This is a genomic window from Phenylobacterium sp., assembly GCF_025934275.1.
Taxonomy (GTDB): Bacteria; Pseudomonadota; Alphaproteobacteria; order Caulobacterales; family Caulobacteraceae; genus Phenylobacterium.
In genome coordinates this window covers 1-48,114 of the sequence record NZ_JAICYI010000022.1, presented here as the reverse complement: position 1 = coordinate 48,114, position 48,114 = coordinate 1, and the positions used below count along the sequence as shown (strand labels likewise).

The 48,114-nt window shown below is 69.7% G+C and carries 40 protein-coding genes; 24 read left to right on the top strand and 16 right to left on the bottom strand.

Going from position 1 to position 48,114, the window contains the following annotated elements; translation table 11 throughout:
• Positions 1–81: 81 nt before the first annotated feature.
• The 4 genes from Q0W60_RS07740 to Q0W60_RS07725 are packed head-to-tail and all read right to left on the bottom strand — an operon-like array spanning position 82 to position 6,991.
• On the bottom strand, positions 82–2,544 hold the full coding sequence (locus tag Q0W60_RS07740) for an ABC transporter permease (RefSeq protein ID WP_297694233.1): 2,463 nt from the start codon (positions 2,542–2,544) through the stop codon (positions 82–84).
• Positions 2,545–2,560: 16 nt separating this feature from the next.
• Positions 2,561–5,029 (bottom strand): FtsX-like permease family protein, encoded by a 2,469-nt coding sequence (locus Q0W60_RS07735; RefSeq protein ID WP_297694232.1) that lies wholly within the window; start codon positions 5,027–5,029, stop codon positions 2,561–2,563.
• Between the two features lie 7 nt (positions 5,030–5,036).
• Complete coding sequence (locus tag Q0W60_RS07730) at positions 5,037–5,717, bottom strand: ABC transporter ATP-binding protein (protein WP_297694230.1); 681 nt, start codon at positions 5,715–5,717, stop codon at positions 5,037–5,039.
• A 14-nt stretch (positions 5,718–5,731) separates the two neighbouring features.
• Positions 5,732–6,991, bottom strand: coding sequence for an HlyD family efflux transporter periplasmic adaptor subunit (locus tag Q0W60_RS07725; protein ID WP_297694228.1), 1,260 nt, complete (start codon positions 6,989–6,991; stop codon positions 5,732–5,734).
• A gap of 211 nt (positions 6,992–7,202) precedes the next feature.
• Between Q0W60_RS07725 and Q0W60_RS07720 the strand changes: the two genes are divergently transcribed.
• Together Q0W60_RS07720 and Q0W60_RS07715 are read left to right on the top strand one after the other, a co-directional pair.
• The gene (locus Q0W60_RS07720) at positions 7,203–7,742 is read left to right on the top strand and encodes a response regulator (protein WP_297694226.1); all 540 of its coding nucleotides are present in this window, start codon (positions 7,203–7,205) and stop codon (positions 7,740–7,742) included.
• On the top strand, positions 7,732–9,051 hold the full coding sequence (locus Q0W60_RS07715; RefSeq protein ID WP_297694224.1) for an ATP-binding protein: 1,320 nt from the start codon (positions 7,732–7,734) through the stop codon (positions 9,049–9,051). Before Q0W60_RS07720 ends, Q0W60_RS07715 begins: the two co-directional genes overlap by 11 nt.
• A 92-nt stretch (positions 9,052–9,143) precedes the next feature.
• Here Q0W60_RS07715 and Q0W60_RS07710 read toward each other — a convergent pair whose 3' ends face one another.
• Together Q0W60_RS07710 and Q0W60_RS07705 are read right to left on the bottom strand one after the other, a co-directional pair.
• Complete coding sequence (locus Q0W60_RS07710; protein ID WP_297694222.1) at positions 9,144–10,985, bottom strand: NAD(P)/FAD-dependent oxidoreductase; 1,842 nt, start codon at positions 10,983–10,985, stop codon at positions 9,144–9,146.
• 69 nt (positions 10,986–11,054) lie between these two features.
• Positions 11,055–12,089 carry a lysine-2,3-aminomutase-like protein gene (locus Q0W60_RS07705; protein ID WP_297694220.1) on the bottom strand — a complete coding sequence of 345 codons (1,035 nt, stop codon included), beginning with the start codon at positions 12,087–12,089 and terminating at the stop codon, positions 11,055–11,057.
• Between the two features lie 113 nt (positions 12,090–12,202).
• Here Q0W60_RS07705 and Q0W60_RS07700 point away from each other — a divergent pair, with 113 nt between their 5' ends.
• Together Q0W60_RS07700 and Q0W60_RS07695 are read left to right on the top strand one after the other, a co-directional pair.
• Complete coding sequence (locus Q0W60_RS07700; RefSeq protein ID WP_297694218.1) at positions 12,203–12,628, top strand: hypothetical protein; 426 nt, start codon at positions 12,203–12,205, stop codon at positions 12,626–12,628.
• A gap of 137 nt (positions 12,629–12,765) precedes the next feature.
• Complete coding sequence (locus tag Q0W60_RS07695) at positions 12,766–13,947, top strand: Gfo/Idh/MocA family oxidoreductase (RefSeq protein ID WP_297694216.1); 1,182 nt, start codon at positions 12,766–12,768, stop codon at positions 13,945–13,947.
• 30 nt (positions 13,948–13,977) lie between these two features.
• On the opposite strand, the gene epmA is transcribed toward Q0W60_RS07695, so the two are convergent.
• A complete protein-coding gene (epmA, locus tag Q0W60_RS07690) occupies positions 13,978–14,994 on the bottom strand; it encodes an EF-P lysine aminoacylase EpmA (protein ID WP_297694214.1) in 1,017 nt (338 codons plus the stop codon).
• 125 nt (positions 14,995–15,119) lie between these two features.
• Here epmA and efp point away from each other — a divergent pair, with 125 nt between their 5' ends.
• The 7 genes from efp to Q0W60_RS07655 all read left to right on the top strand — a co-directional run bounded on the left by efp (position 15,120) and on the right by Q0W60_RS07655 (position 22,140).
• The gene (efp, locus tag Q0W60_RS07685) at positions 15,120–15,686 is read left to right on the top strand and encodes an elongation factor P (protein WP_297694212.1); all 567 of its coding nucleotides are present in this window, start codon (positions 15,120–15,122) and stop codon (positions 15,684–15,686) included.
• Positions 15,687–15,747: 61 nt separating this feature from the next.
• Entirely contained in the window at positions 15,748–17,322 is a 1,575-nt protein-coding gene (locus Q0W60_RS07680; protein WP_366075294.1) for a winged helix-turn-helix domain-containing protein, read from the top strand.
• Complete coding sequence (locus tag Q0W60_RS07675; RefSeq protein WP_297694208.1) at positions 17,322–17,717, top strand: hypothetical protein; 396 nt, start codon at positions 17,322–17,324, stop codon at positions 17,715–17,717. Before Q0W60_RS07680 ends, Q0W60_RS07675 begins: the two co-directional genes overlap by 1 nt.
• Before the next feature lie 54 nt (positions 17,718–17,771).
• A complete protein-coding gene (locus Q0W60_RS07670) occupies positions 17,772–18,920 on the top strand; it encodes a serine hydrolase domain-containing protein (protein ID WP_297694206.1) in 1,149 nt (382 codons plus the stop codon).
• Positions 18,921–19,171: 251 nt separating this feature from the next.
• Complete coding sequence (gene tyrS / locus Q0W60_RS07665; RefSeq protein ID WP_297694205.1) at positions 19,172–20,428, top strand: tyrosine--tRNA ligase; 1,257 nt, start codon at positions 19,172–19,174, stop codon at positions 20,426–20,428.
• An 11-nt stretch (positions 20,429–20,439) separates the two neighbouring features.
• A complete protein-coding gene (locus Q0W60_RS07660; protein ID WP_297694203.1) occupies positions 20,440–20,898 on the top strand; it encodes a peroxiredoxin in 459 nt (152 codons plus the stop codon).
• A gap of 117 nt (positions 20,899–21,015) precedes the next feature.
• A complete protein-coding gene (locus Q0W60_RS07655) occupies positions 21,016–22,140 on the top strand; it encodes a peptidoglycan DD-metalloendopeptidase family protein (RefSeq protein ID WP_297694201.1) in 1,125 nt (374 codons plus the stop codon).
• Positions 22,141–22,148: 8 nt separating this feature from the next.
• On the opposite strand, the gene prfB is transcribed toward Q0W60_RS07655, so the two are convergent.
• The 3 genes from prfB to Q0W60_RS07640 all read right to left on the bottom strand — a co-directional run bounded on the left by prfB (position 22,149) and on the right by Q0W60_RS07640 (position 27,031).
• Positions 22,149–23,274 (bottom strand): peptide chain release factor 2 gene (prfB, locus tag Q0W60_RS07650; RefSeq protein ID WP_297694199.1). Its coding sequence is split into 2 segments (ribosomal slippage): positions 22,149–23,204 and positions 23,206–23,274, totalling 1,125 coding nucleotides; the frame shifts between segments, so codons are not numbered across the junction.
• A gap of 49 nt (positions 23,275–23,323) precedes the next feature.
• Complete coding sequence (locus Q0W60_RS07645; RefSeq protein ID WP_297694238.1) at positions 23,324–25,669, bottom strand: penicillin-binding protein 1A; 2,346 nt, start codon at positions 25,667–25,669, stop codon at positions 23,324–23,326.
• A gap of 132 nt (positions 25,670–25,801) precedes the next feature.
• The gene (locus Q0W60_RS07640) at positions 25,802–27,031 is read right to left on the bottom strand and encodes an N-acetylmuramoyl-L-alanine amidase (RefSeq protein WP_297694197.1); all 1,230 of its coding nucleotides are present in this window, start codon (positions 27,029–27,031) and stop codon (positions 25,802–25,804) included.
• Between the two features lie 401 nt (positions 27,032–27,432).
• Between Q0W60_RS07640 and Q0W60_RS07635 the strand changes: the two genes are divergently transcribed.
• From Q0W60_RS07635 to Q0W60_RS07625, 3 genes are read left to right on the top strand one after another with little or no spacing between them, the layout of a single operon-like run.
• Entirely contained in the window at positions 27,433–30,039 is a 2,607-nt protein-coding gene (locus Q0W60_RS07635) for a ribonuclease E/G (protein ID WP_297694195.1), read from the top strand.
• 50 nt (positions 30,040–30,089) lie between these two features.
• Positions 30,090–31,505: a M48 family metalloprotease gene (locus Q0W60_RS07630; protein WP_297694193.1), complete on the top strand. Its 1,416-nt coding sequence runs from the start codon at positions 30,090–30,092 to the stop codon at positions 31,503–31,505.
• A 37-nt stretch (positions 31,506–31,542) separates the two neighbouring features.
• On the top strand, positions 31,543–32,268 hold the full coding sequence (locus tag Q0W60_RS07625; protein ID WP_297694191.1) for a DsbA family protein: 726 nt from the start codon (positions 31,543–31,545) through the stop codon (positions 32,266–32,268).
• Between the two features lie 73 nt (positions 32,269–32,341).
• On the opposite strand, the gene Q0W60_RS07620 is transcribed toward Q0W60_RS07625, so the two are convergent.
• From Q0W60_RS07620 to thiS, 3 genes are read right to left on the bottom strand one after another with little or no spacing between them, the layout of a single operon-like run.
• A complete protein-coding gene (locus Q0W60_RS07620) occupies positions 32,342–33,169 on the bottom strand; it encodes an SDR family oxidoreductase (protein WP_297694189.1) in 828 nt (275 codons plus the stop codon).
• Between the two features lie 3 nt (positions 33,170–33,172).
• Positions 33,173–33,961 (bottom strand): thiazole synthase, encoded by a 789-nt coding sequence (locus Q0W60_RS07615; protein ID WP_297694187.1) that lies wholly within the window; start codon positions 33,959–33,961, stop codon positions 33,173–33,175.
• Positions 33,962–34,162: a sulfur carrier protein ThiS gene (gene thiS / locus Q0W60_RS07610; protein ID WP_297694186.1), complete on the bottom strand. Its 201-nt coding sequence runs from the start codon at positions 34,160–34,162 to the stop codon at positions 33,962–33,964.
• Between the two features lie 67 nt (positions 34,163–34,229).
• Here thiS and aroQ point away from each other — a divergent pair, with 67 nt between their 5' ends.
• Genes aroQ through aat form a run of 4 tightly spaced genes read left to right on the top strand, consistent with a single transcriptional unit; the run spans position 34,230 to position 37,216 of the window.
• A complete protein-coding gene (aroQ, locus tag Q0W60_RS07605) occupies positions 34,230–34,667 on the top strand; it encodes a type II 3-dehydroquinate dehydratase (RefSeq protein ID WP_297694184.1) in 438 nt (145 codons plus the stop codon).
• A gap of 30 nt (positions 34,668–34,697) precedes the next feature.
• On the top strand, positions 34,698–35,186 hold the full coding sequence (gene accB, locus Q0W60_RS07600) for an acetyl-CoA carboxylase biotin carboxyl carrier protein (RefSeq protein ID WP_297694183.1): 489 nt from the start codon (positions 34,698–34,700) through the stop codon (positions 35,184–35,186).
• A gap of 5 nt (positions 35,187–35,191) precedes the next feature.
• Positions 35,192–36,547: an acetyl-CoA carboxylase biotin carboxylase subunit gene (accC, locus tag Q0W60_RS07595; RefSeq protein WP_297694181.1), complete on the top strand. Its 1,356-nt coding sequence runs from the start codon at positions 35,192–35,194 to the stop codon at positions 36,545–36,547.
• A 9-nt stretch (positions 36,548–36,556) separates the two neighbouring features.
• Positions 36,557–37,216: a leucyl/phenylalanyl-tRNA--protein transferase gene (gene aat / locus Q0W60_RS07590; protein WP_297694179.1), complete on the top strand. Its 660-nt coding sequence runs from the start codon at positions 36,557–36,559 to the stop codon at positions 37,214–37,216.
• Here aat and Q0W60_RS07585 read toward each other — a convergent pair.
• On the bottom strand, positions 37,144–37,788 hold the full coding sequence (locus tag Q0W60_RS07585) for a DUF2155 domain-containing protein (protein ID WP_297694177.1): 645 nt from the start codon (positions 37,786–37,788) through the stop codon (positions 37,144–37,146). The genes aat and Q0W60_RS07585 overlap by 73 nt on opposite strands.
• Before the next feature lie 11 nt (positions 37,789–37,799).
• Complete coding sequence (locus Q0W60_RS07580) at positions 37,800–38,195, bottom strand: NADH:ubiquinone oxidoreductase subunit NDUFA12 (RefSeq protein WP_297694236.1); 396 nt, start codon at positions 38,193–38,195, stop codon at positions 37,800–37,802.
• A gap of 182 nt (positions 38,196–38,377) precedes the next feature.
• On the opposite strand from Q0W60_RS07580, the gene Q0W60_RS07575 reads away from it, so the two are divergent.
• Positions 38,378–40,846 (top strand): ribonucleotide reductase, encoded by a 2,469-nt coding sequence (locus Q0W60_RS07575; protein WP_297694175.1) that lies wholly within the window; start codon positions 38,378–38,380, stop codon positions 40,844–40,846.
• 86 nt (positions 40,847–40,932) lie between these two features.
• Positions 40,933–41,805 (top strand): pentapeptide repeat-containing protein, encoded by an 873-nt coding sequence (locus tag Q0W60_RS07570; RefSeq protein WP_297694173.1) that lies wholly within the window; start codon positions 40,933–40,935, stop codon positions 41,803–41,805.
• Here Q0W60_RS07570 and aspS read toward each other — a convergent pair.
• On the bottom strand, positions 41,795–43,576 hold the full coding sequence (gene aspS / locus Q0W60_RS07565) for an aspartate--tRNA ligase (RefSeq protein ID WP_297694171.1): 1,782 nt from the start codon (positions 43,574–43,576) through the stop codon (positions 41,795–41,797). The genes Q0W60_RS07570 and aspS overlap by 11 nt on opposite strands.
• A 385-nt stretch (positions 43,577–43,961) precedes the next feature.
• Between aspS and Q0W60_RS07560 the strand changes: the two genes are divergently transcribed.
• The 4 genes from Q0W60_RS07560 to Q0W60_RS07545 form a co-directional block, all read left to right on the top strand.
• Complete coding sequence (locus tag Q0W60_RS07560; protein WP_297694169.1) at positions 43,962–45,119, top strand: sulfotransferase; 1,158 nt, start codon at positions 43,962–43,964, stop codon at positions 45,117–45,119.
• Between the two features lie 34 nt (positions 45,120–45,153).
• Positions 45,154–45,645, top strand: a complete 492-nt coding sequence (locus Q0W60_RS07555) for an NAD(P)H-dependent oxidoreductase (protein WP_297694167.1) — start codon at positions 45,154–45,156, stop codon at positions 45,643–45,645.
• Positions 45,646–45,764: 119 nt separating this feature from the next.
• Positions 45,765–46,892: a hypothetical protein gene (locus Q0W60_RS07550; RefSeq protein ID WP_297694165.1), complete on the top strand. Its 1,128-nt coding sequence runs from the start codon at positions 45,765–45,767 to the stop codon at positions 46,890–46,892.
• A 209-nt stretch (positions 46,893–47,101) separates the two neighbouring features.
• Positions 47,102–48,114 (top strand): PLP-dependent cysteine synthase family protein (locus Q0W60_RS07545; RefSeq protein WP_297694235.1); only part of this gene is annotated, 1,013 nt, incomplete at its 3' end.

Sequence of the window (48,114 nt, the reverse complement as noted above, 5' to 3'; positions counted from 1 at the left end):
AGGCCGCCGCGCCGCAGACCGCCGCCCAGCCCGAGCTCGCCACCGCCTAGCTCTGCGATTGCCGCTCTCCCAGCTTGGCTCTCATTCGTAGCGGAGGGCGCCCACCGGCTTTGCGCGGGAGACGTTGAGGGCGTGGACGAACACCGTGGCCCAGGCGATGACCAGGGCCCCCGCGCCGGCGGCGAGGAAGGTCCAGGGCGCCAGGCCGACGTGGTAGACGAACCCCGAGAGCCACCAGCGCATCACCAGGAAGGCGGCCGGCCAGGCGATCAGGTTGGCCCAGATCACCGGCTTGGTGAATTGCCACAGCAGCAGCTTCAGGATGTCGGCCGAACTCGCGCCCATGGCTTTGCGAACGCCGATCTCCTTGGTGCGCCGCTCGGTTGTGTAGGCCGAGAGCGCGAACAGGCCGAGCGCGCCGACGACGAGGGCGATGAGGCCGGCGATCGCCACAGTCGCGCCCTGGATGATGGTGTCGACATAGAGCCGCATGGTGAAGCGATCGACGAAGACCGGCAGGTAGGGCTTGCCCTGCCCCAGCCGTTTCCAGAGCCGCTCGATCGCGGGCATGGCGCTGGGCGCCTGCTTGCCGTCGAGCTTGACGGCGAGGGCGATGGAATCCGGCGGCACGTTGCGGCCGAGCACGAACGCCGTCGGATCGATCTTGGCGCGCATCGAGCCGAAGGTGAAATCCGGGACGACGCCCACGATCTGCGAGGACAGCAGCGGCGGAATGGTGAAGGTGGGCTTGCGCTGGGTGGAATCCCACATGCCGTGCCAGAGGAAGCTCTGGCCGATCGCTGCCTGCGGCGAGGCGAAACCCAGCCGGCGCACGGCGCTCTCGTTGATGACGACGGGGCCGTAGCTGTCCGGCCCGTTGGTCGGCGCGTCCGACGGGCGTGAGCGCTCGAAGAGCCGTCCCGCGATCGGCCGGATCGCGAACAGCTCGAACCAGCCGTAGTCGACAGAGGCCAACGCCAGGTCGTGCAGCCGCCCGTCGCGAATGACGGAATCGTGGCTGTTGGCGAGGTTGAGGGCGAAATCGCCGGAGCAGGCCGCCGCCTTCACGCCGCGGAGCTTCACGACCTCGTCGCGCATCGTCTCGATGCAGGGGCTGGAGAACAGCAGCAGGACCTGGTCCTTGTCGACCCGCATCCCCTCGTTGAGGGCGAAGCGCGTCTGGCGCGCGATCGTGCCTGCCACCAGGATCAGCACGACCAAGGCGGCGAACTGGGCCACCACCAGCATCTGGCGCACACGCCCGCCGCCCGCCGCCTGCACCGGTCCGCCCTTCAGCACCGCGGCGGGGCGGAAGCCCGACAGCACGAGCGAGGGATAGACCCCGGCCAGGAGCGCGGTGAGCGTGAGGGCGCCCACGACGGCCAGGCCGACCGAGGGGTCGTGAAGGTAGTCGAACTTCAGCTTCCGCTGCAGCAGGGCGTTGACGGCGGGCAGCAGAAGCTCGGCCAGCGACAGCGCCAGCACTGCGGCGGCCAGCACGTAGAGGAAGGCCTCGCCCATGAACTGGACGATTAGGTCCCGGCGACTGGCGCCGGCGGCCTTGCGGACGCCGACTTCGACAGCCCGGCGCGCGGCGCGGGCGGTCATCAGGGTGACGAAATTGATCGCCGCCACGGCCACGATCAGCACACCGATCGCCGCGATCGCCCAGATCACCGCGGGGTCCACCGGGCCGCGTGAATTGTAGGCCGGCGTGGTCGCCTTCATGAGGTGCAGCCGGGTGATCGGGACCAGGAAAGCGCGGCGCTGGATCTTGCCGCCGAACTGCAGCACCGAGAGCGGCAGGCTGCGGTCGAGGAACTGCTGGAGGCGCGGCTCCATGGTCTTGACCGACGCGCCGGGCTTGAGGCGGAAGTAGGTGCCGAGCGTGTTGGTCAGCGGCCCGTTGATCGCCTCGTACTGGCTGATCGGGCTGGCCGGCGACCTGGCCGAGGCGACGAGCTCGAACGGGAAGTGGGTGTTGGACGGGAGGTCCTCGATGACCGCGGTGACCCGCATCGGCTGGCCGTTGACCAGCAGGGTCCGGCCGATCGGCGCGTCGCTGGCGAAGTCCTTGCGGGCGATGGAGCGGGTGAGGACGATGGAATCCGGCGCATCGAGCGCGCTCGCCAGGTCGCCCGCCACGGTGGGCATCGGGACCACGCGGAAGAAGTCGGGATCGGCCCAGTAGAGGTTGAGCTCGGCCATCGTCCGGTCGCCGATGCGGACGGTGGGCGGGAAATAGGACGGCGTCAGCCGCGCGACATACTGGATCTCCGGGAAAGCGAGCTTGAGGGGCCTGGCCATCGCCATCGGCGTCGCCTGTTCGTCGAAAGTCGTCCCGCCCATGCTGATCAGCTGGGTGACCGTGTAGACGCGGTCGTGGCCCGGGATGAAGCGTTCGTAGGTGAGCTCGTCGCGGACGTAGAGGCCGATCAGCATGGCGGCGGCGAAGCCCACCGCCAGGCCGAAGATCGTCACCCCGGCGTAGAGCCGGTTGCGGACGAGGTTGCGGAGCGCGGCGGCCAGGTAGTTGCGAAGCACGTGCGTCCCCTCCCCGCTACTCGTACCTGAGCGCGCCCACCGGCTTGGCGCGGGCGACATTGAGGGCGTGCGCGAAGACCGTGGCCCAGGCGATCAGGAACCCGGCGGCGCCGGCCGCGGCGAAGGTCCAGGGCGCCTGGTCGACGCGGTAGACGAAGCTGGACAGCCACCAGCGCATCACCAGGAAGCCCACCGGCCAGGCGATCAGGTTGGCCCAGATCACCGGCTTGGTGAACTGCCACATCAGCAGCTTCAGGATGTCGGCGGCGCTCGCCCCCATCGCCTTGCGCACGCCGATCTCCTTGGTCCGCCGCTCGGCCGTGAAGGCCGAGAGCGCGAACAGGCCGAGGCAGGCGATGGAGATGGCGATCAGCGCGCAGACCGCGATAAACCCGCCCTGGATGATGTTGTCGATGTAGAGCCTGAGCACGAACAGGTCCGCGAAGTACTGCTGGACCGGCTGGCCGTGGGTGATCTTCGGCCACAGCTGGTCGATCCGACGGACCGTCGCCGCCTGGCGGAGTGGATCCAGCTTCACGTTGAGCGCCGCAGACGTCAGCACGTCGTTCTTCGGCGACACGTAGTAGAAGGTGGGCGGCACCCGCTCGCGAACCGACTCGAAGGTGATGTCGGGGATCACGCCGATGATGGCCGAAGACTGGTATGGCGCACCGACGTTATCGAGATTGTTGATCGAGAGCGTCGGATTGAAGTGCCAGGTCAGGAACTTGCCGACGGCGCCCTGCGGGGAGCGATAGCCCAGGGCGCGAACCGCCGCCTCATTGATCACCACCGGCGGGGCGACGCCACCCGTCCTGCCCCCGTCGTCGCCGGCCCGCTCGACCTGGAACAGCCGCCCGGACACGGGATGGACCCCGTAGAGCTCAAGGAATCCGAAGTCGACCGGAGAGTAGTTGACCATCACCGGATGGCCGTTCGCACGGACCATGTCGTTGGCATGATTGAGGCCGACCGAGTTCGGGGAGGAGCAGGCCGCCGCCTTGACGCCGGGCACCTGGCGAATCGCGTCGCGCAAGGTGTCGGTGCACGGCGAGGCGTAGAGCATCAGGATATTGTTCTTGTTGGTGTGGGTCGCGTCCTTCAGCGCAAAGACGGTCTGCCGGAAGATCGTGGCGGTTGAGAGCACCAGGATCACCAGGACGGCGAACTGGGCCACGACCAAGATTTCGCGAACGCGGCCCCCGCGGCCGCCCGCAGAGATGGGTCCGCCCTTCAGCACCGCCGCGGGCCGGAAGGCGGACAGCACGAAGGCCGGGTAGACCCCGGCGAGGAGTCCCGTGACCAAGGCCACGCCCAACATGGCCGCGAGCAGAGCCGGGTTCGACAGGTAGTCGAAGGCCATCTTCCGCTGCAGGGCGGCATTGACCGGGGGCAGCAGGAGCTCGGCGAGCGCGATCGCCAGCACAAGGGCGACGCCGACGTACATCATCGCCTCGCCCATGAACTGCAGCACGAGATCGCGACGGCCGGCGCCCAGAGCCTTGCGGACGCCCACCTCCATCGCGCGGCGAGCGGCGCGCGCCGTCATCAGGGTCACGAAGTTGATGGCGGCCACGACGACGATGAGCGCGCCGATGATGCCGATGCCGATCAGCACCTTCACGTCGGCCCCCGGTTTCGGATCGCCGCCGTCGGCGGGCTCGAGGTGAATGCGGTCGAGCGGCTTGAGCCGATAGACGAAGGTGGTCCCGCGGTCGTCGGGATTGATCTTCGCATACAGCGGCTGGAGCCGGTCGCGAACGAAGGTGCGAAATCCCGCGTCGACCGAAGCTGCCGAGGCGCCCGGCTTGAGGCGGACGAAAGTCTGATTGCCATTCGAGGAGTAGCCGGCCTTCTCGAGCTGCTTCAGCAGCGACTCCGGGGCGAGCGATGAGGCGAAGAACTCACCCACGAGGCTGCTGTTCGACGGCAGGTCCTCGATGACCGCCGTGACCCGCTTCGGATGGCCATCGACGAGCAACTGGCCGCCGAGCGGCGCATCCTGGCCGAAGTACCTGCGCGCCGCCGACCGGGTGAGCACCACCGAGTCGGGCCGGTCCAAGGCCGTCGCGGGATCTCCGGCCAACGCGGGGAGAGGCAGGACCTTGAAGAAATCCGGATCGACCCAGACGAAGCTGCGCTCGCTGATGCTGACGTCGCCGCGCCGGACCGAGGGAAAGCCCGCGCTGGCGTAGCGCGCGAGATACTGGATCTCCGGGAACCGGAGCTTCAGCTCGGCGCCGACGACGGCCGAAGTGTCGTCGAGCTTGAACGGCGGCTTGCCCGGCGCTGTGATCGTCTGGCTGACCAGGAACACCCGCTCGTGGCCGGGGATGAAGCGATCGTAGGTGAGCTCGTGGCGCAGGTAGAGGCCGATCAGGATCGCCGAGGCGAAGGCGACGGCCATGCCGGCGATCATCACCCCGCCGTAGAGCCGGTTGCGCGAGAGGTTGCGGAGCGCCGCGGCCAGGTAGTTGCGGAACATCGAAACCTCAGGCCGCCAGCAGGGTTTCGGAAACCACCCGGCCGTCGAGCAGCTTGACGGTGCGCTGGGCGACCGCGGCGTGGACCAGGCTGTGGGTGACCATGACGATGGTCACCCCGGCGGCCGCCGCCTCGGTGAGCAGGCGCATGACCTCCTCGCCGTTGGCGGTGTCGAGGTTGCCGGTGGGCTCGTCGGCGAGGATCAGCCGCGGAACGGAGACCAGGGCGCGGGCGACCGCGACGCGCTGTTGCTGGCCGCCCGAGAGCTGCTGCGGGCGATGCCGGGCGCGGTGGGCGATGCCGACCCGCTCCAGGGCCTCGGCCACCCGCCGGCGGCGCTCGCCGGCCGCGACGCCGCGGTAGAGCAGCGCCACCTCGACGTTCTCGGCGACGGTCAGGTCATCGATCAGGTTGAAACTCTGGAAGACGAAGCCGATGTGCTCGCGCCTGAGCTTGGTGAGCTCGGCCTCGGAGCGGCGGGCGACGTCCTCGCCGAAGAACCAGTAGGCGCCGCCGCTCGGGCTGTCCAAGAGGCCCAGCAGGTTGAGCAGGGTGGACTTGCCGCAGCCGGACGGGCCCATGACGGCGACGAATTCGCCGGGGTCGATCTGCAGCGAGACGCCGGCCAGCGCCAGGGTCTCGACCTCGGAGGTGCGATAGACCTTGGAGATATCCTCGAGCTTGAGCATGCGCCCCGTTCCCTTCAGTGAGTGATGATGACCTGGTCGATCTTGTCGTAGCCGGTGTAGTCCGAGGTGATCACCCGCTCGCCCGGCTTCAGGCCCGAGAGCACCTCGACCTGCTCGGCGTTGCGGCGGCCGATCCTGATCCGGCGCTTCAGCGCCTTGCGGCCGGAGCCGTCGAGGACCATCGCCCAATCGCCGCCCGAGCGCTCCAGGAACGGCCCCGCCGGCAGGATCAGCGCCTGGTGGTCGCCGCCCAGGGTGAGCCGTCCGTCGAGCGCCTCGCCCGACGTGACGTCGCCCGGCATCGGGCCCGTGAAGCCGAGCTCGGCCAGGAAGGTGGCGTCCTTGACCTGCGGATCGACGCGGATGACGCGCACCGGCAGCTCGCGGCCGTCGACCTCCACCTGGCCCGCCTCCCCCGGATGCACGCGGTCGAGGTAGAACTCGTCGACGCGGGCCTCGAGCTTGTAGCCGGTGGCGGGGACGATCTGGCCCAGGCGCTCGCCGCGGTTCTTGATCTCGCCGACGTCGAGATGCATGTCGGCCAGCTTGCCGGCCACCGGCGCCCGCAGCACCAGGTTGTCGAGCTTCGAGCGGGCGACGCCCAGGCTCTGCTGCAGGTTGGAAAGCTCCGCCTTGATCTGCGGCAGCTGGCGGCGGCGCAGCACCTCCTCCTCGCGGTTGATCGAGCTCTGCAGCGGCTGCAGGCGCAGATTGTGGTCCAGCTCGTCGTGGGTGGCGTAATACTGCTGGCGCGGGATGAAACCCTTGGCGTTCAGCACGTCGTAGCGGTTCGCGTCGCGGCTGAGACGGGTGATGTCGTAGTCGATCTGGGCGGCCGCCTTCTCGTTGGCGACGCGGGCGTCCTCCAGCTGCTTCTCGTAGGCCTGCAGCTGGGTGATGGACTCCGCGAGCCGGCCCTCGCGGTCGAGGACCTCCAGCTCCAGCTCGGTGTTGCGGAACCTGACCAGCGGCTGGCCGGCGCGGACCTCATCGCCCGCCTGGGCCAGCACCTGCTCCACCTGGCCGCCCTCCAGCGCATCGAGATAGACGATGTCCTTCGGGACGACCTTGGCGCGGAGCGCGACGAAATCGTGGAACACGCCCGGTTGCGCGGGCTCGATGGTGAGGCTCGCCGCCGGCGCCCTCAGGGAGGCGCGGGCGCCGACGGCGAGCGCGATCCCCAGAGCGACGACGACGGCCAGGCCGCCGGCCGCGGCGAGGCCGATGAGGGCGCGCGGGCGCCGCCATTTGGGCCGCTCCAGAGGTCGATCCATCAGCTGGGTCATGGCGACACCAGTATCCGGCGAGCGGGCGCATCCAGGAAATCGCAGGGATTCAGCGGGTTAGCCCCGCCACCGGCGGATGGGCGAAAGGCCGGTGTCCGGAAATGGACAGCGCCCCCTCGCCCGCAGGCCGCCGGAGGACGCAAACCGTTGAGCGGCTTGGCTTTTGGCGGCTCGGCCGGTCGGCCCTAGAGTCTGCAGCATGGGGCAGGCCCTCTCCTTCCTGGTGGTCGACGACGACGCCGATGTGCTGAAGGCGGCCGCCGCGACGCTGCAGCGCACCGGCGCGCGGCTCCATCTAATGGAGGCGCCTGCAGGGTTGGAATCCGGCGCAGCGGGATGGGACGCCGTCCTGCTGGACATGAACTTCGCCGCCGGCGCGCGCAGCGGCGCGGAAGGCTTCGATGCGCTGTCGCGCCTGCAGCAAGCCGACCCGGCGCTCTCGGTCGTGCTGATGACCACCTACGGCGGTGTGGCGCTGGCCGTCGAAGCGCTGAAGCGCGGGGCCGTGGACTTCGTGCTCAAGCCGTGGCGCAATGAGGCCCTCGTCGAGGCGATGGCCAACGCCGCCAAGCTCACGGCCAAGCGGCGGACCGGCGCGGATCTCAATCTCGACGAGCTGGAGCGACGGGCGATCCTGCGAGCGCTGGCGATCCACGACGGCAATGTCTCGCGCGCGGCCGCGGCGCTCGGACTCACGCGGCCGGCGCTCTACCGGCGCATGGAGCGGCATGGCCTCTAAGCCCCCGACCGGCGCGGCGGGCTTTGCGCTGGGCGCGAGCCTGCGGGCGATCGCCATCGGGCTGCTGGCGTTCGGCGCCTTCCTGACGCTGGAGCGGCGCCTCTGGGCGACGGCCGTGGTGCTCGTCGCGATCCTGGCGCTGGCGGCGCTCGACCTGATGCGCAGCATGCGCTCGGCCGACCGGACGCTGGCCCGCTTCATCGAGGGGCTTGCCGCGGAGGGGTACGAGCGGCCGGCGCCGCAGGCGGGGCTGCGGGAAACCGACCAGGCCATCGGCCGCGCGCTCGAGCGGCTGGCCGCCGCTCGGTCCGAGCGCCAGCGGCGGATCGACCATCTCGAAGCGCTGACCGACAATGTGGCGGCCGCCCTGCTGGTGCTGGACGACGCCGGCCAGGTGGTGAGCGCCAACCGCGCCGCGCGTCAGGGGCTCGGCGCCGGGATGGGCCCCCTCGCCGCCATCGCCGAGCTGCCGGCCGCTACCGCAGTTAGGCTGCGCAGCCTGCCGGCGGGGGCCCGCGAGATCGTGCGGCTGGCGGACGGACGCGCCATGCTGGCGCAGGGCGCGAGCTTCGCCGCGGAGGGCCGCAGGCTCACGCTGCTCTCGCTGCAGAGCCTCTCCGGCGAGCTGGATGCGGTCGAGCTGAAGGCCTGGCAGGACCTGGTGCGCGTGCTGGCGCACGAGATGATGAACTCGCTGACGCCGATCTGCGCCCTTTCCGAGAGCCTCGGCGAGCGGCTGCGGGCGCCGAAGGCCGACCGGCCCGCCATCGCCCACGACCTGGAGATCATTGGCCGCCGCAGCGAGGGCCTGATGCACTTCGTCGACCGTTACCGGCGGCTCACCGACATGCCGGCGCCCGAGCCGGAGACGATCCGCGCTGCCGAGCTCGCCGACCGCCTGGATCGGCTGATGCGGCCGATGATGGCCGAGGCGGGCGTCGACTACGCCAGCGTGGTGACGCCCAAGAGCCTCAGGCTCACGGCCGATCCCGAGCTCCTCGATCAGGCGCTGATCAACCTGCTGAAGAACGCCCTCGAGGCGGTGCGCGGGCTGCCCGGGGCGGCGGTGCGGCTGGGCGCCCGGCTCGACGAGGATCGCGTGGCGCTGGTGGTCGAGGACAACGGGCCCGGCCTGCCGGCCGGCGATCCCGAAGCCGTGTTCGTGCCGTTCTTCTCGACCAAGGTCGGCGGCTCCGGCGTCGGCCTGACGCTGGCGCGGCAGGTCGCCCTGGCGCATGGCGGACGCCTGGAGCACCAGGGTCGCGCCGGCGGCGGGGCCGTGTTCCGGCTCGTGCTGCCCAATGTCTGATCCGCTCGTTCCCGGGGAGCGGGGAATCCAAGCCGAATTCGTTTCAGATCGCGAGGCCGCTGGGTCCCCGCCTTCGCGGGGACAAGCGGGAGTCAGGAATTCGCGGGCCAGGCGCGGGTGATCTCTAGGCCGGGCATCGAGCCCTCGGCGCGCCAATCCTCGAGCACCTTCACGAAGGCGACCGGTCCGGCGCCATAGGAGCCGTTGCGGGAGCTGATCGCCCGTACGTTGCCCTCGTTGTTGTAGTAGCCCGGGGTGCATTCCTCCAGGAACGCCTGACGCATGATGGCGAGCTTGACTATCGTCTCGACCCAGGCGTCCTCGGCCTCCTGCGAGGCTTCGACTGCGCTGATCCCCTCCTTGTGGCAGCGGCCCAGGATGTAGCCCAGGTGCTTGGACTGCTCGTTGATCATGTGCGGGAAGTTGGCCGAGAAGCCCGACTGGGTGTTGGAGATGATGAAGCAGTTGGGGAAGCCGCGGCTGTGCAGCCCGTGCAGCGTCGAGGCGCCGTTCCGCCATTTCTCAGTGAGCGTGATCCCGCCCCGGCCGAAGACCTCGTAGCCGGAGCGGCGGGTGTAGTCGGTGCCGACCTCGAAGCCGGTGGCGTAGATCAGGCAGTCGAGCTCGTATTCGACCCCGTTTGCGACCACGCCCTTCTCGGTGATCCGCTCGACGCCCTGCCCGGCCGTGTCGACGAGCGTGACGTTGGGTCGGTTGAAGGCGTCGAGGTACTCGTCGTGGAAGCAGGGCCGCTTGCAGAACTGGTTGTAATAGGGCTTTAGCGCCTCGGCCGTGGCCTTGTCCTTGACGACCGCGTCAACACGGGCGCGCACCTGCTCCATCTTCTTGAAGTCGGCGAGCTGCATCAGCGAGGCGGGATCCTCCACCGTCTCGCCGGCCTGCGCCTTCTTGCGGGCCAGCAGCAGGATGTTGCCGATGATGTCGGTCCAGCCGTCGGCGACAAGGTCCTCGTCTGCGAAGCCGCCGGAGACCAGGATGTTGAAGTTGTCCATCCTGGCCTGCTGCCAGCCGGGCTGCAGCGATCGCGCCCACTCCGGATCGGTCGGCCGGTTGTTGCGCACGTCGATCGAGGACGGCGTCCGCTGGAACACGAACAGCTGCTTGGCGCCCTCCGCCAGATGCGGCACGCACTGCACGGCCGTGGCCCCGGTGCCGATGATGCCCACCACCTTGTCCTTCAGGCCGGTGAGCCCGCCGTCCGACGCCCCGCCGGTATAGCCGTAGTCCCAGCGGCTGGTGTGGAAGGAATGGCCCTTGAAGCTCTCGATGCCGGGAATGCCCGGCAGCTTCGGACGATGAAGGGGTCCGTTGGCCATCACCACGAAGCGGGCCTTCATGGCGTCGCCGCGGTTGGTCTCGATGATCCAGCGCCCGAGCGCCTCGTCCCAGCGCAGGGCCGTCACCTCGGTCTGGAAACAGGCGTTGCGGTAGAGGTCGAACTTCTCGGCCATGGCGCGCGAGTGGCGCAGGATCTCCGGCGCACAGGAGTACTTCTCCACCGGCACGTAGCCGACTTCCTCCAGCAGCGGCAGGTAGACGTAGCTCTCGATGTCGCAGGCTGCGCCGGGGTAGCGGTTCCAGTACCAGGTGCCGCCGAAGTCGCCACCTTTCTCGATCAGCCGGATATCCTCGATCCCCGCCTCGCGCAGGCGCGCGCCCACCAGCAGTCCGCCGAAGCCGCCGCCGATCACCGCCACTTCCACCTCGTCGGTCAGCGGCGCACGGGAGAAGCCCGGCTCGACGTAAGGGTCGTCCAGGTAGTGGGCGAAGCGGCCGGCGATCTCCACGTACTGGGAGTTGCCGTCGGCGCGCAGCCGCTTGTCGCGTTCGGCTCTGTACTTGGCCTTGAGCGCGTCAGGATCGAAGCCGAGCTCTTCGGCAGTGTCGGTCTTCGGCGCGGCGTCGTCAGCCATCGGCATACCCTTCGTTCAAGCGCCAGCCTGCCGATTCAAACGCCCGTTCGCAAGCCTGACGCCGGGTAACTAGGCGTGCGGCGGATAGGGATGCCGCGCGCCGCTCGGATCCTCCACTTCGCCGCCGCCGAGATAGCCCGGGCCGATCGGGACCTTGCCGTGGCCGCCGGGGATGTCGAGGACGTAGGTCGGCTGGCAGAGGCCGGAGAGCCGCCCGCGGAGGGCCTTCATCAGACGCTGGCCATCCCGGATCGAGCCGCGGAAATGGCCGGTGCCCGGCGCGAGATCGGCATGGTGCAGGTAGTAGGGCTTGACCCGCGCCTCGACCATGCCGCGGAACAGCGCCTCGAGGGTGGCCGGATCGTCGTTGACGCCGCGCAGCAGGACGGTCTGGCCAAGCATGGGGAGGCCGGCGTCCACCAGCCGCCCGCACGCGCCGCGGGCGGCGGGCGTCAGCTCGCGCGGATGGTCGGCATGGAGAGCGACGTAGACGGTCTTGGACGAGGCCTTCAGCGCCGCGACCAAGGCGGGCGTGATGCGGGCCGGATCGACCGCCGGCACGCGGGTGTGAAAGCGGACGATCCTCACGTGCTCGACCGCCTCGATCCGCGCCATAAGGCCACGGATTCGCCGTGGCGAGAGGATGAACGGATCCCCGCCGGTGACGATCACTTCCCAGACCTCTGGATGCGCCGCGATGTAGGCGATGGCCGCGTCGAGCTGCGCCGGCGAAAGCGGGCGCAGGCCTTCTGGGCCCACCATCTCGCGCCGGAAGCAGAAGCGGCAGTAGACGGCGCAGGCGTGGTTGGGCTTCAGCAACACGCGATCCGGATAGCGGTGGACGATGCCGGCCACCGGCGAATGGACCTCGTCGCCGATCGGATCGGCGGACTCCTCTGGGGCGTTGACGAGTTCGGCGGACGTCGGCGCGAACTGGCGGGCGATCGGATCGGCGGGATCGGCCGGGTCGACCAGCTCGGCCATGGCCGGCGTGATCGCCACGGCGTAGCGGGCGGCCACGCGATCGAGCGCCGGAAGGTCCGCCGGGTCGGCGAGCCCGGCGTCGGCCAGCGCCCGGGGGGTGCGGAGGGTCTGGACGGTCATGCCGGCCATATGGCGCCCCGTCCGGAGCGCGTCACGGACTTCTGAGCCGCAGGGCGGCGCCGAGCGGCCGTCTCGCGAGTTGACGCAGGCGAGACCTATCGGAGGCAACAGCCATGCGTCACCAGTCTTTGGAGCAGATCCTCAGCCAAGCCCGCGTCGTCGAGGCCGGCCCGACCCTCAGCCGCCACGAGCGCCTGCTGCGATGGGCCCAGGTGCTGCAGGCCGCCGAGGCGCGATTGCTCCAGCCGCTGAGGTTCGTGGAGTTCTATGCGCCGGCCGCCCGCGCCCGGCTGCGCGGCGAGCAGACGCCGCTGGCGCTCGCCTTCGCCGATCCGGTGCTGCGCGGCGCCGGCCTGAGCGGCGACACGCTCGGCGAGGCGCAGGCTTTCTTCGGCCTCAACGACGAGGACACCCACTTCCTGCTCTGCGACTGCCACTGGCGCGGGCGGATGACCGGCGGGCGCGCCGCTCGGCGCGTACGCGCGGTGGCGAATCCCCATCTTCTCAACCGCTTGTGGATGTCTTTTCAGCGCGATTAGGAGCCAGGCCACGGGATTGCTCGATGCAATGCTCGGCGGCGGTCAGCCGCGGCGCGGCAGCCGGCCCCGAACGCCTGAGGGGTTTCGCGCCTCGTCCGGATCATGTTGAGGTGCCCGAGGGAGACCACGGGCGCGCCATGAAGACCTTTCGCATCGGTGTCATCGGGCTTGGCCAGCGCATCGGCCATGTGCTGTCGGCGATGCAGGAGATGGGCGGGAGCCTCCAGCTGTCAGCCTACGTCGACGCCGCCCCAGTCGGCGCGCCGGTGCTGGAACAGGCGGTCATCCCTCTCGGCCGCCCTTGCGCCGATCCCGACCAGCTGTTCGCCCACGGCCCCTACGACCTGGTGATGGTCGGCTCGCCCAACCACCTGCACTTCGCGCACGTCAATCGCGCCCTGGACGCCGGCTTTCCGGTCTTCGCCGAGAAGCCCCTCGTGCGCACCGAAGCCGAGACGCTGGCGCTCGCCGGGCGGCTCGCGGGCGGCAGGACCCCGCCCCTTTTCGTCGGCCTGGTCATGCGCTCGATGCCGATCGTCAAGGCGGTGATCGCCCGGGTCGAGTCCGGCGAACTGGGCGAGATCGTCTCCATCGACGCCACCGAGCACCTGCCGCCCGAGCACGGCGGGTACCTGGCCCGCAACTGGCGGCGCAAGGCGGAGTGGGGCGGCTCCTACCTGCTCGACAAGGTCTGCCACGACTTCGATATCTTCGGCCGGATCGCGGGCGCGCGGCCCGCCAGGGTGGCGAGCTTCGGCGGGCGACGGATATTCACGGCCGAACGGACCGAGCGGCCGCGCCGCTACGACACCGGCGAGGAGGCCTTCGTGCAGCGCGACGCCGGCTGGATGGCGGCCAACGATCCATTCCACTCGGACATGGACGTCACCGATCACCAGACCGCGATGGTGGAATACGACAATCAGGTGCGCCTCACCTTCCACGCCAACAGTTGCGTCGCGCTGCCGGAGCGGCGCTGGTACGTGGCCGGGACCGAGGGGACGCTGATCGCCGACCTCGTCCGCAACAAGCTGATGGTCCGCCGGGTGCTCTCACGGAAGAAGCCCGAGCGGATCGAGTACGGCGGGCTCACCGCCGACGCCCACAACGGGGCCGACCAGGCCATGGCGCTCGACCTGATGGCGACAATGGAGCGGGGCGTCCCCTTCCCGGTCTCGCCGTTCGAATCGCTGGAAGCCGGACTGACCGTGATGGCCATCGATCGGGCGATGGCGCTCGGCGAGATGCTCGACTGCGCGCCTATGTGGGCGGCCTACGACGAGGCGCGGGCGCCCGCGAAGCCGCCGGTGAAGGCGTAGGTCTGCTTCTCCCCTCAGGAAACAAGGTGGCTAAGGGACGGGCGTCCAGAGGACCTGTTCGATCCGGCTCGCGCCCGCGGCGAGCATGACGAGGCGGTCGAAGCCGAGCGCGCCGCCGCTGGCCGGCGGCATGAACTCGAGCGCGGCGAGGAAGTCCTCGTCGATCGGATAGGCCTCGCCGTAGACGCGGGCCTTCTCCGCCATCTCGGCTTCGAAGCGGCGGCGCTGCTCGGCGGGGTCGGTGAGCTCGGCGAAGCAGTTGGCGAGCTCGACGCCGCAGGAATAGAGCTCGAAGCGCTCGGCGACGCGGGGATCGCCGGGCTTGGGACGCGCCAGGGCGGCCTCAGCGATTGGGTAGTCGCGGAGGACCGTGGCGCGGCCCTGCCCCAGGTTTGGCTCGATCTTCTCGACGAGCACCCGACTGAAGACGTCGGACCAGGTGTCGTCGGACGCGACGCGGAGGCCCGCGGCTCGCGCGGCGCCCGGAAGGTCGCGATCGAAGAGGTCGAGGCCGGCGTAGCGCCGGAACGCCTCCGCCACAGTGATCCGCTCAGGTTCAACAACCGGATCAGCGGCTTGGCCGTGGAAGCTCAGTTCCCGCACGCCCGCCGCCTCGGCCGCAAGGCGAAGCAGCGCGGCGCAGTCCTGCATGATCGCCTCGTACGGAGCGCCGGCCCGATACCATTCGAGCAGCGTGAACTCGGGATGGTGCAGCGGACCGCGCTCGCGATTGCGCCAGACGTGGCCGAGGCTGACGATCTTCGCCTCGCCGGCGGCCAGCAGCTTCTTGCAGGCGAACTCCGGCGAGGTGTGCAGATAGAGCCGCTGCCGGGCGCCGTCGGGGCCGATCGTCTCCGTCGCGAGGGCGTGCAGGTGCGCCTCATTGCCGGGCGAGACGGCGAGCGCCGCCGGATCCACCTCGACAAAGCCCTGGCTGTCGAACCAGCGCCGCACGGCCGCGGCGATGCGGCTGCGCGCCGCCAGGAACGGCCGCCGATCGGCGTGGCGGTCGGGCCGCCACCAGGCGGATGGGACAGGCTCTCTCAAGCGGGTGCGACCGGCGAAGGGCTGGCGATTTCGGCGAGGATCGCTATAGGGGCGCGTCCGGCATTTGATCAGCGGAATCGCGCGCACGCCAGAGGCGCGGGCCGCCTGCGCATCGAGGAATTCACGTGAAGGTTCAAGCCAGCTCCCTCCGCAAGGGCAATGTGGTCGATCTCGACGGCAAGCTCTACGTCGTCCTGCAGGCCCAGAACATCCACCCCGGCAAGGGGACGCCGGTCACCCAGCTCGACATGCGGCGTATCTCCGACGGGGTGAAGATCTCCGAGCGCTATCGCACCACCGAGACCGTCGAGCGCGCCACGGTGGACGAGCGGGAGTACACGTTCCTTTATTCCGACGGCGAAGGGTTCCACTTCATGAACCCGGAGACCTACGACCAGCTGGTCGCCTCGCCGGATATCGTGGGCGACGCGCGGTTCTACCTGCAGGACGGGATGAACGTGCACCTCTCGACGCACGAGGGCGTGCCGATCGCCATCGAGCTGCCAAGGCTGGCGACCTTCGAGGTGGTCGAGACCGAGCCCTCGGTGAAGGGCCAGACCGCGTCCTCCTCGTACAAGCCCGCCGTGCTCTCGAACGGCCTGCGCACCATGATCCCGCCCTACATCGGCGTCGGGACCAAGATCGTCGTGCTCACCGAGGACGGCTCCTACCAGGAGCGGGCGAAGGACTGACCCCGGCAGATTCCACCGCTCATTCTTGGCCGACTGCCTCGCCGAACGAGGCTGTGGTAGAGTGGTGGCCGGGCGGCGTGCGGCGGGGTTCCTCAATGGATCAGGTGGCGCGAAGCCTGCTGTCGCCGGGCCGCATCGATCGGCCCGCGAGGCGGACTTCACGCTCGGCGCCCTGCAAGTCCGCCCGTCGCGACGTGAACTCCTAGGCGACGGCGAGCGGCGCCTGCTGCAACGCCGCGTGATGCAGGTGCTGGTGGCGCTGGCCCATCCGACCTCCGAGGTGGTGTCGCACGACGAGCTCATTCTCCGCTGCTGGGGCGGGCTGTCGGTGAGCGAGGACGCCATCGGCCGCTGCATAGGCCAGCTCCGCTGCCTGGCGGCGCAGTGGTCGGAACCGCCCTTCGAGATCGAGACCATCGCCGGCGTCGGCTACCGGCTGTCCATCTCGCCCGAGCGGCCCTCGTTAGACGTGGTCGCGCGGCGACGCGCCTCCCCCATCGGCTGGATCGCGCTCATCGTCGGGCTGGTCGCCGGCGTGCTGATCTTCGCCGGCGTCTGGGCGGCGCGTGCTTGGATCTCCCGGCCGGCGCCGCTCGCCACACCGGTTGTCATGGTGCGGGAGCTGGGCGTGATCGGCGACGATCCCGCCTTGAGACCATTTGCGGCGCGCGCGGGCGACTCGATCGCCAGCTTCCTCGGCGATTCCGAGGTGCGGGTGGTCTCCGAGCCTGCGACGCGCGGCGCACCGAATGTCCAGCTGGCGTTCAACGGATCTGTGTCGAGCGAAGGCGATCAACTCCGCCTGCATTTGTTCCTCGAAGACATGCGCTCGGGCACCACCCTGTGGAGCCGGGATTTCGTCGGGCCGAGAACGCGAAGCGACGCCTTGATCGATGAAGCCAAGGGCGGCGCCATGGAAACGATGAATCTCGTCCGCGCAACCTATGGCCAATCCGGGCCGACCCTGGATCCCGAGACCATGCTGCTGGAGATCCGCGGCGGCGAAGACACCGTGGTGCCGACCTTCGCCAACTTCAACGACGCCTTGCGACCCTACGAGCAGGCCCTCGCGCGAAGGCCCGACTCCGGCGTGCTGCGCGCCGCCTACGCCAATGCGCTCGCCACCGCCGCGCTCAACGGGCCGCCGACCGATCGCCCCAGCCTGTTCAGGCGCGCCCGCCTGGAAGCGGAACGGACGATACGCGAGCACCCGGAGCAGTCGGGCGTGGCCTATCTCGCCGAACTCGTCATGGCTCAGGCGGAGTCGCCGCGCGATTGGGTCGGGGCCGAGGCCAGGCTCGATGCAGCGCTTAAGGCTGCGCCAGAGGATGCCTTCCTCTACGCCGACAAGTGCCGATTCCTCGTGCTCATGGGGCGCGCCCGCGACAGCTTCTACTATTGCCAGCGCGCCCTGTCGCTCAGGCCGCACACGGGGAAATTCCTGCTGAGCTACGCGATGGCGTTGGACATGCAGGGCGATTTCCCGCAGGTGGCCGACCAGTTGCTCGACGAGGCCGCAGCGCTCTACCCCGGTCTTCTGGACGTTCGCGCTATCGCTTCGCCAGGCAGGCCTTCGCCGGCTCGCCGGACCAGGCGCTGGCCCTACTGCATGATCCTTCGACGACCCCGCCGGTGATGCCCGAGGATTTTTCGGCGGTGGAGCTGCTGGAGAAGGCGCGCAGGACCGGCGCATCCGCTGACGCCGTCGCCGCCCTGACCGCGATGCGAAGGGCGGACGAGCACCAACCGCTGGATGATTTCCGGGTCTTCCCGATGGCCGAGGGGCGGCTCGACAACGCCTTTGCCCAGCCGGACACCAAGGGTATGGAGCAGAAGGAGCCGGAGCTGCTCACCTTAGCATTCACCGCGCCGATCCGCCGCGACCCTCGCTTCTGGCCGATCGCCGCGAGGGCGGGCCTTGTCCGATATTGGCGGACGACTAACAAGTGGCCGGACTTCTGCAGCGACCCGAGCTATCCCCTCGACTGCCGTGCGCAGGCCCGGCGCGTGCTCTCGACCAAGGAGCGCTAGTCGAACCGAAGAACATCTGCGCCTGCTGGCCGGCGGGCTTGCCTGGAGGACGCCATGAGCGAGGTCATCGAGGTCGAGGGTTTCGTCGCCGCAGGGCTGGAGTCCGTGCGCGCGGCCTTCGCCGCCAATCTGGCGAACGGCGAGGACGTGGGGGCCGCGTTCTGCGCGACCAAGGACGGCGAGGTGGTCGTCGACCTCTGGGGCGGTTGGGCCGACGAGGCCCGCACGCGCCCCTGGGTCCGGGAGACCATCGTCAACGTCTATTCCACGACCAAGACCATGACCGCGCTCACCGCGCTGATGATCGCCGACCGCGGCGAGCTCGACTTCGACGCTCCGGTCGCCCGCTATTGGCCGGAGTTCGCGGCCGCGGGGAAGGCCGACGTGAAGGTCAGACACCTGATGAGTCACTCGGCGGGCCTTTCCGGCTGGCGCGAGACGATCACCAAGCAGGACCTCTACGACTGGGAGAAGGCCACCTCCTTGCTGGCCGCCCAGGCGCCGTTCTGGGAGCCGGGGACCGCGCCGGGCTATCATGCTATGACCCAGGGATACCTGGTGGGCGAGGTGATCCGGCGGATCACCGGCAAGACGGTGGGCGCGGTGTTCCGCGACGAGATTGCGGAGCCGCTGGGCGCCGACTTCCACATCGGCCTGCCGGCGTCCGAGGACGCGCGCGTCGCCGACCTGATCCCGCCGCCTCCTGGCACGGCGGTGGGCGAAGCCGGCGGCGAGACCGAGCTGCAGGCCAACATGTCCCACAACCCCGGCGTGGACGTGATGGAGACGCGCAAGCGCGCCTGGCGCGGCGCCGAGATCCCGGCGGCCGGCGGCACGGGCAATGCGCGCTCCATCGCGCAAGTCCACGCGATCCTGGCCAACGGCGGCGTCGCGAACGGCCGGCGCTTCATGTCGGAGGCGGGCTGCCGCAAGGCTCTGGAGCTGCAGATCGAGGGCGACGACCTGATCCTGGGGCGGCCCGTGCGGTACGGGATGGGCTTCGGCCTGGCGGGCGGCATGGTCCCCCTGCCCAACCGGAACAGCATCTTCTGGGGCGGCTATGGCGGCTCGCTGGCGATCATCGACATGGATGCACGCACGACCTTCGGCTACGCCATGAACAAGATGGCGCCCACGACTACCGGCGACATGCGCGCCCTGGGCCTCGCCATGGCCATGTGGCAGGCCCTGGGGATCGTCTGAGCGCGGCTTGACCGCGGGCAAGCCTCCGCCTACCTAGCGCGCCATGATCGGACGGCGTCCCCGCTTCGGCCGCTATTACCGCCTGCCCTGACGCAGGCGCCCGATCCTACGCGCCTGCCCACTCGGCCGGCGCAGACTTCAGGCATCACCCGACGCGCCGGCCTCCTCAACCCAAGGAGACCGCCATGCTTCTCGATAAGTCCGCATCCGCCGTGCTAGAGCCCGGCCAGCGAAGTCCCGAGCCGCCCCCGATGTCCGAGCAACCGTTCAAGTCCGAATTGCTCAAGACGCTGCAGGCGCGCGGCTACATCCACCAGATCACCCACCCGGCGGAGCTGGACGCGGCCGCCGCAGCGGGGCCGGTCACCGCCTACATCGGCTTCGACGCCACCGCGCCGTCGCTGCATGTGGGCCACCTGTTCTCGATCATGACCCTGCGCCGCCTGCAGCAGAGCGGCCACAAGCCGATCGTGCTGATGGGCGGCGGCACGACCAAGGTCGGCGATCCCACCGACAAGGACCAGCAGCGGCCGCTGCTCGACGACGAGCAGATCGCGACCAACATCGCATCGATCAAGGGCACGTTCGAGCGGTTCCTGACGTTCGGCGACGGCCCGACCGACGCGGTGATGGTGAACAACGCCGACTGGCTGGACCGCTTCGGCTACGTCGCGTTCCTGCGCGAGTTCGGCGTGCACTTCACCATCAATCGGATGCTGAGCTTCGAGAGCGTCAAGCTGCGCCTCGAGCGCGAGCAGCCGATGACCTTCCTCGAGTTCAACTACATGCTGATGCAGTCGGTGGACTTCCTGGAGTTGGAGCGACGGCTGGGCTGCCTCCTGCAGATGGGCGGCTCCGACCAGTGGGGGAACATCGTCAACGGCGTCGAGCTGATCCGCCGGGTCGACCAGAAGCCGGCGTTCGGGCTCACCACGCCGCTGCTCGCGACGGCGTCGGGCCAGAAGATGGGCAAGACCGTGGGTGGGGCGATCTGGCTGAACGCCGAGCTTCGCAGCGCGTACGACTACTGGCAGTTCTGGCGAAACACCGAGGATGCGGACGTCGGCCGCTTCCTGCGCCTGTTCACCGATCTGCCGCTGGAAGAGATCGCCAGGCTGGAGAGCTTGTCGGGCGCGGAGATCAACGAGGCCAAGAAGGTGCTGGCGGGCGCGGCCACGCGCTTGCTGCATGGCGCGCAAGCCGCCGAGACCGCGGCCAGGGCCGCCGAAGCGGCCTTCGAGCAGGGCCGGCTGTCGAGCGACCTGCCGACCGTGGAGGTGAACGCCGCCGAGCTCGAAGCCGGCGTCATGCTGGCCGCGCTTGCGCAGGCGGCGGGCCTGACGGCCTCGCGGGGCGAAGCGCGCCGCCTGGCCCAGGGCGGCGGGCTGCGGGTCAACGACCAGCCCGAGCCCGACGCCAACCGCACCGTGACGAGCGCCGACCTGGTGGACGGGGTCGTCAAGCTCGCGGCGGGGAAGAAGAAGATCGTGCTGGTGAGGCCGGTGTGAGGAGTGGTGAGATGGCGGTGACAGAAGGTTCCAGGGCGCCGGACTTCACGCTGGAGACGCCGGATGGGCCGGTGAAGCTCGCCGACTTCGCCGGCCGAACTCTGGTGCTCTACTTCTATCCGAAGGACGACACGACCGGCTGCACCAACGAAGCCAAGGCGTTCAGCGGGCTTGCGCCTGAATTCTCCGGGGCGGGCGCGACGGTGGTCGGAGTCTCGAAGGACAGCGTGGCCGCCCACAGGAAGTTCGCCGACAAGTACGGGCTGCAGGTGAAGCTCGCATCAGATCCCACGGGCGAGACCGTCGAGCGGTACGGCTCTTGGGCGGAGAAGAGCCTCTACGGCCGCAAGTACATGGGCATCGACCGCTCGACCTTCCTGATCGAAGACGGCGTGGTGAGGCGGCTCTGGCGCAAGGTGAGGGTCCCCGGCCACGCCGAGCAGGTGCTTGAGGCGGTGAAAGCGCGCTAGCCGAAGGGTTTCGACTCACCGCAACATTATAGATTCGGCTGCGGCGTTAACTAAACTTGCGCGCTCGCCGGAAGTCCGTTTCTATCGCCGCCATCGGGGCCGGGGGCCATCGGCGGCATGAGAGAACGGCTGGCGCGACTTCGCCGCACGCTCGAGGCGCTGTTTCCGGAACGCCACCTCTACGTGCGCTCAGGCGGCCGGATGCGGGCCTATGTGCTGAGCCCGCGAAGGCAGATGCTGGCCGCTTCGGGCATCGCCGCGACGGCGCTGTGGACGGGGGTGGCGAGCGCCGCCCTGCTGCTCCATGCCCTGTCGGGCAGCTTCGCCGACCGGGAGGTCGCCCGCACCCAGGCCCGGCTCCGCTCTTCCGTCGCTGAACTGAACGCGGAGGGCGCGACCTCCAACCAGCTCGCCGCCAGTCTCGAGAAGCGGCACGCCGCGCTCGCGATGCTGCTCACCGGATTGAACGACGCGCCCGGGGCGGCCCAGACGCTCATACCGATCATCGGCCAGGGCCTGGCGGGCCAGGACGTCAGCCCCGCCGAGCGAATGCAGAAGCTCGAGCTCGGCCAGCAGCAGCTGCTGGACGCGGCCGATTCCTACGCCCGGAGCCGGGCGGACCGGCTGCGGCTCGCCTTTCACCTGACCGGCGTCGCGCCCGACGCATACCTGCCCAAGGCGGGCGGCCTCGGGGGACCGCTCGTCGAGCCGAAGGATCCCGGCGCCCTGGCCGCCCTGCTCGGCGTCGACGCCGACTTCGCCGGGCGCGTCCAGCATGCGGAGCACGACCTGTGGGACGCCCGCGAGCTCGCCCAGGCGGCGCAGGCGCTGCCGCTTGCGCCGCCGACGGCCGAACCGGCGCGCTCCTCCGGGTTCGGCGTGCGGATCGATCCCTTCACCCACCGGCCGGCGTTTCATACCGGCCTCGATTTTCCAGGCGGGCGGATGACTCCGGTGTACGCGACCGGGCCGGGCGTGGTGGCCTACATCGGCCCGCGCTCCGGCTACGGCAAGGTGGTGGAGGTTGACCACGGCGGCGGCCTGAAGACCCGCTACGCCCACCTGCAGACCATTGCGGTGCATGCAGGCGAGCCGGTCGCCCCCGGCGAGCGGCTGGGCGGCATGGGCTCGACCGGCCGCTCCACCGGGCCCCACCTGCACTACGAGGTGTGGCTGAACGGCCGGCCGGTGAACCCGGAACGGTTCCTGAAGGCCGGCGCCTATGTGAACGCCGCGGGTTAGGCGCCGACCTAAGCCTCCACCGTCGAGCCGCGGGTCGCCCCGACGCGCTGGGCCAGGGCGGCGCCCATGAAGCGGTCGAGGTCGCCATCCAAAACCCCTTGTGTGTCCGAGGTTTCGACGTCCGTCCTCAAGTCCTTGACCATCTGGTAGGGCTGCAGCACGTAGGAGCGGATCTGGTGTCCCCAACCGATGTCGGTTTTCTGCTCCTCGATGGCGGCCTGCGCCGCCTCGCGCTTCTCCAGCTCCAACTCGTAGAGCCGAGCCTTCAGCATCTTCCAGGCGCGATCGCGGTTCTGGTGCTGGGAGCGCTCCGACTGGCACGCGACCGCGATTCCGGTCGGGAGGTGCGTCAGGCGCACGGCGCTGTCGGTCTTGTTGATGTGCTGCCCGCCGGCGCCCGAGGCGCGGTAGGTGTCCGTGCGCACGTCCGCCGGGTTGATCTCGATCTCGATGGTGTCGTCGACCACCGGATAGACCCAGACGGAGGCGAAGGAGGTGTGGCGGCGCTGGTTGGAATCGAACGGTGAGATGCGCACCAGACGGTGGACGCCGGCCTCGGTCTTCAGCCAGCCGTAGGCGTTCTCGCCCTTCACCTGCACCGTCGCCGACTTGACGCCGGCGGTTTCTCCGCCGGTCTCCTCGATGACGTCGACGCTCATCCCGTGCGCCTGGGCCCAGCGGGTGTACATGCGAAGCAGCATCAGCGCCCAATCGTTGGACTCCGTGCCGCCGGCGCCGGAATTGATCTCCACGTAGGCGTCGTTGGCGTCGGCCTCGCCGGAGAGCAGCGCCTCGAGCTCGGCCCGAGCGGCGCGCTCCTTGAGGCTCTTGAGCTGGGCCCGCGCCTCATCGAGCGAGACCTCGTCGGCTTCCTCGTCGGCCAGCTCGGCGTAGCCCACCGCGTCGGCGAGGTCGCGTTCGAGGCTGTTCACCGCCTCCACCTGGGCCGCCAGGCGGTTGCGCTCGCGCATGATCGACTGCGCCAGGCTGGCGTCGTTCCACAGGCTCGGGTCCTCGACCCGGGCGTTCAGCTCGTCCAGCCGGCGGAGCGCGGGCTCCCAGTCAAAGTCGCCTCCTGAGCAGGTCGATCGCCTGCTCGATGTCGGCCTTGGCGGCCTCGACATCCGCTCTCATGGAACGCTCCGTTTCACGCGTGGGCGGGCGAGATAGCCTCTCCGCCATGTCAGTACAATCCGGTGACGTCGTCGGGCTTCTTGGGCTTGGGCGGCGTCTGGCCCGGGTTGATCACCGCCGGCGGGGTGATCGGCAGCTGGTTGTAGGGGATCGGCCCGAGCGGCCGCCCGTTGCCGACCGGCGTCTCGGCGACGCGCGGCTCCGTGCCGGGACGGAACGCCTCGCGGATGCCGCGGATCATCGCGAACTTGGCGTTCTTGGGCGCCGCGAAGTCATCCGGCGGCTCGCTCTTGAGCGCCTCCTTCATGAAATCGATGAAGATCGGCACGGCGTCGACCGCCCCGGTCTCGTTGTCGCCCAGGCTGCGATTGTCGTCGAAGCCCACGAAGATCCCCACCACCAGCTTGGGCGAGAAGCCCATGAACCAGGCCGAGCGGTACTCGTTTGTCGTGCCGGTCTTGCCGCCGAGCGGGCGGCCGAGCGAGGAGGCCTGGGCGGCGGTGCCGCGCTGGACCACGCCTTCCAGCATCGAGGTGATCTGGTAGGCGGTGATCGGATCCATCAGCTGGGCGCCGGCGGGCGGGATGTGCGGGCTTTCCTCGCCCGAGAACCCGGCGTTGCAGCGGTCGCATTCGCGGCGGTCCGCCTTCAGGATGGTCTTGCCCTCCCGGTCCTGCACGAGCTCGATGAGGTGCGGCTCCACCTTGCGCCCGCCGTTGACGAAGGAGGCGTAGGCGCCGGCCAGCTTGAAGACCGTCGTTTCGCCGGCGCCCAGGGCCATGGCGAGGACGTGATCCATGTGGTCGGTGACGCCCATGCGTTGGGCGAGGTCGGCGATTCTCGGCATGCCGACGCCCTGGGCGATGCGCACCGTCATGGTGTTGCGCGACAGCTCCAGGCCGCGCCGGAACACCAGCGGACCATAGTACTTGTTCTCGTAGTTCTCCGGCGTCCAGACCGTGCCGTTGCCGCCGGGCAGGCTGATCGGGGCGTCCATGACCACGCTGGCCGGCGTGTAGGCGCCGCTCTCCAGGGCCGCGGCGTAGACGATCGGCTTGATCGCCGAGCCCGGCTGGCGAAGCGCCTGGGTGGCGCGGTTGAACGACGACAGCGAGAAGGAGTAGCCGCCGACCATAGCGAGCACCCGGCCCGACTGCGGCTCCATGGCCACCAGCGCGCCGTTGACGATCGGGATCTGCTCGAGACGCAGCCCCGCCCCGCCCTTCTCGTCGGGCGCGACCCAGATGAGGTCTCCGGTGCCGATGCCCTTGCCGGCGCGCGCCCAGGCGACGTCCTCGCCGGCCAGCGTTCCGACCTGGCCGTCGATGGTGCGCAGCCGGACCACGCCGCCGCCGACGTCGGTGACGACCGCGGCCTTCCAGGTTCGGCGCTCCGCCGGGCGCACGGAGTGCTTGGCGACGTCCTCCCAGCCGGCCAGCGTCGTCACATGCCCCCAGGCGCCGCGCCAGCCGTGGCGGTGGTCGTAGCGCTCCAGTCCGTCCATCAGCGCCGTCCGCGCGGCGCTCTGCAGGGCGGGGTCGAGGGTGGTCTTCACATAGTAGCCGCCCTCGTTCAGCCGCTCGCCGAGGGTGGCCAGGCCGCGGCGGCGCACCTCCTCGACGAAGTAGTCCGCGTCTCGGTACTTGGCGCGGGTCGGCTCCGGCTGGACCTTCAGGTCCTCGGCCTTGGCCGCGGCCGCCTCTTCTGGGGTCACCCAGCCGAGGTCCAACATCTGGTCGATCACCGAATTGCGTCGCGCGATGGCCGCCGCCTTGTGGCGGATCGGGTGGTAGTTGTCGGGACCCTTCGGAAGCGCGGCCAGGTAGGCGCATTCGGCGAGATCGAGATCGCTGACCGACTTGCCGAAGTAGTTGTAGGCGGCCGCGCCGACGCCGTAGCTGCGGTACCCGAGCCAGATCTCGTTCAGATAGAGCTCGAGGATGCGCTCCTTTGAGAGCGTCTGCTCGATGCGACGGGCGAGCATCGCCTCCTTGAGCTTGCGCCCGATCGTGGGCTCGTTCGACAGGAGGATGTTCTTGGCCACCTGCTGGGTGATGGTCGAGCCGCCCTCGAAGCGCTTGCCCTCGACGAAGTTCACCGCGTCCTTGGCCATGGCGCGGCCGATGCCCTGAACGTCGACGCCGCCATGCTGGAAGAAGCTGTGGTCCTCGGCGGCGAGGAACGCCTGGGCCAGCTTCGGCGGGATGGCGTCATAGGGAACGAAGATCCGCCGCTCGCGGGAAAATTCGCCGATCAGGGTGCCGTCCCAGGCGTAGGCGCGCGTCGCAGTCGGCGGATGGTAGTCCGCCAGGTCGCCGGCGTCGGGCATGTCGTGGAACAGCCAGGCGGCCCAGAGCGCCGTCGCAACGCCCGCCAGTGCGACGAGGCTCAGCATCGCCACGCCTGCGATCGCGACCCATCTCGGGGGAGGATTCAACTTGTCCACGACCTCCGGGGCGCCCGTCCCCATCGGCGTCGGGTCTAGCCTGCGTCGCGCCGGGCGCCAACGGGCGCGCAGCGCAGGGCGTCAGCGCGCCGCAAGCCGCGTGTTCTCGGCGAAATAGTCGTCGATGGCGTCGGCCACAGAGTCCATCAGCTGGTCGCGACGGGCGGGGTCGCGCAGCATCGCCTCGTCCTCAGGATTGGAGACGAAGCCCATCTCGAGCAGCACCGCGGGCACCTCAGGCGCCAGCAGCACCATGAAGCCGGCGTCCCGGTGCGTGCGGCGGAGCAGCCCCGTGCGGCCTTCGATGTGGCCGACCAGGGTTTCCGCGAAGGCGGCCGAGCGGTTCTTGGTGGCGCGCTGGGTGAGGTCGAGCAGGATGTCGCTGACCCCGCGATCGCCGGTCATGCTGGCCTGCATGAACCAGTCGTCCTGCTTGACGAAGCGGGCCGCCCGCATCGAGGCCTTGTCGGAGAGGGTGTAGACGCTCGCTCCGTGCACCTGCGAGTTGGGGCCGGAATCGGAGTGCAGCGAGATGAACAGGTCGGCGCCGGCCTGCTGGGCGATGCGCACCCGGTCCGCGAGCGGGATGTAGACGTCGGCGTCGCGGGTCATCACCACCTTGTAGCGGCCGGACTGCTCGAGCCGCGCCTTAAGGGCCTCGGCGGCGGAGAGGTTGACGTCCTTCTCGAAGCCGAGCAGCCCGCGCGCGCCCGGGTCATGACCGCCATGGCCGGCGTCGATGACCACCACCTTCTTCAGCGCCAGCACCGGCTGCCCCGGCTGCAGGAAGCTGGTGCGCAGCGCAAGGTTCGCGGGCCCGTTCGCCCGGGCGGCCTTCGCCTCCGCGGAGGGCGGCAGCGCCGCCACGTCGATCACGTAGCGGTAATGGTCGATCCCGTCGGCCGGCGGCAGGAGGAACCGGCGCTTCACCTTGGCCGCGCCTGCAAGCTCCATCTGCAGGCGCGCCGCCCCGCCGTCCTGGTCGATGGCCCAGCGCTTGACCAGGCCTTGCGCCCCGCCCTGCTGGCCCCCGGCCGCCGAGACGCCGCCGAGCAACAGGAGCACGCGGCCGTCGACCCCGTCGTCGAGCAGCTTGCCGCTCGCCGAATGGTCGAGGTCGATGACGATGCGGGTCTGGGCGACGTCGCCGCCGAGCCTGACCTTGAGGATGTCCGCCGAGGCGATCGCGGCCTGCGAGGCGGCGACTGCGACGAGACCCGCGGCGGCGGCCGCGCACGCCACTAATGCGCCGCCGCGCATGTTCGCCAACGTCTTCGCCGCCCGCCTCAGCACCAGCCCCTGCCCTGCCAAGTCTTCACAGTCTTCAGATGAGAACGCATATACGCGCTAGGCGGGTAGACAAATGGTTAACCGGGTCTTTCCGCCGCTACTTGGAGCCGCACGGCTTTCCTTTTGCGGCGGCCTGTAGCAATGTCCGACCGCGCGTCGTCGCCGGTTCTGCGTCGCAGGGCTCGGATGCGCGAACCTCAAGCCGCGCCCGATCCGACCGAGACCTCGGCGGCGGCGCATCATCCGATCCGCGCCTTTCCAGGCGCGTAGGAAACACCTGATGGGCAGCGCTGCTCACGCCCCTTTTCGGCCCCAGGCCGCACAAGACGCCCTATCCGGCGCCCAAGGCTTCGCGCGCGCCCATTTCATTAGCTGGCTGCGCTCGGGCCGAAGGGCCACCGCGCGCCGCGGAGATACGTTTTATGACCAAGACCATGTTGATCGACGCCGCCCACGCCGAAGAGACGCGCGTGGTGGTGCTCGACGGGACCCGGGTTGAAGAATTCGATTTCGAGAGCCAGAACAAGAAGCAGCTTCGAGGAAACATCTACCTCGCAAAGGTGACCCGCGTGGAGCCGTCGCTGCAGGCGGCCTTCGTCGAGTACGGCGGCAACCGCCACGGCTTCCTGGCCTTCAACGAAATCCATCCCGACTACTACCAGATCCCGCTCGCCGACCGCGAAGCCCTGCTGCGCGAGGAAGCCGAGGCCGAGGACGAGGAGGACCGGCACGAGCCGAAGGGCCGGGCCGCGAACGGCGCCGACGACGACGACGAGGACGCCGCCCAGGCCGCCGATGACGAAGACGACGTCATGGAGGAGGAGCTTGCGCGCCGCCGCCGCCGGCTGATGCGCAAGTACAAGATCCAGGAAGTGGTCCGCCGCCGGCAGATCATGCTGGTGCAGGTCGTCAAGGAGGAACGCGGCAACAAGGGCGCGGCGCTGACCACCTATCTGTCGCTCGCCGGCCGCTACGGCGTCCTGATGCCGAACACGGCCCGCGGCGGCGGCATCAGTCGCAAGATCACCGCGATCGCCGACCGCAAGCGCCTGAAGGGGATCGTCCAGAGCCTCGACGTGCCGCACGGCATGGGACTGATCGTGCGCACCGCCGGCGCCAAGCGCACCAAGGCGGAGATCAAGCGCGATTACGAATACCTGCTCAGGCTTTGGGAGAACATCCGCGAGACGACGCTGCATTCGATCGCGCCGGCGCTGATATACGAGGAAGAGGACCTCGTGAAGCGGGCGATCCGCGACCTCTACGACAAGGACATCGAGGCGGTTCAGGTCGAAGGCGAAGCGGGCTTCCGGGACGCGCGCGACTTCATGCGCATGCTGATGCCCTCGCAGGCGAAGAAGGTGCTGCCGTATCGGGAGCCGACGCCGCTCTACGTCAAGTACAAGGTCGAGGACCACCTCAGCCAGATCTACTCGCCGGTGGTCCCGCTGCGGTCCGGCGGCTACCTGGTGATCAACCAGACCGAGGCCCTGGTCGCCGTCGACGTGAACTCCGGCCGCTCGACGCGGGAGCGGAACATTGAGGCCACCGCGCTGAAGACCAACCTGGAGGCGGCGGAGGAAGCCGCGCGGCAGCTTCGCCTGCGCGACCTCGCGGGCCTGATCGTCATCGACTTCATCGACATGGATGAGTCGAAGAACAACCGCGCCGTCGAGAAGAAGCTGAAGGACTGCCTGAAGGACGACCGCGCGCGCGTCCAGATGGGCAAGATCAGCCCGTTCGGCCTGATGGAGATCTCCCGCCAGCGCCGCCGCACCGGCGTGCTGGAGGGCACCACTCACGTCTGCGAGCACTGCGGCGGGACCGGCCGGGTGCGCTCGGTCGAATCGAGCGCCCTCGCCACCTTGCGGGCGCTGGAGATCGAGGCGCTGAAGGGCGGCGGCGAGGCGACTCTCACCGCCCCACGAGCCGTGGCGCTCTACATCCTCAACGAGAAGCGCGCGCACCTGGCGCGGCTGCACCAGCAGCTCGGCCTGTTCGTGACGGTGGTGGTCGACGACGCAATGGCGCACGCGGATCACCAGATCGAGCGGACCTCGATGGAGACCCGCGCCGAGCATGCAGCCTCCGCCCTGCCGCCTGCCGAGTCCTACCATCCGGCCCCCGAGCTCGAGCCGGCGGAGGCGGACTTCGAGGACGAGGAGGACGAGGAAGAGGAAGACGAAGAGGAAGCGGAAGCCGTCGAAACCCAGCCGCGCGCCCGCCGCGAGGAGGAGGCGCGCTACGACGAGGGCGAGGGACGCGGACGCCGCCGCCGCCGCCGCCGCGGTCGTCGCGGCGACGACTTCCGTGAGGGCCATGCAACGCACGAGGCAGGCGAGAGCCGCGAAGCGCCCCCGCGTCCCACCGAAGCGCAGCGGGAGGACGAGGACGGCGGCCACGGCCGTCGCCGCCGGCGCGGCCGGCGCGGCGGTCGGCGGATGCGCGACGACAGCCGGCCGCCCGAAGCCTTCGCCTGGACCCGGCCCTGGGTGCCCTATGGCGACGATCCGTTCGTCTGGTTCGATCCGGCCGAGGACCTGAAGACGAGCTCCGCCCCGCAAGCGGCGAACGAGCAGGGCCCGCCGTCCAGGTCGGCGGCCGCGGCGGAATCCGCAGGCCTCGCGCCCGCTGTCGCCCAGGCTGCGCCCTCCGACGTGGACATCTGGGTCGAGCTGCCGGCCGAGGACGACAAGCCCAAGCGCAGCCGCCGCGGCCGCGGGCGGGTCCGCGGCGCAGAGCCGCAGTCGGCGCCTGAACCGCCGGCCGCTGAAGCGTCCGCCCCCGTGGACGCCGCGCCGGAGGTCGAGGAGGAGCCGGCGCCGGCCAAGAAGCCAAGCCGCAGGCGGCCCCCGGCCAAGGCGAAAGCCCCCGAGCCGGAGCGCGTCGCCGAGCCGTTGCCGGAGCTGGCGACAGCTGCGGCCGAACCGGCCGGGGCCGAGCCGCCGGCCCCGGCCGCCGCGCAGGATCCGGCGGAGATCTCCACGCCGCCCGCGAGTCCCCGCAGAGGCTGGTGGCGGCGCGGATGAGGCGCTAAGGTTCCGATCGGCGCGAGGGGGATGACGAAGGCGAATCTAGCATGGCCTCCCCTGCCCGATCGGTCTCCCGCATCGTCTTCGGCCTCGTCCTGGCGGCGGGGCTGGTCCTTCAGTCGGGGATCGCCGCGGCCCAGACCTCGCCGGGCGAGACCCTGATCCGCGACACCGAGATCGAGGCGATCCTGCACCATGACGCCGATCCGATCCTGACCGCCGCCGGGATCGATCCCAAGAGCGTGCAGATCATCATCATCGGCTCGCCGCCGGACGACGTGAACGCCTTCGCCGCGCCGCGGCTGATGGGCGTGAACACGGCGCTGATCCTGAAGACCAAGGACCCCAACGAGCTCCAGGGAGTGATGGCGCACGAAGTCGGGCACCTGGCGGCGGGCCACGTCGCGCGCTCGGGCGAGATGCAGCACGCGGGCATGAAGCCGTTCCTGCTGACCATGGGGCTGGGCGTGCTGGCTGCGGTGGCCGGGGCGGGCGATGCGGCCGCGGGCCTGATAGGCAGCGCTGGCTACTTCGGAACCCTGGGCGCCATCGGCTACAGCCGCGAGCAGGAAGCCCGCGCCGACCAGGCGGGCGCCACGCTGCTGGAGAAGGCCGGACTGTCCGGCAAGGGGCTCGCCGACTTCTTCGACAACTTCCGCTACCAGGAGGTGTTCTCGGAAGCCCGCCGCTACAAGTTCTTCATCGACCACCCGCTGTCCTCGGACCGGATCGACGCGCTGCAGTCGCGGGTCGCCAAGGCGCCGCACTACAACGTCAAGGACAGCCCCGCGGCCATGGCCGAGCACGAGGTCATGAAGGCGAAGCTCGAGGGCTTCCTCGAGCCGCAGGTGGCGATCGTAAAGTACGCGGAGACGGACAAGTCCTATCCGGCCCGCTACGCCCGCGCGATCGCCTATTACCAGCTGAAGGAGCCGGACAAGGCGCTGAAGCTGATCGACGCCCTGCTGCAGGAGCAGCCGAGCAATCCCTATCTCTGGGAGCTCAAGGGCCAGATCCTGTTCGAGTACGGCCGCGCGCCGGAAGCCGAAGCCCCGCAGCGGAAGTCGGTGGAGCTCAAGCCGGACGCGCCGCTGCTGCGCATCAACCTCGGCCAGACTCTGATCGCCCTCGACGACAAGGCCAAGGTGGAAGAAGGCGTCACCGAGCTGAAGAAGGCGTTGACCCAGGAGAACGACAACGCCGAGGCCTGGCGGCTCCTGGCCGAAGCCTACGACAAGGAGGGCCAGGCCGGTTTGGCGCGCCTGGCGACCGCCGAATACAACTTCAACATCGGCGACCAGAAGGACGCCCTGATGTTCGCCATGCGCGCCCGCGAGAAGCTGCCCAAGGACAGCCCCGAGTGGCGCCGCGCCACCGACATCGTGCTGGTCTCCAAGCCCACCCGCGACGACCTGAAGAACCTCGCGAGCGAAGGCTCGATCGGTCGCAGCCAGACCAACTAGCCTTCGCAAAGAACCCCATCGCGCCTATCTGAACCGAATGCGACCTGCCCTCCCCCTGCTCGCGGCCGCGGCCGCGCTTTCCCTGGTCGGCTGCCAGAAGGCCGACGACGCGGTGTTCGGCCAGCGCGTGCGGGCCTATCTGCTGGCCCACCCGGAGGTGATCCGCGAAGCGGTCGACAAGCTGCAGGCCAACGAGCAGGCGGCTGCGGCCAAGGCCTCCACCGCCGCGCTCAAGACCTACCGCAGCCAGATCGAGCGCGATCCGCGCGACATCGTCATCCATCCCGCCGGCAAGGTGACTGTCACCGAGTTCTTCGATTACCGCTGCGGCTACTGCAAGCTGGCCGCGCCCGAGGTCGTGAAACTGATCGACCAGAACCCGGACATCCGCTTCGTCTTCAAGCAGTTCCCGATTTTCGGCGAGGTCTCCGACACCGCCGCCAAGGTGGCGCTCACCCCACAGGGCAAGGCCAAGGCCTATGACCTCTACAAGAGCTGGATGGGCGAGAAGGCGCTGGACGACAGCCTGCTCGACAAGGACCTGCAGGCCGCCGGGATCGATCCCGCGGCGGCGCGCAAGGCCGCCGAAAGCCCGGCCATCGAGCAGCAGATCCTCGACACCCGCGCGCTCGCCACCAATCTGAAGATCGAGGGCACGCCCGCCTTCGTGGTCGGCGACACCCTGATCCCCGGCGCCGACATTCCGGCGCTGCGCGCGGCGATCACGGTGGCCAAGGACGGTGGCCTGCGGAAGCTCGGCTAGACCGCCCGCGCCACCCAGAGCTGCTCCTTGCCATAGGCCGCCGGCGCGCGCCGGAAATCCGAGTAGGAGCGGCCTAACCCGCCTCGGCCGGCTCGGCGGCCTGCAGGAAGCCGAGCGGTCCGGCCGCCATCTGGTCGCGCACCGCCTCGGGACTGAGGGCCGAGGCCTTGTCCAGCTCGGCGATTTCCGGCGGCACAAACCAGTGCAGACGATCCGGCTCATCGTGGTAGGCGGCCCAGACCGCCTTGGCGACCTCGACCGGCTGTATCAGCCGGAACATGCCCTCCTTCGGCGCACTCTCGCTCGCTCCGGGCGGCAGGATGGGCGTGTCGATCAGCCCCGGCAGCACGTCGGCCACGCGGACGCCGAACGGCTTGAGCTCCACCGAGAGCGCCTCGGTGAGTCCCTTCACCGCATGCTTGGTGGCCGAATAAACCGCGATGCCCGCCATGCCGAAGGTGGCCGACGAGGAGGAGGTGGTGAAGCACAGGGAATCGGGCGTCGCCTTGAGGAGCGGAATCGCCTCGTAGATGCCGATCAGCACGCCCATGAAATTGACCTGGACGGTCGCCACCACGTCCTCGAACGGCTGCTCGGCGAAGGCGCCGCCGCGGCCGATGCCGGCGTTGTTGTAGAGGATGTCGAGCCGCCCGCCCGCGGCCGGGGCGAAGTCGTCGAGCGCCTCGCGGTAGTCCTCGCGGTCGGTGACGTCGAGCCGGCGAACGACGCAGTTGTCGGCCCCGATCTCGTCCCTCAGGCTCTCCAGCCCCGCCTCGTTGACGTCGTAGCCGCCGACGAACCAGCCTTTCGACGCGAACAGCTTGGCGGTCTCGCGGCCCATGCCGGAGGCGGCGCCGGTGATGAAGATCGACTTGCGCACCTTGGGCTCGTTCTTGGCCATGGATCAGATCAATCCCGCGATCGGCGAAGAGGGGTCGGCGTAGCTGCGCTTGCCCATGCGGCCGGCGAGGTAGGCCTCACGGCCCGCGATGACGGCGTGCTTCATGGCGCGAGCCATGCGGATCGGATCTCGCGCCTCGGCGATGGCGGTGTTCATCAGCACCGCGTCGCAGCCCATCTCCATGGCGAGCGCCGCGTCCGAGGCGGTTCCGACGCCGGCGTCGACCAGCACCGGCGCCCGCGCCTGCTCGATGATCAGGCCGAGGTTGAGGAAATTCTGGATGCCGCGCCCGGAGCCGATAGGCGCACCGAGCGGCATGATGGCCGCGGCGCCCGCATCCTCGAGCTTCTGCGCGTAGACCGGATCGTCCGTGCAATAGACCATCACCTGGAAGCCTTCGGAGACCAGCAGCTTCAGCGCCCGGAGCGTTTCTTCCATGTCCGGCAGGAGGTGCTTGGTGTCGGAGAGCACTTCCAGTTTCACCAGGTCCCAGCCGCCGGCCTCGCGGGCGAGCCTCAGCAGCCGCACCGCCTCCTCGCCGGTGTGACAGCCGGCGGTGTTCGGCAGGAAGGTGAACCGGTCGGGCTTCACGTGGTCGACCAGCATCGGCCGGCTGGGATCGGAGAGGTTCACCCTACGCAGTGCGACGGTGACAATCTCCGCCCCCGCGGCCTCGGCGGCGGCGGCGTTCTGGGCGTAGTCCTTGTACTTGCCGGTGCCGATGATCAGCCGGGAGCGGAAGGTGCGGCCCGCGACGCTCCAGGTGTCCTCAGTCGTGACGGATCCGTCCATTCAGCCGCCTCCGATAAAATGCACGATCTCGATCCGGTCCCCCTCGGCGAGCGGCGTCCGACCATAGGCCGAGCGCGGCACGATCTCCAGATTGCGCTCCACGGCCACCTTCTTCGGATCGAGCCCGAGCGCCGCCACCAGGCTCGCCACGTCGGCGAGCCCGTCGAAGCTCCGCATCTCGCCATTGACGGTCAGGGTCATGAACGCTCGTTGCTTGTGAGCCCAGCCGCCGGCCGTTACAAGACGCCGGAATCCACGGCGGAGCCGAATGCCGAAACCGATCTATGTGCTGAGCGGGCCCAATCTCAACCTCCTGGGGACCCGCGAGCCGGAGATTTACGGTCATCAGACGCTCGAGGACGTGCGCAAGGCCTGCGAGGCGCGCGCCGCCTCGCTCGGCTGCGAGGTCGTGTTCCGCCAGTCCAACCACGAGGGCGAGCTGATCGACTGGATCCAGGAGGCGCGCGACAAGGCGAGCGCGCTGGTGATCAACCCCGCAGGCTATGGCCACACCTCCATCGCGATCCTCGACGCGCTGAAGGCGGTGGGCGTCCCCGTGGTGGAGTGCCACCTTTCGAACCCGGCCGCCCGGGAGACGTTCCGGCGCAGGACCTATGTCGCCCTGGCCGCAACCGGCGTGGTCTCCGGATTCGGCGTCGCGAGCTACGAACTGGCCGTCGAGGCCGCCGCCGGTCTCGCCCGCTAGGCCGCAAGCAGAAACGAGGACGGAGTTTCCATGGCTAGCAGTCCCAAGGCTCCCGCCGATCCGATCGACGCGCGCCTGGTGCGCAAACTGGCCGACATCCTGACCGACACCGGCCTTTCCGAGATCGAGGTCGAGCACGGGGGCTTGAGGATCCGGGTGGCGAAGACCTTGACCGCCGCGCCCCTGCAGTTCGCCGCCCCCGTCCAGATCGCGGCGCCGGCGGCGGCTCCGGCGCAGCCCGCCGCGGCGGCCGCCCCGACGGAACCGGCCGCGCCGGCCCGAGCCGGCGAGCTGGTGAAGTCGCCGATGGTGGGAACCGTCTACCTGCAGCCGCAACCGGGGTCCGACCCGTTCATCAAGGTGGGCGACGCCGTCGCCGCCGGCCAGACGATGATGATCGTCGAGGCGATGAAGACCATGAACCCGATCCCCGCGCCGAAGGGGGGCCGGGTGGTGGAGATCCTGGTGGAGGACGCCCAGCCCGTCGAGTTCGGCGAGCCGCTCGTGGTCATCGAGTAGCGGCGATGTTCGAGAAAATTCTGATCGCCAATCGCGGCGAAATCGCGCTTCGCGTCCACCGGGCGTGCAAGGAGATGGGCATCGCGACGGTCGCCGTTCACTCCGAAGCCGACACCGGCGCCATGTGGGTCAGGCTCGCCGACGAAAGCGTCTGCATCGGACCGCCGCCCGCCGCCAAGAGCTACCTGAACATCCCCTCGATCATCGCCGCCGCGGAGATCACCGGGGCTCAGGCGATCCATCCAGGCTACGGATTTCTTTCGGAAAACGCGCGGTTCGCTGAGATCGTGAACGCGCACGGCTTCACCTTCATCGGGCCCAAGCCCGAGCACATCAAGATGATGGGCGACAAGATCACCGCCAAGCAGGCTGTGAGCGCGGCGGGCATCCCGGTCGTGCCGGGCTCGGACGGCGCGATCACATCGGAGTCCCAGGCGTTCGCCGCCGCCAGGCAGATCGGTTTTCCGGTGCTCATCAAGGCGGCGGCCGGCGGCGGCGGGCGCGGCATGAAGGTGGCGCGCACCGAGCTCGACCTCGCCGAGGCGGTGAGCACGGCCCGCGCCGAAGCGCGCGCCGCGTTCGGCGACGACGCGGTCTACATGGAGCGCTACCTTCAGACGCCCCGGCACATCGAGCTGCAGGTGATCGCCGACAGTTACGGCAACGTCTGCCACCTGGGCGAACGCGACTGCTCGCTGCAGCGCCGGCATCAGAAGGTGCTCGAGGAGGCGCCCTCACCGGTGATCGACGCCGCCGCACGGGCCCGCATCGGCAGGGTGGTCGTCGATGCGATCAAGGCGATCGGCTATCTGGGCGTCGGCACCGTCGAGTTCCTCTACGAGAACGGCGAGTTCTTCTTCATCGAGATGAACACCCGCCTGCAGGTGGAGCATCCGGTGACCGAGGCGATCACCGACATCGACCTGGTGCGCGAGCAGATCCGGATCGCCGCGGGCGAGCCCCTGTCGTTCCGCCAGGAGGAAATCGTCTTCGAGGGCCACGCCATCGAGTGCCGGATCAATGCCGAGAATCCGCGCACCTTTGCGCCCTCGCCCGGCCTGGTGACCGACTTCCATGCGCCGGGCGGCCTGGGCGTCAGGCTGGATTCAGCCCTCTACGCGGGCTATTCGATCCCCCCTTTCTACGACAGCCTGGTCGGCAAGCTGATCGTCCACGGCCGCGACCGCGACGAGTGCATCGCCCGGCTCTGTCGATGCCTCTCGGAGATCGTGGTGGCCGGCGTCGACACCAACATCCCGCTGTTCCAGGAGCTCCTGGCCAATCCGGACATCGTCCGCGGCGACTACAACATCCACTGGCTGGAAAACTGGATCAAAACCCAGGCCGCTCCAGCGGAGTAAGCTCCTCGGATGGAGGCCTTCTCCGCGCGCGATCTGCTGGCCTGCTACGCCCGCGGCGTCTTCCCGATGGCGGACGCACGGGCGGATACCCGCATCTTCCTTATCGATCCCGAGCGGCGAGGGATCATTCCGTTGGAGCGCTTCCATATTTCCAGGCGGCTGGCGCGCACGGTGCGGGCCGATCCGTTCGAGATGCGGCTGGACACGGCGTTCAGGAAGGTCGTGCAGGCCTGCGCCGCGCCCGCCCCCGGCCGGGCCGAGACCTGGATCAACCATCCGATCGAGCGGCTCTATGTCGAGCTGCATGAGCTGGGCTTCGCGCACAGCGTCGAATGCTGGGCGGAGGGGAAGCTGGTCGGGGGCCTTTATGGCGTAGCGCTCAAGGGCGGCTTCTTCGGCGAGAGCATGTTCTCGCACGTCCGCGACGCCTCGAAGGTGGCCCTGGTGCATCTCGTCGCGCGGCTGATCGCCGGCGGTTTCAAGCTCCTGGACGCACAGTTCATGACCGGGCACCTCGCCCAGTTCGGCGCCCAGGAGATCAGCCGGCGGGAGTATCGCAGGCGGCTGGAGCGGGCGCTCGCCGCCGAGGCCGACTTTCAGCGCGCCGCAGCCGGGGCAGGCGCAGGGGCCGGCGTCGCCGCCCTGCAGCTGATCAGCCAGGCCGCATAGACCGGGTGCTCGAACGGATTGAGCCCAGGCGACGAGGCGAACATCCAGCCCTTGAAGGCCTGCCGAGGCGGCAGCGCCGGACGTCCGGGCTCCGGACGCGGCTGCGACAGCACCTCGACGTAGGCGATCGAATCCTCGATCGGCTCGTCCGGCATCGAGCGCTCGCAGGCGCGCACCGTGAAGACCAGGGTCTTGTAGCGGATCGGCTTGCCGACCGGCGCCTCGAACCGCAGCGTCTCGGCGGTCACCTTGTCGAGCGCCTGCAGCACGGCCATGTCGAACCGCGCGCGGTGCTGCGGCGCTTCGGGCGCCTTCTTGGCCTCGGCGGGCGCAGTGGCGTTCTGCGGCGGCGCAGGCGCGACCTCCTTCTCGTCGATCGGCGGCACGACGACGGGCTGCGGCGTGGGCACGGAGATCGGCGGCGCCTCCTCGACCACCGGCGGAGGCGCGGGCGCGGTCCCCTGAGCCGGGCCGGACTGCGGGGGCGCCTGCGGCGCGCCGCTCGGCTGAGCCGCGACCATGCCGCCGGCCCCTAGGGCGATCAGGACAGCGAGCGAGAGGCGACGGGACATGGGAGCGCGGCCTATTCCGGCGTCCACGCCTCGTAGTCGCCGGTCGCCCGTTGCCGTTCGCCGCCGCGGGCGAGCGAGCCTTTCGGCCGGTAGGCGTAGATCGTGCCCGACAGGTTGGGACGGTGCTCCTTCTCCCAGCGCCGGCGCGGCAGGGGCGCCGTGGTCGGCGGCTCGGTGAAGGTGTGGTGCAGCCAGCCGTGCCAATCCGGCGGCACCTTGGAGGCCTCGGCGTAGCCGTTGAAGATCACCCACCGGCGCCGGCGCCCGTCGTAGCTGTCGGAGGCGTCCTTCGCCTCGAAGTAGCGGTTGCCGTAGTCGTCCTCGCCGACGAAGACGCCGCGGCGCGCGACCGTGAAGCGGATGCCGGGGGTGGCGCCGTTCCACCAGGTGAAGAGGGTCTTCAGGATGCTCAACGCGCGGCTCTGCAGGCGATTCCGTAGGGGGATTGCGGCCGGACTATAGGCGGCGGCCCGAAGTGCGTCCAGCACACCCGGCGCGGCAAGATGTTGGGGACGAATTCACCCGCGACCGCAACATCTATTGCTCCTGCGGCGAACCGCGACCTAACCTCGCTCGGAGGGAGTCGGGCATGGGCGAACAGCGGCCGCGGACCGCGATCGAGGGGCGGATCCTGGAGCTCGCCGACCGCCTTGTAGAGGTCATGGCGCCCGCCGGCTGGACGAACGCCCAGGTCGAGGCCTGGCTGGAGTGGGCCGAGAGCCGGACCGACATCGCCGCTGCGATCGAAGATGCGGTGGAGGCGATCACGCTTAAGGCGCAGGCGCGGGGGATGCTGAAGGACATCCGCGCCCGCACGCGCTTCCGCGACGCGCTGAGCAAGGCCCTGTTCGCCGGCGAGATCGGCTTGACCGCCGGCGCAGGCGCAACGCCGCTGGTGGCGGAGGCGGGAGCGGCCGAGGGCGAGCGGGCGCTGGCGGCGCTTTGTGAGGCGCATCTGGCCGACGCCGCCAGGCAGGCGGGCGCGGCCACGCTCGCGGTGCGGCTGCAGGCGGTGATGGATGCGGTGCTGCGCTGCGAAGGCGAGCCCGAGGCCTGCGCCGATCCGGCCCAGAACGTGACGCTCGCACGCGCGGCCGAGCAGGCTCGCGCCGCTGGCGCGCCGGACGCGATGATCCTCGAGGCCGTGGCCCTCGCCCGGGCGGGCGACGACCGCTGGCCCTCCGTCGCTCCGAGGGAGGGCGCCGCGGGGCTGCGCCTCGTCGTCGCCGGCGGCGCCTCCGAGCGCCTCGCCCGTGCCATGTGGCTGACGGACGCGGTCGCCGCCGCGCCGGACCGTGCCGTCGCTGACGCCATGGCCGCAGCGCACGCCGCGCCGCGCGCCGCGGTCAACCTGCTGGCCTTCTGGCGCGACGAGTTGTTCGATGAAGCCGCCTTCGCGGCGGCCGTGGGACTGGCCGCCGAGGCCGCGACGGCGGCTTTCGGCCCACCGCCCCTCATCGGGCTCGCCGGCCTCGGCGACTGGCTGGTCGCCAACGGCCTCGACTATGGCTCAGCCGAGGGCCGCGCCGCGGCATGCGCGCTCTACGCGGCTGGCGCCGAGGCGATCCGCTCGTCCGAGGCGCCGGCCGCGGCGCTCGCCGTCTTTTCCGACCCCGAGCTCGCCCTGCGGATGGGCTGCGGCGACTGCGCAGCCGGCCCCTGGGGGGGACCGCTCTCCTGGGCGGAGGCGGCGGAGGGCGAAGGCTTCCGCACGCTCTCGCAGGCCGCCCTGCGGGGGCTCGCCGTCGCCGGCGTCGACCTCGCGAGCGCCCAGATCCACCTGCTCGGCGCGCGCGAGCTTTCGGAGGCGCCCGGCGTCAGTCGCGCCGCGCTCCTCGCCCGCGGCTTCACCGACCACGAGATCGCCGCCGCCGAGGCGGCGCTTTCGGGAGCCGGCCGGTTGGCCGATGCGTTTCGCCCCGCGGTGCTCGGCGAAGGCTTCGTGCGCGACGTGCTGGGCGCGAGCGCCGTCCAGCTGGCCGATCCCGACCTCGACGTCCTGGCGCTGGCCGGCTTCAGCCGCGAGGCGGCCGCCGGGGCCGAAGCCTACTGCCTGGGGCGCGCCGACCTGGCGACGGCGAGCTGCGTCCCGCCGGAACACCAGGCGCTGTTCCGCGACGCCGCGGCGACCGGCGAGGCGCCCGTCCGCGAGATGCTGCGAGCCCTCGCCGCCGAGCTGGCCGCGCCGCCGGTCCTGTGCCTGCGCCGGCCCTGGTCGACCCGGCCCGAGGCGATCGCCGCCGAGCTGAGCGGGCTGGATCTGGCCATACGCATCCGGCGCGACGAGCCGCCCGCCGATCTGGCGCTCGATCTGCCGCCATTGGCTGAACCGCGCGCGGCGCGCGAGCCCTCGCCGGAACCGCAGGCGCGCGTCATCGAGCGCGTGGTCGAGCGCGAGCGCGTGCGCCGCAAGCTGCCGGACCGCCGCAAGGGGTACATCCAGAAGGCCACCGTCGGAGGCCACAAAGTCTATCTGCATACCGGCGAGTACGACGACGGCGAGCTCGGCGAGGTGTTCCTCGACATGCACAAGGAAGGCGCGGCCTTCCGCTCGCTGATGAACAACTTCGCGATCGCGGTCTCGATCGGCCTGCAATACGGGGTCCCGCTGGAGGAGTTCGTCGACGCCTTCGTGTTCACGCGCTTCGAACCGGCCGGGCCGGTGACCGGCAACGACAGCGTCAGATCGGCGACCTCGATCCTCGACTACATCTTCCGCGAGCTCGGCATTTCGTACTTGGGGCGGCACGACCTCGCCAACGTCGATCCCGCCGCGCTGAGCGCCGACGGGCTGGGCCATGGCGCGCCTCCGGGGCCTGACGAGGCCGAGCCGCAGCCCGCCTCGCGGTTCATATCGCGCGGCTTCTCGCGCGGCGCCGCGCCCGACAACCTGGTCTTCCTGCCGCTTGCCAACCGGCCGAGCGGGCCTGACCACCCCGAAGCCGCCGACGTCTGCGCCGCCTGCGGCGACCTCGCCGTGGTGCGCAAAGGGGCGTCCCTGATCTGCCAGAGCTGCGGCGCGCGCGCCGGCCGGCTCGGAGAGGACCAGGGCGCCTAAGCCCTTCAGAATTACCGCGAATTAAGTGGCGCCCTCACGACCTTCGGCGCACAGGGAACGAAGCTTCCTGGATCAGCCCGGCCTGTATGACGCGCATCGCCACTCTGCTTTCCGTCCTGGCGCTCCTCGCGCTCGCCCCCCCGCAGGCGGCGTTCGCCGGCGACAAGGCGATCCCGCATGTGAATGCCTTCGGTGGCTCCTGCCCGAGGTGCGAGCTCTCCGGCCGCCGGCTCCGCGGCGCCCAGTTCCTGGCCGCGAACTTCTCCGGCGCCTCGTTCGTCGGCTCGGACCTTAGGGAGGCGCATTTCCTGGCCTCGAACTTCTCAGGGGCCAACCTCAGCCGCGCCGACCTCACCGACTCCCAGATTCTCGGCGCGATCTTCAAGAGCGCCAACCTGTCCAACGCCCGGCTGCGCGACACCCAGGCCACCGCCAGCATCTTCTCGGAGGCCAACCTCTCCGGCGCGGACATGACCGACGCCAACGCGCAGGGCTCACGGTTCGACGATGCGACACTCGCCGGCGCTATCCTGCGCTCCGTCGACTTCAGCGCCGCCAACCTGAACCGCGTAGTGGCGCACGGCGCCGATTTCCGGGACGCGACACTGCGCGGCGCCACGCTCTCCGCGGGGCGGTTCGAGAAGGCTTCGTTCCGCGACTCTGTTCTCGACGCCGCCGATCTTGCGGGGGGCAATTTCGACGGCGCGGACTTCCGCGACGCCAGCATGCAGCGCACGGTGCTCTACGGCGCCGATCTCGCCCATGCGCGCGGGCTGACCCAGGATCAGCTGGACGAAGCCTGCGCCGACAGCCGGACGCGGCTGCCCCCGGGGCTCACCGGCAAGACGTGCAGCGGCTTGCACATCTCGATTCATGGACCGCGGATGATCGTCGTACCGCCTATTCCGCCCGCTGCGCCGGCTCCGCGCTATCTCGTGGCGACCGACCCTACGCCTTGATCGGCGGTGCAAGGCGGATGTGCAGCTCCTTGAGCTGCTTATCGGTGACGTCCGATGGCGCGTTCATCAGCAAGTCCTGGCCCTGTTGGTTCAACGGAAAGGCGATGACCTCGCGGATGTTCTGCTGGCCGGCCAGCAGCATGACGATCCGGTCGATGCCCGGAGCCAAGCCCCCGTGCGGCGGGGCGCCATAGCGGAAGGCGTTCAGCATCCCGCCGAAGTCGTGCTCGACGCTCTCGCGCGAGTAGCCTGCGATCTCGAACGCCCGCAGCATGATGTCCGGGCGGTGGTTCCGGATGGCGCCGGAGCACAGCTCAACGCCGTTGACGACGATGTCGTATTGATAGGCGAGGATATCCAACGGGTCCTTGCCGGTCAGCGACTCCAGCCCGCCCTGCGGCATCGAGAAGGGATTGTGCGAGAAATCGACGTGGTTGGTCTCGTCGTTGAACTCGAACATCGGGAAGTCGACGATCCAGACGAAGTCGAAGCGATCGTCGGCGACCAGCTCCAGCTCCGTGCCGATCTTGGTCCGCGCGAGGCCCGCGAACTTGTAGAACGCCTTCGGGTCGCCGCCCACGAAGAAGGCGGCGTCGCCGACCTCGAGGCCCAGCTTCCCGCGGATCGCATCGGCGCGCTCCGGACCAAGGTTCCTGGCGATGGGACCGGCGCCGCCTTCCTCGCCGCCTCGCCAGAAGATGTAACCGAGACCAGGCTGGCCCTCGGACTGGGCCCAGGCGTTCATCCGGTCGGCGAAGGCGCGCGAGCCGCCGCCCGGCGCGGGGATCGCCCAGATGGCGTTGCTGGCATCCTCGAGCATGCGGGCGAACAAGCCAAAGCCGCCGCCGCGGAAATGCTCCGAGACGTCCTGCATCACCAGCGGATTGCGCAGGTCCGGCTTGTCGGTGCCGTACTTGGCGATCGCCTCGCGATAGGGCAGCCGCGGGAAAGGATAGGGCGTTACGGTCTTGCCGTTCGCGAACTCGTCGAACACGCCGTGCAGCACAGGCTCGATCGCGGCGAAGACGTCGTCCTGCGTGACGAAGCTCATCTCCACGTCGAGCTGGTAGAACTCGCCTGGCGAACGGTCGGCGCGGGCGTCCTCGTCGCGGAAGCAGGGGGCGATCTGGAAGTAACGGTCGAAACCCGCCACCATCAGTAGCTGTTTGAACTGCTGAGGCGCCTGGGGAAGCGCGTAGAACTTCCCCGGATGCAGCCGCGAGGGGACCAGGAAGTCGCGCGCGCCCTCGGGGGACGAGGCCGTCAGGATCGGCGTCTGGAACTCGTGGAAGCCCTGCTCAAGCATGCGGCGGCGGATCGAGTTGATGACCTGGCTGCGGAGCAGGATGTTCTTGTGCAGGGTCTCGCGCCGCAGGTCGAGATAGCGATGCTTGAGGCGGAGCTCCTCCGGGTAATCGGGCTCGCCGAACACCGGCAGCGGCAGCTCGTTGGCCTCGGAGAGCACCTCGACCGCCTTCACGCGAACCTCGATCTCGCCGGTCGGCAGGTTCGGATTGATCGTGTCGGCCGAGCGCGCGACGACTTCGCCGTCGGCCCGGATCACGCTCTCGGCGCGCAGGTGCTCGACGACCGCGAAACTGGGCGTGGCTGGGCTCACCACCAGCTGCGTCAGCCCGTAGTTGTCACGCAGGTCGATGAAGATCAGACCGCCGTGGTCGCGCTTGCGATGCACCCAGCCCGACAATCGGACCTGTTCGCCGGTGTTGGCGGCGCGAAGCTCGCCGCAGGTGTGGGTGCGGTAGGCGTGCATCTGGTCAAAAAAGCGGGGTGATTTACGAGGCGCGGAAGGGCGCATGGAAGGGGTCGGTTGTCAAGGCGCGGCCCCGCCAGCGCCGCCGTGTTTCAGCGTCGAAACGGCTCTCGCCGGCGCGCCGGTCCACGTCGGATCGGCGCCACCCAGGGGTGCAGGTTCTGGGTTTGCCTCCGGACCTCAGGAGAGGCTGTCCGCGAAGTCCCGGCTCCGAACCGCTGCGTTTCTGAAGCGTATCGCGCCCGGCGCCGGGCCGCCATTTCCTCGACCGGTTGGACTGGTAGCGCTCTTCGGCTTGGGCAGGTCGGGAGTGGTGCGTGTCACACGTTTTCGAGCGGCGCCGATTCAGAACCTGGACCGATGAACGCTACTCTGAGGTGCAGGCGTGAGCGCGCCGTGGCGCTGGCGTCTGGCGGAGCGGCTGGGCGTCGGGGCGCCCTCCGAGGTCCCTTTGGTGGTCATCGGCGGCTGCGGCTCCAGCGGCACGACGCTGCTGCGCCATAGACTCGACCGGCACCCGGCGATCTTCTGCGGCCCCGAAAGCACGCTCTTTCTTCAGCGGATCACCGGCGCGCAGGAAATCGCCGGGCGATTCGGATTCGCGCCCGCCGAGGTGCGGCGCTGGCAGGCGGCGAGCCCGACTCGGCTGGCTTTCATCGAGCGCTTCCGGGCCGGTTGCCTGGAGGCGAGCGGCAAGACGGTCTGGGCCGAGAAGACGCCTGAGAACGTCCGCCATTTCGAGACGATCGCCGCGGGGTTCCCAAACGCGCGCTTCATCCACGTGATACGCGATGGCCGCGACGTGGCCTGCTCCTTGCGACAGGCGCGCTGGATGAAGCTCGAGAAGATCACCGGCGGCGTCAGCCGCGGCTCCCCGGAAGCGCTGGGCGCCTGCGCGCGCTACTGGGCGCAACGGGTGCGGGCCGGCCGCCGGCTGGCCGGCTCGCCGCGCTATTACGAGGTCCGCTACGAGGATCTCGTATTGCGGCCGGCGCCGACGCTGCGCGCCCTCCTCGCCTTTCTCGATCTCGAATGGGACGACGCGGTGCTCGCGCACAATGCCGGCGCTGCGGCGCGCGCAGCGGGCCCGCTCACGGCATGCTCGGTCAGCCGCTGGGCCGCGGAGCTGTCAGCTGACGAGCTGGCGATCATCGAGCGCGAGGCGGCGCCCGAGCTCGCGACCCTCGGCTACGCACCCACGCCGCAAAGCGCGCCGGAAGCCCAGCCGCCGTTGGTCTGGACGACCGCTGAGCCGGCCCCCACCTGGAAGCGCCTGCGCCGCGACGCCTACGCGCTGTGGCTGGCGCTCAAAGATCCGCGGCTGCCCATAGTGGCGCGAATCGTGACCGCCCTGGCGGCGCTATATCTGTTTGCGCCGTTCGATCTGATCCCCGACCGTATCCCAGTGTTCGGCTATCTCGACGATGCAGTGGCGCTGGCGGCGGCCGGCGCGCTGGCGCTGCGGATCGTGCCGGCGGCGCTGAAGCGCGAGCTGCGGTACGCAGCCGCCATGCGGCTGAGCCGAAGGGTCTGGGCGGTCTGAGCCAAGCCGCGCGAGTCGCCCTAGGCTCGGCGCGATGAAAGAGCTGCTGATCGTCTGGCATTCACGGACCGGCGCGGCGAATGCGATGGCCGAAGCAGCGGCCGAGGCCGCCAGGTCGGAGAGCGATATCGCAACCCGTCTCACCCGCGCGGCCAAAACGCAGCCGCAGGATCTGCTGGCGGCGGCCGGCTACCTCTTCGCCTGCCCCGAGAACCTGGCGGCCATGTCTGGCGAGATGAAGGAGTTCTTCGACCGCTGCTACTACCCGTGCCTGGAGCGGCTGAACGGGCGGCCTTACGCGGCGCTGATCGCCGCGGGCAGCGACGGCCAGGGCGCCGCGCGCCAGCTCGCCCGCATCGCCACCGGCTGGCGGCTGAAGCCGATCGCCGAGCCGATCATCGTCTGCACCCACGCTCAGTCGCCCGAGGCGATCCTGGCGCCGAAGCGGCTCGGAGAGGGCGAGCTGACGCCCTGCCGCCAGCTGGGCGCAGCGATGGCGGCGGGCTTGGCGATGGGGGTTTTCTAGCCGCGAGGCTTGCGGGTCCTCCGCCGGCCAGGTGCATTGCCGCGCGGACACACGGCTCGTAAAATCGCCTGATAAAAGCCCGCCTAATTCAGGCCCGACATTCTTCTGGGAGCATTGCCTTGAGACCCGCCGTTCTTCTCGCCTTTTCGACCGCGCTGGTCGCCGCGCCGCTCGCACTGGCCCAGGCCGCGCCGGCCGCCGCTCCCGCGAAGGCGGCCGCCAGCTACCACGCCCCGCTGACCGCCTTCGGCCAGCCGGACCTCTCCGGCAACTGGAGCAATGCGACGCTCACCCCGATGGTGCGCAACCCGAAATATGGAACCCAGCTCGTCATGCCGCCGGACGCCGTGAAGGCCGAAGAGGCGGAGATGGCGCGGGAATTCAAGGTAGGCGACATGCCAACCGACCCGAACGCGCCGGTGCAGAAGGGCGAGGACAAGAACGTGCGGCCCGAGTTCGCCGCAGCCGGCGGCGACGTCGGCGGCTACAACATTGGCTGGCTCGACCCCGGCCGCGCGGTGATGCGCGTGAACGGCGAGCCGCGCACCTCGCTGATCACCACCGAGAACGGCCGCCCCCCGCCAGGTAAGGATGGGCAGCAGGCGAACTTCTTCGGCCGCGGCGGCCGCGGCGGCGGCGGCCGCATGGGCTCGTTCGATTCCTACGAGACCCGCTCGCTCGGCGAGCGCTGCATCATCGGCTTCGGACGCAACGCCGGCCCGCCGATGTTCCCCAACGGCTTCTACAACAACGACTACAAGATCCTGCAGACCCCCGATGCGGTCGTGATCGAGGTGGAGATGGTCCACGACACGCGCATCATCCGGCTGAACTCCAAGCACCGCACCGATGGCGTGCGGCCCTGGTTCGGCGATTCCATCGGCTGGTGGGACGGCGACACCCTGGTGGTCGAGACGACCAACATCCCGAAGGAGGAGGCCTTCTTCGGCTCGTGGAAGGACCTGAAAGTCACCGAGCGCTTCCGGCGCGTGGCTCCCGACCGGCTCTACTATTCCTTCCAGGTCGATGACCCGAGCGTCTGGGCCAAGCCCTGGGGCGGTGAGTATGAGTTCCACCCGCTGAAGGGCGAGCTCTATGAGTACGCCTGCCACGAGGGCAACTACGCGCTGCCCGACATGCTGCAGGGCGCGAGGCGCCAGGAAGCTGAGGCGGCCGCCAAGGCGAACGCGCCAGCCGCCGCGGCCCCCGCCAAGCCGGCCGGCGGCCGTCCAGGTGGCGCGAACTAAGGACATACCCGCGGCCAATTCCTTGAACCCCCTCGCCGCGCCCGGCGAGGGGGTTTTCGTGTGCGCGCCCCGCGATCTAGAGAACGGCGGCATCGCGCCAACGAGCGCCTTGCGCGGCGCGGCGGGCTGCGGTCTACCTCGGGACGTGGGATCGTCGGCGAGGCTCGACCGCTATAGCCAAGCGCAACGTCACCAGCGGACGTCCGAGGCTGACCGTGAGCAAGCTTTCTCCGCCGCCGGTGGCGGCTTCCGCCCTCGAGCTGATCGGCGCCACGCCGATGGTCGAGCTGCACGGCTTCGACGCCGGACCCTGCCGGCTGTTCGTCAAACTGGAGAGCGCCAATCCCGGCGGCTCGATCAAGGATCGCATCGCGCGCTCGATGATCGAGGCGGCGGAGAAGGACGGCAGCCTGCGGCCGGGCGGCACGATCGTCGAGGCGACGGCGGGCAACACCGGACTGGGCCTCGCGCAGGTGGGCCTGCTCAAGGGCTACAAGCTGCTGCTGGTGGTGCCCGACAAGATGGCCCGCGAGAAGATCCAGCATCTGCGCGCCATGGGCGTCGACGTGCGCATCACCCGTTCCGACGTCGGCAAGGGGCATCCCGAATACTATCAGGACATGGCGGCGGCGATCGCCGGCAAGCTCAACAACGCCGTCTACATCAACCAGTTCGAGAACCCGGCCAATCCGCTCGCTCATGAGACCACCACCGGGCCGGAGATCCTCCAGCAGATGGAGGGCGAGGTGGACGCCGTTGTGGTGGGCGTGGGCTCCGGCGGCACGCTGACCGGCCTCGGCCGGTTCTTCGCCAAGGCTTCGCCGAAGACACAGATGGTGCTGGCCGATCCGGTGGGCTCGGTGCTCGCGCCGCTCGTCGAGCGCGGCGAGAGGGTCGAGGCCGGCAGCTGGGTCGTCGAGGGCATCGGTGAGGACTTCGTGCCGAAGAACTGCGACCTGAAGCTCGTCAAGCGGGCCTACGAGATCCCCGACAGCGAGAGCATCGCCACCGCCCGGCAGCTGCTCACCAGGGCCGGCATCCTCGGCGGATCCTCCTCGGGGACGCTTCTGGCCGGCGCCTTGCGCTACTGCCGCGAGCAGACCGAGCCGAAACGGGTCGTGACCCTGGTCTGCGACACCGGCAGCCGCTACCTGTCGAAGGTCTACAACGACACCTGGGTGGCCGAGCAGGGCCTGGTGGCGCGCGAGCTGCACGGGGATCT

Coding starts and splice junctions, on each gene's coding strand:
- accC (WP_297694181.1), top strand. CDS start 35,192: ATGTTCGAGAAAATTCTGATCGCCAATCGCGGCGAAATCGCGCTTCGC.
- Q0W60_RS07735 (WP_297694232.1), bottom strand. CDS start 5,029: ATGTTCCGCAACTACCTGGCCGCGGCGCTCCGCAACCTCTCGCGCAAC.
- Q0W60_RS07555 (WP_297694167.1), top strand. CDS start 45,154: ATGAAAGAGCTGCTGATCGTCTGGCATTCACGGACCGGCGCGGCGAAT.
- Q0W60_RS07705 (WP_297694220.1), bottom strand. CDS start 12,089: ATGACCGTCCAGACCCTCCGCACCCCCCGGGCGCTGGCCGACGCCGGG.
- accB (WP_297694183.1), top strand. CDS start 34,698: ATGGCTAGCAGTCCCAAGGCTCCCGCCGATCCGATCGACGCGCGCCTG.
- tyrS (WP_297694205.1), top strand. CDS start 19,172: ATGTCCGAGCAACCGTTCAAGTCCGAATTGCTCAAGACGCTGCAGGCG.
- Q0W60_RS07725 (WP_297694228.1), bottom strand. CDS start 6,991: ATGGATCGACCTCTGGAGCGGCCCAAATGGCGGCGCCCGCGCGCCCTC.
- Q0W60_RS07655 (WP_297694201.1), top strand. CDS start 21,016: ATGAGAGAACGGCTGGCGCGACTTCGCCGCACGCTCGAGGCGCTGTTT.
- Q0W60_RS07660 (WP_297694203.1), top strand. CDS start 20,440: ATGGCGGTGACAGAAGGTTCCAGGGCGCCGGACTTCACGCTGGAGACG.
- Q0W60_RS07570 (WP_297694173.1), top strand. CDS start 40,933: ATGACGCGCATCGCCACTCTGCTTTCCGTCCTGGCGCTCCTCGCGCTC.
- Q0W60_RS07700 (WP_297694218.1), top strand. CDS start 12,203: ATGCGTCACCAGTCTTTGGAGCAGATCCTCAGCCAAGCCCGCGTCGTC.
- Q0W60_RS07730 (WP_297694230.1), bottom strand. CDS start 5,717: ATGCTCAAGCTCGAGGATATCTCCAAGGTCTATCGCACCTCCGAGGTC.
- Q0W60_RS07620 (WP_297694189.1), bottom strand. CDS start 33,169: ATGGCCAAGAACGAGCCCAAGGTGCGCAAGTCGATCTTCATCACCGGC.
- Q0W60_RS07695 (WP_297694216.1), top strand. CDS start 12,766: ATGAAGACCTTTCGCATCGGTGTCATCGGGCTTGGCCAGCGCATCGGC.
- Q0W60_RS07715 (WP_297694224.1), top strand. CDS start 7,732: ATGGCCTCTAAGCCCCCGACCGGCGCGGCGGGCTTTGCGCTGGGCGCG.
- Q0W60_RS07575 (WP_297694175.1), top strand. CDS start 38,378: ATGGGCGAACAGCGGCCGCGGACCGCGATCGAGGGGCGGATCCTGGAG.
- aspS (WP_297694171.1), bottom strand. CDS start 43,576: ATGCACGCCTACCGCACCCACACCTGCGGCGAGCTTCGCGCCGCCAAC.
- Q0W60_RS07625 (WP_297694191.1), top strand. CDS start 31,543: ATGCGACCTGCCCTCCCCCTGCTCGCGGCCGCGGCCGCGCTTTCCCTG.
- thiS (WP_297694186.1), bottom strand. CDS start 34,162: ATGACCCTGACCGTCAATGGCGAGATGCGGAGCTTCGACGGGCTCGCC.
- Q0W60_RS07585 (WP_297694177.1), bottom strand. CDS start 37,788: ATGTCCCGTCGCCTCTCGCTCGCTGTCCTGATCGCCCTAGGGGCCGGC.
- Q0W60_RS07720 (WP_297694226.1), top strand. CDS start 7,203: ATGGGGCAGGCCCTCTCCTTCCTGGTGGTCGACGACGACGCCGATGTG.
- Q0W60_RS07710 (WP_297694222.1), bottom strand. CDS start 10,985: ATGGCTGACGACGCCGCGCCGAAGACCGACACTGCCGAAGAGCTCGGC.
- aat (WP_297694179.1), top strand. CDS start 36,557: ATGGAGGCCTTCTCCGCGCGCGATCTGCTGGCCTGCTACGCCCGCGGC.
- Q0W60_RS07630 (WP_297694193.1), top strand. CDS start 30,090: ATGGCCTCCCCTGCCCGATCGGTCTCCCGCATCGTCTTCGGCCTCGTC.
- Q0W60_RS07675 (WP_297694208.1), top strand. CDS start 17,322: ATGCCCGAGGATTTTTCGGCGGTGGAGCTGCTGGAGAAGGCGCGCAGG.
- Q0W60_RS07615 (WP_297694187.1), bottom strand. CDS start 33,961: ATGGACGGATCCGTCACGACTGAGGACACCTGGAGCGTCGCGGGCCGC.
- Q0W60_RS07645 (WP_297694238.1), bottom strand. CDS start 25,669: ATGCTGAGCCTCGTCGCACTGGCGGGCGTTGCGACGGCGCTCTGGGCC.
- Q0W60_RS07670 (WP_297694206.1), top strand. CDS start 17,772: ATGAGCGAGGTCATCGAGGTCGAGGGTTTCGTCGCCGCAGGGCTGGAG.
- Q0W60_RS07635 (WP_297694195.1), top strand. CDS start 27,433: ATGACCAAGACCATGTTGATCGACGCCGCCCACGCCGAAGAGACGCGC.
- aroQ (WP_297694184.1), top strand. CDS start 34,230: ATGCCGAAACCGATCTATGTGCTGAGCGGGCCCAATCTCAACCTCCTG.